We start from the raw sequence: 57,671 nt of genomic DNA, 5'->3' as shown, positions 1-57,671 counted from the left end.
TCAACTTCCACGCCCATGTCTTTTGCAATTGGCATCATGACAGGCGTCATTTCTTTACAATAGCCACATAAAGGACTGAAAAAATAGGCGGTAACTGGTTCGCCAGATTCGATTTTTGCTTTTAGGTCTTCAGGTAAAATAATGTTACTGTAGTTTTTATCACCGATTAAATCAATAGTTGCTTGTTCAAGCTTGTTCGTTCCGTATGGATTATCTTTCAACTTGTCCTTGTTTGACTGATTGTTTAGCACAAGAATCAAGACAAAAATGACGACGATAATCCCGCCGATTGTTAATAGTTTCTTCAAGTTATTTCGTCTCCTTTTGCCATTTCAGCATCAGTATGCTTGTGATAGCGATTAGTATAAATGCAATTAAAGCTAAAAATGGAATCGTAATGAATCCCAAATAATTAATGTATTGCCCTGTACACGGTACAATTCCGCATGAGGGTGCGCTGTCACTTAAAAATCGGAGTTTCTGAATTCCGTAATGATATAACGATAGCGAGCCGCCTATGATTGAGAAAATCGCTGTTGTTAATGCAATTTGTGCATTTCTTTGGAACAGGCCAATCCCTGCGATTAAAACGATTGGATACATGAAAATACGTTGGTACCAACAAAGGGTACAAGGAATAAAGCCGCGTGCTTCAGAAAAATATAAGGATCCTAATGTTGCCACTAATGATACGACAGCAATGAAAATTAAACCATTTTCTTGTCGTTTGTCCATTCAACCACTCCTACGTAACAGAATACACTATTGAGTATAAATTGAAACGAGAAACAAGTAAATGGATGTTGACTGAAAAATGGCTGTCAGTTTCATTGTGTGAAGGAGATGTGTCAAATAAAAACAGTGAGTAGGTGATGGTGACCTATCTCACTGTTAACGTACTTATTATTTTTTAAGTTATCTAAGTTTTAGAAGTGTCAATCCAATGAAATTAAGTCGACACTTCCGTTAATTGTTCAAACTCTTCTCTTTCATGCTTTGTTACTTCTAAATAAAGAATGTGTTGACCATCCATATCTTTAATTGTAAATTCGTAACCCTGTTCAATAATGGATTGGCCAGTCATCGTTTCAAAACGTTCGGTCATAAACCAACCGCCAATTGTGTCGATATCTTCTTCATCAATATCAATCCCAAGAATATCATTCACATTTTCGATGAGTAGCTTAGAATCAAAAATATAATGGTCTTCTCCAATTTTTTGAACTTCAGGTACTTCGTCGGTGTCGAATTCGTCTTGAATATCGCCGACGATTTCTTCCAGTATATCTTCAATTGTTACAAGACCGGAAGTACCGCCGTACTCATCCATCAGTACCGCCATATGAATTCGTTCCCTTTGGATTTTTAATAATAAATCGCCAATCGGAATCGTTTCAATGACTTGGATAATCGGTTGCATATATTCAACAACGGTTTGAGTTCCCGTTGATGGATTTTTAATATACTCGGTTAATAAGTTTTTCATATTGATGAGGCCAATAATATGGTCTTTATCTCCATTTGTAACAGGATAACGTGTATATTGTTCGATTCCTTCCGTGTTAAATACGTCTTGAATCGTCATGTCTTTATCGACAGTCATCATTTCTGTACGCGGCATCATAATTTCTTTAGCGATGCGGTCGTCAAATTCGAAAATTTTATTAACGTATTTATATTCGGCTTGGTTGATTTCACCGCTGTTTAGACTGTCGGTTAAAATCATTCGTAATTCTTCTTCAGAATGGGCAACATCAGATTCTGATATGGTTTTATAGCCAAATATTCCAATAAGAAAACGTGCTGAACCATTCATTCCTTTAATGACTGGATACATCAATTTATAAAACAAAATAAGAGGTTTGGCGAACATAAGCGTAATCTCTTCCGCTTGTTGAATCGCGATGGTTTTGGGCGCTAATTCACCAACGACAACATGTAAAAATGTGACGATTGTAAAAGCAATGATAAATGAAAGTATTGTTGCTACACTGGCCGACACTTCAAAATAGGAGAAAAGCGGCTTTAACATAAGCTTAATGGTTGGTTCTCCTAACATCCCGAGTCCAAGTGCCGTTATCGTAATGCCAAGTTGACAAGCAGACAAGTATTCATCTAAATTGCTAATAATCCTTTTTGCATCTATTGCACGTCGGTTGCCTTCCTCGACGAGCTGATTGATTCGTGTCGTTCTAATTTTAACAATTGCAAATTCACTCGCAACAAAAAATGCGGTGAGGGCGATCAAGACAGCAAATGCTGTCAATCGTATGGCAATTTCCAAATAGTTACTTTGTTCCGCACCCAAATGAGGGGAGAAACAAAGTGTACACCTCCTGTAATGGTAAAATAGTTAATTACTTCTATAATAATTTATTTCTAAGAAAAAAACAATAATCAGGATTGATTTCATAATACTCAGTTCTTGTGTCAAGATTCTGTATATTACGGTTTTGGGATATAGATAGTAGCTTTTGTCCCTTGTCCCAAGATATTAACAACGATGACTATATTGGTTTGTTTATTTATAATTATTACTTCGATGGTGTGACTGTTACTCATTATTTCTTTTAGATTTAATGCTTAACTTCGAAAATATAAACTCTCTTTTAGGAAAAGTGTTGACAGTGTGAAATGAGACGTGTATTGTAAAAATATTACGAAACTCGGAATAGAAACGTAGGTATGGAAGATGAAAAATATTATACTATACACCAAGGAACTTACTAGTCTTTCCATCCCTTCGTACTTTCTATTTGATTTTTGAATGAATGGAATGGCTTGTTGCCGTTCTTGTTAATAAGCACACGCTCGTTTAAATGGGCGTGTGCTTTTTTGTGTCTGCGGATGTTCGAACAATTTAACTGATAAACCAGATTGATGACTATTATCGTACCTATTGATAAAATATTCTGTAAAGCGTATATTTAGAGTACCGAAGTAATTTCAGAGAGAAGTTGGGGTAGTATGTGGAATTGGTTGGTTGATTGGAAGCAGAAAGTGAATTCATTCAATCGTAACGTGAAATTATTTATGTTGGCAAATGTACTCATTCAAACGGGGATGGGCGTTTTTATTGTGATGTATAATTTGTATATTAAAGAGCTTGGGATGCCGGAAACAGTTAATGGAAAGGTAATCTCGATGACGGCGCTTGCGACGGCAATTATGTTAATTCCAGCGGGCTTTTTGAGTGATAAATTTGGCCGTAAATGGCTGATTGTTGGTGGTGCAGTCTTTGGTGGAATGACTTTATTTTATAGAAGTCTTGTGATTACTGAAACGCCAATGGTTTATGTTGCTTTTTTGACAGGACTTTTTATGGCTTTTGTGCAAGTTTCTGGGGTTCCTTTTTTAGCTGAAAACTCGACTGCGAAAGAGCGGGTGCATATGTTTAGTATGCATTTTGCCCTCATGACAATTGCCAATGTTATCGGAAGTTTACTTGGCGGGATCGTAGCGGATGTGCTTCAAGTCATACTTTCAATGTCAGCGGTAGAGGCAATTCGTTGGTCGTTATTAACAGGCGCAGTTGTTTTCACAATCGGCTTGTTTCCGTTGTTTAAGTTACAAACGACGGTTCCAAAAATCGAACCAAATCGAGAAATCTATAAAGCACCATCGAATCGTCCCGATGATAGTTTGAAACGCAATCTCATCCTAATCTTTCATTTTTCATTCGCAAGTTTATTAATTGGCTTTGGTTCTGGGCTTGTGATTCCTTACTTGAATTTATATTTTGCGAATCGATTTGATTCTTCAAATGCATTTATAGGGCTTATTTTGTCGCTTGGTTCTGCAATGACGGCTGTTGCGATGTTGATTGGGCCGTTGTTAGTGAAGCGAATCGGGAAAGTACGTGCACTCATTGTGTTTCAATTTTTATCCATTCCTTTTTTGCTGTTAACTGCTTATACGACTTCACTAACGCTTGCCTCACTTGGATTTTTAATTCGACAGGCGTTAATGAATGCTGGTAATCCAATTCAAAGTGCTGTAGCGATGGAAATTGTTGCAGATAAATATAAAGGACTTGCTAATTCAATCAATCAAACAGTCTTTCAAGTAGGATGGGCCACGATGGGTCCTGTTGCAGCTGGGCTGGTCATGACTTTTGGTTCGTATTGGGGATATTCTTATACGTTTTCGATTACTGCGTGTTTATATGTATGTTCATCAACGTATTATTACTTCATTTTCAGCAAGCGGAAGTTGGCGGATGAGTAAAAGCAGACGAGGGGATTCGTCTGCTTTACTTGTTTTGCGGCTGTGTTTCTTTCCATGCATTTTGTTCGTTGGGGATACGATTTCTGTCGGTTAACGTATTTTCTGTAACTTGTTCTTGTTTTTTTAGTTCTTTTTTCTTTAAAAACTTATCTGTTGGTGATTTTTCATTTTGCATCGGGCAACCTCCTTTTATTGTAGAGGTTACCCATTTTTTATTGATCCAGTCGCTAAGCGTTCATTCAAGCCCAATTCATCACTATACACAAGGAAAAGTGACTGGTGAAATGGAGTAATGCCATCTATTCAGGTTGATGTGAAGGGGGGGAATGAGCTGGTATCTGGATCCATTACACATTTATCTAAATAGAACTATAATAAGTTAGCTGTTTGAAAGGCTAACTAACTCTTGTGCAACTTCTTCGGTAATCGTCAGGAACCTTTTTGTAACCGAAGACATGAACCGATTCCGTAGCGTAATGATACTTAACCTTGTTTGTAACATAGGAGAGGCGAGAGGGCGCAGAACCGGCAAATCAGGTGAGTTGAAATGTTTATAACAGCTAGGTACAAAACTAATACCTGCACCTTTCATAACCATTAAAAGCGTCGGTACTGTCTCTGTTCCCCAGTAAACGATATTAGGGGTGAACCCACTATTTTGGCATGCCTCAATGACATCATCAGCAATGCCCTGCCCTTGGGACGTGGTCGGTAATAGAAATCGTTCATTTCTCAGATCACTTATTTCAATCGAATCTTTTTTACTCAGGGGATGGGTTGGCGGCAGTGCTAAAAGTAAAGGTTCGGTGAGCAAAGTTGAAGTGTGAATGTCTTCCGCCCTGACTGACGTTCGAACAATTCCAATATCAATCGAAAGACTTCGCAGCTCTTGCAAAACATAAGAAGAATTTCCTTCCCTAACATGAGTAACAATGTTAGGGGTCTCTTCGTGAACTCTTTTGATAACATTTGGCAAGATAAACAGGTTTGCAGATGTAATACAGCCCATTTTCACAGTTCCCCGGATTCCCTCATCATGTTCGACAAGTTGTCTTTCGATATGATCGGAAAAGTCCAATAATTCTCTTCCTTGTTTATATAAAAACTCACCACTAAGTGTCAACTCCAAATTTCTTCCTGAACGGTGAAATAATGTGACACCCAATTCTTCTTCAAATTTTCTTAACAAAATACTTAAAGGCGGTTGTGTCATTTGCAGTGCTGCAGCGGCTTTTGTAATACTTCCTTCTTCAACTACCTTCATAAAACAACGCAAACGATATAAATTCATTCAAACTCTCTCTCCTTTCATTCATAAAAGATATGGTGAACATATAAAACATATATTTTACATTATACATTACCGAAGTTATAATTTAAGCACAATACCGAATATTCCGAAATGCAAACGGGATTTACGCTAGTAAATGTAGTGGTATTTGTAAGACTATGTTTCTCGTTAGTAAAGATATAGTCGGTAAATACAAAGCGGACTATATTGCCTAAATAAAAAAATGGGAGGCTTATCAATGACGACGAAAAATACAACACAACATTCAAAAACTGTGGAATTGGCAGAACTGGATAAAAAGCATTTCCTGCATCCAGCGACAAACCCGAAAGCGTTCGTGGAAGATGGACCGGCAATCATCTTTGCAGAAGGTCATGGAGTTACAGTTACGAGTACGGATGGTGAAGAGTATATCGATGGAATGTCAATGCTTTGGAATGTGAACATTGGACATGGCAATCAGGAGCTCGCTGAGGCAGGGAATAAACAATTATCCACCCTTGCCTATACATCACAATTTAAAGGTTTTTCAAACGAACCTGCAATCCGACTTGCAGAAAAGTTGGCGTCATTAGCCCCCGGTGATTTAAATAGCGTTTTTTATACGTCAGGCGGATCCGAATCAAACGATACTGCGATTAAACTTGCCCGTTTTTATTGGGAGTTGAAAAAACAACCAGCAAAAAGGAAGTTCATCGCACTGAATAATGCATACCACGGAGTGACGGTGGCCGCACAAACAGCAACAGGAATTCCGTCATTCCATAGTTTTTCAGGATCCAATATTGATGGGGTGATTCGTGCAACTGCATTTCTAACGGAGAGTGAACGCGGCGATAAAACTGCTCTGAACTACGAAGATTCAATTAGAGCAACGATTGAAAGAGAAGGCGCAGATACAATAGCAGGAATCATTCTCGAGCCTGTTCAAGGGGCGGGCGGTGTAAATATTCCACCGGAAGGTTACTTGAAAGCGGTTCGTGATTTATGTGATGAGTTCAATATTTTGTTCTTGGCAGATGAAGTGATTACTGGTTTTGGACGGACTGGAAAGTTTTTCGGTGTAGAAAATTGGAATGTCGTCCCTGATATGATGTCCATTGCCAAAGGATTGACAAGCGGATATACCCAACTTGGCGGAGTCATGATGAATGATGAAATCAAAGAAACAATTGCAAGCTTCGATGCTGTCGTCCCACACGGTTTCACATATAGCGGACATCCAACGGCATGTGCGGTCGCATTGAAAAATATTGAGATTATGGAGCGAGATCGGATTGTAGAAAATACAAAAGAGATGGAGCTTGAATTGAAAAAAGGTCTGAAATTCTTGGAAGAGAAGCATCCGATTGTTACAAATATCCGGGCAATCGGTCTGTTAGCAGCGTTTGAACTATACGAAGATCCAGAAAAAGGAAAGCTTTTTAACTCCACTGTATTCCCGGCAAACGCAGTTGTCGATGCTTGTTTTGATCGTAAATTGATTTTAAGGGCACTCGGAGGACAAAACCAAATTGTTGCCATCGCGCCGCCATTAATCATTAATAAGGAAGAAATTAATAAAATGATTCGGATTATTGATGAAGCAATCACAGAGTTTAGAAAGACATTGAACTGAGGGAAGTGTAGTTAAATCTTTTGAGATGCGTATGCAGGAAACGGCAACGCATCTCGATGTCATGACCAGTCGTCTTAATGATTTCAAGAATACCGACAAACGAAAAGGAGTTATAGGGTATGACAAATGTAAAATTGGATAATAACGTTCAAGAAATCGTTGTGCGCAACATTGTACTAGAAGATCTTGATGAGGTCGCTGCTCTTTCCGCGAAATGCTTCGGACCGGATATGTCATTGAAACATGAACACTTTGTCAGTCAGTTGGAGTTATTTCCAGAAGGTCAAATTTGTGTTGAATATAAAGGTGAAATTGTTGGAACGGCTTTAAGTTTAATTGTGAATTTCGAAGATTACGGAGAAAAACATACTTATTATGAGATTTGCGATTTAGGGTATATCCGTAATCATAATGCGAAAGGACGTAATCTTTACGGCATAGAAGTCGGGGTGAATAAACAATTTAGAGGAATGCAATTAGGCCGTCGCCTTTATGAGGAACGAAAAAGGATTTGTAAAGACTTGAACTTGGAAAATATTTTGATTGGCGGCCGGATGCCTTTCTATTACAAATATGCCGAGCAAATGAGTGCAGTAAAGTATGCGCAAGAAGTGATTAGAGGGAATATATATGATCCGGTTTTAACATTCCAATCGAAAAATGGGTTTAAACTGAATAAAGTGATTGCGAATTATTTACCTGGGGATGAGGAGTCATTGGAATACGCGACACTTATGGAATGGGAAAACGAAGAATACAGACTATAAAGCGCTACTAAAAATCGTTGATGTCCAGAATTTGTACTCACCAGTTGGGATGTATTTATAAAAAATGTAAGCGTTACCATAATTAGGTGTTTCCTAATTGATTGAATGGGTATTGAAAAAATAAGCGGGGGAGTAGTTGAAATGGTTTTTGCAGATAAAGTTATTTCGAGCGAGGCAATCTTCACGGGATTAGACAATGAACCAAAGCCAGCCGCGCTTGCCATTAAAGGCAATAAAATTTTAGCTATCGGAACAAAAGAGGAACTTCAGTCATCCGTAGGGCCGAATACAGAGCAGTCTGATTTTGGAAATCAATTAATCATGCCCGGGTTTCACGATGCACATCTCCATCTGATGTTAGGGAGTCTTTTTACGCATGCAAGTATAGACCTATCAAAAGTCCGTTCAGCGGAAGAGGCTTCAGCGCTTGTTAAGCAGTTTGCAGATGAAAAGAAAGAGGATGAGTGGATTTTTGGATATGGTTGGGACCAAACGAATTGGGATGTTCAAGAATTTCCAAATCGATTTCATTTAGATGATGCCGTTTCAGATCGACCGACGATTCTCTTCCATGCTGAAGGACATTACACATGGGTAAACACAAAGGCGTTGGACGTTGCCGGCATTACAAAAGAAACAGCCGATCCGGAGTACGGCGCCATAGAGAAGGATGATGGAGGGGAAATAACAGGGATATTGATTGAGACGGCCACGAATTTGGTGTCAGATATCGCGCTTGCGATGCCTGAGGAAAAACAAAAGGAACTGCTCGAAGCCTTTTTAGTACAAGCCACACAATTAGGGGTAACCTCAGTCAATGATTTGTATGCGAGCAGCTTTGACCGTTTGAAAAATTGGGATATGTATAAAGCATTTGATGAAACAGGAAAATTGACGACACGTATCCACCTCTACCCAGCCTTGGACGGGGATATTGAACAAGCGAAAGTGATGCGTGAAACATACACATCGGAAAAGTTGAGGTTTACAGGGCTTAAACAATTTATCGACGGTGTCGTGACAGGTCATACAGCTTATATGCTTGACCCTTATGTCGACCGCCCAGTGACGAAGGGGAGTCCGGCTTTTTCTGAAGAGACGATGAGGGATTGGGTATTGACTGCTGACAAGGAAGGGTTTCAAATCCGTTTTCATTCGATTGGAGACGGGGCAGTTCGACTCGGTTTAGATCTTTTCGAGGAAGCTCGGCAAATAAACGGGAAAAGAGATTCCCGCCATGCGTTAGAGCATATCGAAGTAATCCACCCGATGGATATTCCAAGGTTTAAAGAGATTGGTGTCATACCATCTATCCAGCCATCACATTTGGCACTCATGCCGAAGGAAAGTCATACATTACGTGTCCAAGAAGAGAAAGCACCGTACATCTATCCTTGTAAAACTTTACATGATGCTGTTGAACAAATCGCCTTTGGAACCGATTATCCAATTACGACATTAGATCCGCTAAAAGAAATTTATCATGCTGTCACGAGAATGGATTTCACCAAAAAAGAAGTGTGGAATGAAAAAGAGCAAGTGACTTTGGCGGATGCGTTAAAGGCTTATACAAGGGGAGCAGCTTATAGTTCATTTAGGGAGAATGAGCTAGGGACATTGGAAGAAGGAAAGCTCGCCGATTTAATTGTATTGGATCAAAACCCATTTGATGTTCCAGTCGAGAAGTTACAAGCTATCGAGGTGGTGTTAACAATCATGGATGGAGACGTTGTTTTCAATAGAAGCGATTTATATGTAGATGTATAAATCTATTCTGACAGGTTCTTATAGTATAGTACCTTCCGTGGGGCGTGTTTCCCTCATTATTACTGATTATTCAGTCACCCTAAGCCGGTTATGGACTTATTCATCTTTTTGACACTATACGTGATGGAGTGGATACAAAATGAAAGAAAACGTTCGATTATCGAGGTCACTTTCACTAACCGCAGTCGTTGTTTATGGAATGGCATTTATGGCTTTAACGACAGTATTTAGCACGTATGGAATCGCCTCGCAACTATCACACGGCATGGTTGCCGGGGCGTATGTCCTTGCATTAATTGTCATGTTGTTTACGGCTCATAGCTATGGGCAAATGGCTAAAGCATACCCGGTTTCTGGATCCGCCTACACGTATGCCCAAAAAGCGATAAACTCACATGTTGGCTTTTTAGTAGGGTGGGCGATTTTGATGGATTATCTCTTCATTCCAATGGTCAACTTTTTATTGTTCGGGATATTTTTCTCCGCGGCAATACCGGAGATTCCATCGTTTGTTTGGATACTTCTATTAATTGTCATCGTTACATTTGTGAACATCAAAGGTGTTAAGCTCGGAGCGAACGTCAACATGATTGTGATTGGTCTGTCATTGCTATTCCTTGCAGTATTCTGTGTGTTGTCGATTAAATCAATTTTACAAGGTACAGGAACGGGGATGTTGGTGAATCTCGAACCATTTTTTAGGGCAGATGAATCATTTAAATTTATTGTCGCGGGTGCCGCATTGTTATGCTTCTCTTTCTTGGGCTTCGATTCGGTATCCACTTTTTCAGAAGAAGTGAAAAATCCCGAAAAGAATATACCACGCGCTATTTTTCTAGTTACGATCATCGGGGGACTATGTTTCATCACCGTATCTTACATCGCACACAATATTTGGCCGAATTATAAAGGTTTTACAAATGCCGACGCGGCTGCTAATGAAATTATTTTATTGGTTGGTGGGAATGCCTTGCAAGCTGCATTTTTAGCGATAACAGCTTTGGTCGTTTTCGGTTCAGCTTCCGCTTCACAGGCAAGTGCTGCACGTGTTTTATATGCAATGGGACGGGATGGACAATTGCCTAAAACATTTTTTGGCAAACTGGATGAAAAGACAAAAACCCCAGTGAACAATATTTTACTCATCGGCTTCCTATCCTTATCCGCTTTGTTTTTAAGTTTAACGTTTATCGCATCTTTCATTAATTTTGGTGCACTGCTGGCCTTTACTGCAGTCAACCTTTCAGTAATTGCTTTGTACTTCATAAAAAGAAAAGAACGTTCGTTTAAAGGAGTCATCATGTATTTAATCATTCCTTTAATCGGGGCGTCTATGACAGCTTGGCTGCTTTTCAATCTAGATGCTTATTCCAAAATACTGGGTGGCATTTGGTTCGGAATCGGAATGATCTATTTATTTTCCATGAAGAAAAGTTTTAACAAGAAAGCTTTATCGTTAAATCTCGATGAACCTGTTTAACAACGAAGGAAGTTAGCAATCTGTCAATTGGAAAATAGAGGGGGATGGATGGTGGAGAGAACCACACTGAAAAGATCTCTTGGGGTTTGGGCAATTGTCGCACTTGGACTTGGATATATGACACCGACAGTCGTCTTCGATACATTCGGGATTGTCTCAAAGCTGACGAATGGGGTTGTCCCGACCGCATATCTGGTGGCATTGGTCGTCATGGTATTGACGGCAATCAGTTATGGAAAGATGGTCAAAGCGTTTCCGCAGGCTGGTTCAGCCTACACATACGCCCGGGAAACGATGGGACCTCATTTAGGATTCCTTGTAGGATGGGCTTCGTTATTGGATTATTTACTGCTGCCTATGGTCAATGCTTTGATTATCAGAATTTATATGGAGTCATTATTTCCGAATGTGTCGGTTTGGATTTGGGTTATCTCTTACGTCGTGCTCGTTACGGCCATTAATATGTACAGTATGCAATCCACGTCAAGCGTGAACATGATACTCGTTGTTTTTACACTTGTGCTCATTGGGACATTCTTGATTCTTGCGACATTTCAATTTGCCAATGGGATGGGGGAAGGGACACTGCTCACAATCAATCCCTTGACTAATGGGAATATGGAACTGGCGGCTATCTTGACTGGGGCAACCGTCGTTGCGTTCTCATTCATCGGTTTTGACGCAATCACGATGTATACGGAAGAAGCGAAAGACACATCGACTGTGCCAAGAGCAATTTTATTGACTGTCATGATCGGCGGTTTGATTTTCTTCGTCGCATCTTATTTCACTCAAGCGCTATTCCCAGATGTGTCGAGGTTTAATATGTTGGATGATACATTGCCTGAAATCGGACTTTATGTAGGTGGTCAAGTATTTCAACTAATCTTCCTAGCAGGCGCATTTGGAGCGACGTTTGCTTCGGGATTAGCATCGCATGCAAGTGTATCGCGTTTGTTATACGTTATGGGTCGAAACGGGGTGCTTCCGAAAAAAACTTTCGGTAAGTTACATCCAAAGTTCAGAACACCAGTCTTTACAATCGTGTTGACGGGAGCCGTCTCACTATTTGCGGTAGGACCGGATTTGGAATTAATTGCTTCCGTCATTAACTTCGGTGCATTAATTGCATTCACGTTTGTGAACTTATCGGTCATTGTCCATTTCTATATTCGTCAAAAAAGAAGAACGGCAAGTGGTACATTCAAATACCTCATCATGCCGACACTAGGTGCTTTAAGTACAGGACTTCTTTGGTCACACTTACATGCTGATGCATTTATCGGCGGTCTCGTCTGGATTGTCATCGGGGTCATCTATATGCTATTTATCACGAAATTCTTTAGAAAAGAGCTGGGCAGTATGGATGCTATTGAAGATGATTCAGTTGTCTCGGAAGTCTTCAAGAAGAAAGAACTTGTTGTTGGGAGTACGATTGAAGGTATTAATTTAGCGGATGAAGAGATTGTTAAAAACTAGCTGGGTGAAGGAGTATCAGGGGGAAGAAAGCCGCTCGAAGAATTTTCTTCTTTTTTGTAAACATGCGCACACGAGGAGAGATAAGGTTGAAAGAGAAAATTCGAAAGTATATTAATGACAACAAAGAAGAATTATTCAAGACTATTCAAGAAGTTGTACGCATTAAAAGTGTTGTAGGTAACGAACAGGAAATGCAAGCTTACATGAAGAAGAAATATGAAGAGCTTAACTTAATCGTTCATGAGGTCGAGCCGAACTATGAAAAGGTATCTTCCCACGAAGCGTTTATAGATTCAGGTATTCCATTTGAAAATCGAAGAAATATTATCGGTATCTATAAAGGTAAGAAGATGGGGAAATCCTTAACAATCAATGGACATGTAGATGTCGTTTCGCCCGAACCTTTGGCAAACTGGACGAGAGATCCGTGGGGGGGCGATATCATCGGAAACAAGTTATATGGCCGAGGCTCAGCGGATATGAAAGCGGGACTTATTTCGAATTGGTTTGCATTGAAAGCGTTAATTGATTTAGGTTATCCGATTGCCGGAGACGTTCAATTGCATTCCGTCATTGAAGAAGAAGCGGGTGGTGGCGGGGGAACTTTAGCTTGTTTAGAAGAAGGATTCCTAACGGATGGATATATTTCTACTGAACCTCATAACTTAAACATGACGATTTCCCACGCAGGTATCATGTACTTCCGTGTGCATGTAATAGGAAGGACAGCTCATGCTGGTTTAGCGCATGAAGGTATAAATGCGATCTCAAAAATGATGAAAATCTTCAATGCATTGGATAAGCTGAATGACTTGCGGGCAAATAATGTGAAGTTTGAGTTGTATGAAAAAGGTTCAGGTCAATCTGTCCATTTAAATTTAGGCGTGTTGAATGCCGGCGATTGGGTTTCAACTGTTCCGGGGAAGGCGACGCTAGAAGGCCGGATCGGGTTCATCCCAGGAGAAACCCGTCATGATATTAAACAGCTTGTGCACAATACGATTATGAAAGCTGTTGAAGGTGATGAGTGGATGGATAAAAATCCTCCGATGCTTGAGTGGTTCGGATGGTCGACGGATCCATGGTATCAAAATCCCGAAGATCCTTTCGTAAAACTATTTCAAGAGACCGCGGAGGATGTCATGAATCGCAAAGTAGATATTATCGGAAGAGCGTCTGGAAATGACGCACGGTTTACACAGTATTACGGTAAACAAGGACTTTGTTTTGGTCCAGTTGGCGAAAATATGCATGGGCCCGATGAATGTGTCCACTTGGATAGCGTCGTAGAAGTGACGAATGTACTGGCGAATTATGTTATTAATTGGAGTGAAAGCGCAACGATTCTTAATGAAAAAAAGTGCAAAACTTATATGAAAAATGCTTAAGAGGACTGGAAATGAGAATTGGTATCCCAAAAGAAATCAAAAACAATGAAAATCGTGTGGCGATGACGCAGAGTGGTATGGAGACATTAACATTCGTTGGTCATGAGGTCATCATTGAAATCGGGGATGGTTTGAAGCTCGGTTTTATAAAATAGGTCTATTCGCGCGTAGGGGCGACCATTTCGAAGAACGTAAAAGGCAATAAGTATTTTAGCATTTGAACCACAGGTTGATCTTTGACGAGGTTGGCCTTAGTCAAGTGACTGATGCAACAAGACTTATTCGATCTGTCGGTGATTTTTCGTTTTGTAAGGGGTAACCTCTTTTTTTGTAGAGATTACCCATTTTTTTTGTTGATCCGGTCGCTAATCGGTCATTTTCGCGAGCTTGGATTTATTTTCTTTTTCTTGAAAAAAGAAAGATTAATAGCAGGACAGCAATAATCCCTACAATGATTAAAATTTGAATCAAAAATGAAAAAATAAGAATTCTCCGTTTCGTATTCACTCACAAAAATTCACTTCCAACAAAACTATGTACATGTTCAGTCGTACACATGAAAAGTCATTAATTCATGAATCATCTTCTTTACATTCTCCTCTTCAAACGGCGTCTCACCTATCCAGTTAATTTGTCCGTCTGGTAAATATTCACCTGCGTATCTGTTGTTCTTGAAGAAGAAGGAAAATGTCCAACCTGGTAATTGCGTATTTTCAAACATAGATTTGTACTGAAAATGTTGTAGCATATTTAATTTCCCCTTTCATATGATGTACGTCTATCGCATAACTTAAGAATAAAGACATGCGAGAGGGTGCTCAAGTGTTTATTGATCAATTAAAACAGTCCATTGAGGATGAATACAGAGCGTATCATTACTATAAATCGATGTACAAATTAACAGATGATCCGCTTTGGAAAGCTTTTATTGAACATGCCTATGAAGATGAAAAAAGTCATTACGAAATGTTGCAACAACTCCATTATATGCTGACTGGGTCATTTGTTCAAAATCCGAAGAAACGTTTACCTTGCTATGCATTAAAAGACGGTGCAAAACAAGCACTTCTTGATGAATTAGAAGGTATTGAAACGTATAAGCTCATGCTGCTGACCGTGCCGATTCAACAAGCGTATAATCCAATCTTTATTGCCATGCATGATGAAATGGAACATGCGATCCGGTTTTCAACGATGTATAACGCTTTATAAATCATAAAATGTGCGCCAAGTTTTTCCGTTCGACACAATTCTGTTATAATTGGAATGTAACGACACGGAAAAAGGTGAAGCGATTGAACTTTTTATGGACATTGTTGTTTATGGCATTGATTGGCGCATTAATTGGTGGGTTTACGAACCATTTGGCCATTAAAATGCTATTTCGACCACATGAAGCAAAATATATCGGTTCGTGGCGTGTTCCTTTTACGCCTGGGTTAATTCCGAAACGTCGGGATGAGCTTGCAAGACAATTAGGGAAAACGGTTACGAACTATTTATTAACCCCTGAAACATTTAAGAAGAAATTATTTACACCTGAAATGGAAGAGAAAACGGAGAACTTCCTTCAAGAGAAATTAGAAACGTATATTTTTGAGTCTGACCGAACGATCCATGATTGGTTCGAACTCGCGGGTGCTACGAATATTGCAGATAAAGCAGAACAGAAAGCATTGTCGGTATTAAATGACCAACTGGAAACCGTTCGTACAAGATTAACGACGGGGACGGTTGAAGAAGTACTTCCAGAAGCGTGGCTTTCAGAAGCAGAGAAGAAAATCCCACAAGTGACAACGTATATATTGCAACAAGCGGATGGGTATTTTCAATCTTCTGAAGGAAGAGCAATGCTTCAAAAGTTAATCGATGATTTTCTTGCATCGAAAGGGACACTTGGAAGTATGGTGAATATGTTTTTCGGAGAGTCCGATAAATTGGTCAGCAAAGTGCAGAAGGAAGCGTTGAAATTTATTGCAGCACCGGGTACTTTCACAATGCTGAACACTATTATTGTCAATGAATGGACAAAACTACAGAAACGTCCTGTTGATGAACTGCTCGCGGATTTTGATTGGGATGGCTTATTTAATTCCGTGACAGAGTACGCGAAAAGGGAATTGGATGTGGAAAGACGTTTACAACAACCATTATCCGCCTATTGGCCGAATGGGGCAAACTGGACGGCAGTCAATTTGACACCGACTTTAACAAGGTTTGCGTTTGACCAAGCAGAATTGCAATTAGAAAAGTCTTTACGTAAGTTAAAAATAGATGATATGGTTAGAGAACAGGTCAATTCATTCCCCGTAGAAGTACTAGAAGATTTAGTGCTCGGTATTTCTAGAAGAGAGTTTAAAATGATTACTGTGCTTGGTGCAGTGCTCGGGGGAGCGATTGGAATCGTACAAGGCCTAATTGTTTTTGTAACGAACTTATCTTAGGAGGAACTACAAAATGACAGTAAACATTTACGACGATTTAAACCGATTAGAAGCAACGTTCAGAAAAACAGCAGAATTTGCTGAAGTGAAAGAAGCAGTAGATGTTGTAGCGGCTGATGAAGAGGCACTAGCAATGTTTAAAAACTTCCGTGAAATTCAAATGCAAATGCAAGAAAAACAAATGCAAGGTGAGGAAATTGGCGGCGATGAATTAGAGCACGCACAAAAAGTTGCGCAACTTGCACAAGGCAATGAAAAAATTATGAACATGCTTCAAGCTGAAATGAAATTAAGCGGACTTCTTGAAGAAGTGAACCGTGTACTTATGAAACCTGTTCAAGAGTTTTATGAGAAGCTTTAATCATAAACTAAAACCGGCATTTGCCGGTTTTTTATTGTTCTTTTATAGAGTGGATTTGATACAATGTTTGAGACTACAACGTTAAAGGTTGGTAACTATGCAAAAAATAAAAGTAGATGCATCATTTGCGGAAGATTGGATTCGGATGTTTGCACATTTGGCGAATTTATTCTTCGAGCAATGTGAAATTATTACAAAGGAAGATTCTGAAGCGATGGATGTTCACTTTACAATTGAGCATCAGCCGAATGGTGAAATTGTTGGACAGGCAAAACTCATTACAAAAGAGTCTGAGTTTGTCGCAACGTTTTCGGAACAAGCAGTTGAAGGGGAACAAAGGCTCATCAATCGTCAACTAAAGCGTATTCATTCACATGTTTTCTTGGAAGTATTGGAACAAGCAACTGAGATGACACAGTCTTGGGGGATATTAACGGGCATCCGTCCGATGAAACTTTATCATAAATATCGTCAAGAAGGGCTTAGTTCAGAACAAGCGATTGAAAACTTGATGACGAACTACCGAGTGTCTCGCGAAAAAAGTGAATTGCTTGCGCATATCGCCTCAATTCAAAAGAAAGCAGTCCCAGACTTATATGACTTGAAAAAAGAAGTGAGTATCTATATCGGAATTCCATTTTGTCCGACAAAATGTGCGTATTGTACGTTTCCTGCTTATGCCATTCGTCGAACAAATGGACGAGTCGATTCATTTTTAGATGGCTTGCACGAAGAAATTCGTGAAATGGGGAAATGGTTATCTGAAAAGGATATGACCATCACAACGATTTATTTTGGCGGTGGCACACCAACTTCCATTGAAGCAGAAGAAATGGATGCCTTATACAAAACGATGTATGATTCATTCCCAAATATGGACAAAGTAAGGGAAATCACTGTCGAAGCAGGTCGCCCGGATACAATCACGCCTGAAAAAATTGACGTGTTGAAGAAATGGGGCATAGACCGAATCAGTGTCAATCCGCAATCTTATACAGATGAAACGTTAAAGGCAATTGGTCGCCATCATACGGTTCAAGAGACAATTGATAAGTTTTGGCTATCTAGAAATATGGGCATGAAAAACATTAATATGGATTTAATTATCGGATTGCCCAATGAAGGCATGGAAGAATTTGAACATTCCTTGCAAGAAACGGCGAAAATGCAGCCTGAGTCGCTTACAATTCATACATTATCATTTAAGCGGGCATCTGCAATGTCACAAAATAGAGAGCGATATAAAGTTGCGGACCGCAAAACGGTGGAACGAATGATGAAGCGCGGTGAGAAATGGACTGCTGAAAACGGCTACCATCCTTATTACTTATATCGTCAAAAAAATATCTTAGGCAACTTGGAGAATGTAGGGTACTCAAAACCAGGTGAGGAAAGTATATATAATATCGTCATTATGGAAGAAGTGCAGACGATTATTGGTGTTGGTTGTGGAGCCTCGAGTAAATTTATTCACCCGGAAACAGGGAAGATTACACAGTTTTACAATCCGAAAGATCCAGCAGCTTATATTATGACTTATGACGAATCGATTGAGAAGAAATTAGCACACTTAGATGCGATTTTCCCGACTGTGGAAAAACCAGTGTAGATGAATGAAACTCTTTTATGTGGAGAAAAAATGATACTCCGCATGAAAGAGTTTTTCTATTTTAGGAACAAAAAATAAAGGAGTTTAGTTAAGTAAGTCGAATAGTATTAAGTGAATCACTATTCATTTATTTGAAAGAGGTGGGGGAATTGTCATATCAGACAATAAAGTTAAAAAAAGAAGGGCGTTTAGCACAGTTAATCCTTAATCGTCCAGATGCGATGAATGCGATGGATGAGGTAATGATGAAAGAGTTAGCAGATGCTTTTGAAGCACTACAGCAAGATCAATCTGTGCAAGTATTGCTAATCCATGGGGAAGGACGGGCATTTTCGGCAGGAGGAGATATTAAGAAAATGGTAGATCCGACGCGGCCGATGGAAATTGATAAAGTGATGGTAGACGTATCTCGCTTAGCGCTAGCATTATATCGTTTACCGCAAATTACAATTGCAACTGTCCATGGCGCAGCGGCAGGATTAGGATTTAGTTTAGTGTTAGGATGCGATTATATTATCGCAGAGGAAGAAAGTAAGTTAGCGATGAACTTTATCGGAATTGGCTTAGTGCCTGATGGGGCAGGACACTTTTTCTTAAAGGAACGTGTGGGCGTTCCGGAAGCGAAGAAAATCATTTGGTCCGGGAAAGTGATGCAAGGGAAAGAAGCGCTAGAAGTCGGCTTAGCTGATGAAATTGTCGTTGAAGGGCAGGCATTAAAAGCTGGCAAACTTTATGCAGAAAAGTTATTAGCATCGCCAATTGCGGCAATGATTGCAACGAAGAAAATATTGCACGACGGTAAAATCGCAGATCTCGAAAATATTCTTAAGTTGGAAAGTGAATCACAAATCGCGATGCGGAAAACAACTGATCATATAGAAGGAATAAAAGCTTTTGTTGAAAAAAGAAAGCCTGTGTTTGTAGGAGAGTAATAAAAACACCGAACACCATCTAACTAGGAGGTGTTCGGTGTTTTTGTATCAATCAAAAATACCGAGTATGTACCCGAGTGACTGTCGAGTATATACCTGGTATTTTTTTATTGCTTCATATGTTTTCGCCAATCAAAATCGCCGCTTTCAATCGACTTAAGAAGAAGCTCGGCGGTTGCGCTATTTGTTGCGAGTGGAATTCGGTAAACATCACAAAGTCGCAGCAAAGCACTTACGTCTGGTTCGTGGGGTTGAGCCGTGAGCGGATCGCGGAAGAAAATAATTAAATCGATGTCATCCGTTGCAATCATCGCCCCGATTTGTTGGTCGCCCCCTAAAGGTCCTGACATTAACCGTTCGATTTTTAAGTTCGTCTCGGCCATAATTCTTTTACCCGTTGTGCCCGTCGAATAAAGCTCCTGCTTTTGAAAAAAATGTTCGTATGCAATGGTGAAGTTGACCATCTCATTCTTCTTTTCGTCATGGGCGATTAAAGCAATCTTCATAACAACACCTCTTCTAATCATCAGTTTACATGTATCAACATCACACGACGCAATTTTAAAAAATCTCTCGAAAATTGTGTCGTTACCAAAAACATTAGCTATGAAATAGGATCAGTTTCCCGGTTGGAGATGCCAGACGATGCGTAGATTCGAGTAGATTTTTTTCTTCCAGAATCGCATGTCCTTTTTCTTTTGCCTCTTCATCATTACCAGCTTCAACAGATTCATCCATAATGACAGTTCCATTTGATTCGTATGCTGTTAGTTTGTACACTTTCATGATTTTCTCTCCCCCATTCATTGACTGCTTTTAGTATACTATGAAAGATTTTAAAATGGAACTTGTAAAATCGGCTTGACGCGCATCGAATGTAAAGTAGACACTACCTGTAGTATGCATGACTTAAGCACGAATCAAATTTCGGTTAGCTTTATTTTCTCCCGAACGTAGCTGATGTAATTCATCTCTTCCATAAATTTAGCAGCTTTGAGCGTACAAAACATTAATTCAGCGATAAAATTGAAACTTCTATCATAGAAATTCGTATATGCTTAGTATGGATGAAAGGGAGGAAATTTGTCATGAGTTTGCAACTAGAGAACGTAACGAAACGTTTTGGTAATTTTACAGCCGTTGATAATTTAACATTATCGGTTGAACAAGGAATAATGTATGGATTTTTAGGCGCGAATGGAGCTGGAAAAACGACAACGTTTCGAATGATTTTAGGCTTATTAAATGCAAATGAAGGAAGAATTACGTGGAATGATTCAGCTATTTCCTATGCGACTAGCCCAGAAATTGGTTATTTGCCGGAAGAAAGAGGGCTTTATCCAAAGATGAAAGTTGAAGATCAGTTGATTTTCCTCGGGCAATTAAGAGGCATGAAAAAAGCGGATGCGAAAGCTGCATTGAAACAATGGTTGGAGAGAATGGAAATCCCTCATTATGCGAATAAAAAGGTAGAAGAGCTCTCCAAAGGTAATCAACAAAAAATTCAGGTCATCGCCTCACTTATACATCAGCCACGATTACTCATTTTAGACGAACCGTTTTCTGGATTAGACCCTGTTAACGTTGAAATGCTGAAAAATGCAATTCTCGAATTTAGAAACAATGGGGCGACAATCATTTTTTCAAGTCACCGCATGGATCACGTTGAAGAGTTATGTGAACAACTAAGCATTATTCATCATGGAAAACAAGTTGTGAATGGTTCATTACGAGAAGTAAAGCGGTCATTCGGCAAGCAAAATGTTCGAATCCACTCGGAACATGACTTATCTTCACTTGCCAATATCGCAGGAGTTACTTCAATACAAAAGTCAATCGAAGGTGCTGTCTTTCAAGTCGAAACAGAAGAAGTAGCTCATGCGCTTTTGGAAGCTGCATTACGATTCGGGGCAATTCGTCATTTTGCGATTGAAGAACCATCCTTACAAGATATTTTCATTGAAAAGGTGGGGAACGTACATGCGTGAATTTATGCTGATTTTCAAGCAGGCATTCGTCACGAAGGGAAAAACGAAGTCGTTTATTATTACGACCGCAATTATGATTGCCGGTATATTTTTATTAGCCAACATGACTTCGATTATTGATACAGTTAAAAAGATAGGTGGCGAAAGTTCTGAAGAGATTTTATATGTCTTCGATGAAAGTGGCCAAGTATTTGAAAGTTTAGAAGCACAATTTATGCTTAATGAGTCAGAAGTTACGTTGAATTTAAGTACGAAAGATAAAGAGGTCTTAATCGAGGAAGTGAGAAACGATAAAATTGACTCGTTAGTTGTGATTGATTTAACAGCTGACAATACAATCGAATCCACTTATTACACAATGAGTTCAATGGAATATATGCTTCCCATGATGATTGAAGATGCGCTCCAATCGATCCAAACGGAATTGAAAGCAGCAGAACTTTCCTTGACAGGGGAGCAAGTGCAAACATTATTTACACCGGTTCAATTTGAGACACATTCCCTCTCGCCTTCTGCAAAGTCTGAAGAAGAGTTAAATCAAGCGCGCGGACTTGTTTATGTATTAATGTTCTTAATATACTTTGCGGTCATTTTTTATTCCAATATGATTGCAATGGAAGTGGCCACAGAAAAATCTTCACGTGTGATGGAAATATTAATTTCGAGTGTGTCACCAGTTAAACATTTATTTGCCAAAGTACTGGGCATTGGTACACTTGGTTTATTACAAATGGCGCTGCTCGGAGCTTCGGCTTTTATCGCATTGAAAACTACTTCAGCAGATATGGTTGACGGATTATTCATGTTTTTTGGCTTTTCGAACTTGGATGTCGGGACAATTATTTATGCGATCGTTTTCTTTTTGCTTGGATATTTTTTATATGCAACGCTTGCAGCACTTTTAGGTTCGCTCGTCAGTCGTACAGAAGATGTAAACCAAATGATTATGCCGATGACATTTCTAATCATTATTGCGTTTATGCTTGCAGCGGCGGGAATTGGCAACCCTGAGTTGGCGTACTTGAAGTATACATCGTATATCCCATTCTTCGCACCACTCGTCATGTTTTTACGGGTTGGGATGCTTGACTTGCCGATGTGGGAGCCAATATTGTCAATTGCGATTATGCTTATCACCATTTTTATCTTTGGCTGGTTTGGTGCGCGCGTGTACAAAGGCGGCGTCTTGATGTATGGCCCGTCACGCTCGTTGAAAGATATTAAAAAAGCGATTCAGCTTGGTAAAGAATAATCCATTTGAAAAATTTCGTAGGATGATAATGAATTAAATATGCATCCACCTATAAGAGAAAGCGACGTGCTTTGCTTGAAGGTGGATTTTTTATTTTAAGTACTGTGAACTCCGCTCCCTTGTCCTAGAACTCCGCCTTCGCGACGAATTCCGCTGCCTCTTTTGCGGATTCCTCTCGCCCCCAAACAAAGTCAATAATTATAGAAGGCGTTTCACGAAACGTATCATCTATGATAAAATAAGAACAAATATTCGTTGTGCGAGGGGGAGGGATTCTTTTGTCGAAGCTTCGTTTTTTACATACAGCTGATTTACATCTTGACACGCCATTTAAAGGGATGACCGGTTTACCGATAGAACGGTTTGACCAACTAAGAAATAGTACGTTTGAGGCATTTTCCGATTTAATAGAGTATGCGATCAAAACGAAACCAGATTTTGTGCTCATTGTTGGTGATATTTATGACGGGGAAGACAGGAGTCTACGCGCTCAATTAAAGTTCCAAGAAGGAATGAAAAAGTTAGATGAGGCTGATATTCCTGTATTTATTTCTTATGGAAATCATGATCATTTGAAAGGGAATTGGACAAGGTTTGATTTACCGGGAAACGTTCATGTTTTTGATGAGAAAGTAGGAGCACGAACGTTGAATATTCGGGGCGAAACGGTCAATGTTTACGGTTTTAGTTACGGTGAACGTCATATTCGTGAAGCGATGGTTGAACAGTATCCGGTGGCACCATCGGAAGGAATTCATATCGGTTTATTACATGGGAGTCTTGTGGGCGATGAATCTCATGCAGTCTATGCACCTTTTACGAAAGAAGCATTGCTGTCAAAGCGCTATGATTACTGGGCACTTGGCCATATTCATAAACGACAACAGCTTCATCAAGAACCTCCGATTGTGTATCCAGGTAATTTACAAGGACGACATCGAAATGAACGGGGCATGAAAGGATTTTACGAAGTGGCGCTCTCAAAAGGAGATGCACAACTCGAATTTGTTCCTGCCTCGACTATTGTATTTGAGCAAATATCGATTTCTTGTGCAGGTATTAAACATGCAGGTCAATGGTTTGAGGTTTGCACAACAGAATTAGACGCCTTCCAAGCGAAACAAGGTGCATCCATTTTAGAACTTCAAATGATAGATATTGATGAAGATGCGGCGGAATTATTTAACCAATCTACTGAAGAAGAATGGTTAATGACATTACGCGAATTTTTGCAAGAGCGAGAGCCGTTTGTTTGGATTAGCCGTATAAGTTACGAGCGAACGTTTATAAATCATGATGTCACTGAGGCGCTCATAAACCCAATTATATCAACAATGGAAAGTTGGACGTCGGAACAATGGCAAGACGTATTACAAGACGTTTATCAACATGCACGAAGCCTCAAATACTTGGAACGATTAACGGAAGATGACTTCAATGACATTCGAACTGAAGCAGAAAAAAGACTGATTGCCGAACTGTCAGAAAGGAAGTGAGGTAGCTCTTGAAAATTGATAAGTTAGTCATTTATGGATTTGGAAAACATGAAGACGTGACGATTGAACTCGGCCCGACGATGAACGTACTTTATGGACATAATGAAGCGGGGAAAACGACGATTCAGCAATTCATTTTACATATTTTATTCGGCTTTCCCGCTCGAAATAGTCCACTTTTACGCTATGAGCCGAAGTCGGGTGGAAGATACGGTGGGCAAGTTCATCTTGATGACAAACTATATGGAAAGTGTATTGTAGAACGGGTTCGTGGAAAATCAGCTGGAGATGTCACCGTGTATTTTGAAAACGGAGAGAAAGGTGAACAGGAAGCGTTAAATAAACTGCTTAGGCAATATGATCGTGCTTCGTTTGAATCTATTTTTGCTTTCTCGCTTTTACAACTTCAAGGTTTTGAGAAAATGGATGAACACGAATTGAGTCGTACGCTCCTAGCTTCAGGGACTACGGGTGTTGACGATTTATTGAAAGTTGAAGCAAAGATGGAAAGAGAAATGGATTTACTGTTTAAGAAAAATGGCAGAAATCCAGCAATCAATGCGAAGTTAAGCGAACTGCGGACATTGGAAACTCAGCTCCTAGAAGAACAAAGAAAGCTTGAAAATTATGCGCCAGCCGTTCATCGAATTAAAGAAATTGATGAACAATTGATGGTGTTACGAGAACAAAAAAGGGAGTATAATGACCAAGTTGGGGAATTAACGGTCAAGCGGCAAGTTTTACCGCTTTATTTAAAAAAGCGAAACCTTGAACATCAATATAATTCTGTGAAGGATCTTCGTTTTCCAACGGACGGAATGGAACGCTATGAGTCAATTGTGAATAAACTTGCGGATTCAGAAGCGTCTTACATCAGTATCGAACAGGAAATTAAAAAAATAGAAGAAATATTATCGGAAAAAGTGGAAGAGGAAAAAATTTCCGATTTGGAGCAGTTGGTCGCCATGGAGTCCGAATGGCATCGTTGGCTTTCCGCGTCATCTGCTTTGAAAAGTGAATACGAACAGGTGAAGAAACGTAAAGAACGATTTCTATCGCGGCTTGGTATTCAAACAGATGGGGAAGTAACGAGGCTTTTACAAGCAGACGTTTCCATTCGAAAAGAAGAGGAAATGTATGAGTTGCTAGAGAACATGAAAACGTATCATCAAGAACTTGGAATTGTAGAAGCCGAACTTCAAAAGTTGCGAGAAGAAATTGAAGGCATGAAGGAAAGAGCGCAATTCTTAACACCCCCTTCAGAAGAGGATGTTAGAAAAGCGCAAGCGTGGCCGAAAATTCGTCAACAGGTGGCCGAGGCAAAAGCTTATGTCACATTAAATGAACAGCAACAAAATTCCTCCAAAAATTTTTGGGTAGCAATTCTTGCCTTTACGCTTTTAATAGCAGGGTACGGCATGTTATCGAGGCAGTTCGAATTTTTATTCATAAGTGTTCTTATTTCAGGCATTGCCTTTTTCTTAATGAAAAGACAAACAAAAGATCCTAAATTAGAAGAAATGCAAGCAATACTCTCAACTTATGAAGGACAAGAGTATGAAATCGAAACGATTCTTTCGGAAGTTGAAACATATGAAAAACATAAGCGCCAACTGGAAGAGAATTTGGCCAGTGCTGAACAGGATGCGTATCATTTAGAAATAACTTATCGCGAACTAGAGGAGAAGAGCATTCAAACCGAGGCATTATTACAGTCATTTTTGGCTCAGTATGGCATTGATGGATTGCCGTCAGCTAGCATTATACCAGAACTTTTCCGCATGATTCGTGACACGCAAGAAGCGATTCGCCAAATGGAAAATATTGATATCGAACAGCAACGTTTAGCGGAACAAATTCATCATCGACTCATAGAGAGTGAACGTGTATTGCAACACTCTATCCCGCAAGAAGCATTATATGAATTTATTCGAAGAGCGTATCATGAGCTGACACAAGGGATAGAGCGGCAGCAGATACAAGTGACGAGAAAACAACAATTAGAAAAAGAGTTGCAGGAAGTAAAAGCACTTGTCAGTTTGCTCAATACGCATAAACAGGCATTATTTGAGGAGGCACAAGTTGAAACGGAAGAAGCGTTTTACCAAGCAAACAGGATGCAACATGAAAAAGAGGCACTTCAAGAACAACTTGTGAATATTGAACTACAATTAGCAGTCAATGGCGAGATAGAAATTGACTCTGCTTGCACGGATGCCGACTTAGAAAGAGCACTGATTCAAACGAAAAAGGCAATCGAGGAAATCGAACAGGAGTACAATGAGTTAATCGATGAAAAAGCGGCCCTTGTCAATCAAACAAATGATATGCTGACGGATGCCACGTATAGTAACTTACAACAACAATTTGAAGTAGAACGTGCACAATTTATGGAACTTGCAAGAAAGTGGGCATCCCAAAAAGCCCTTGCTTCAGCAATCCAGCAAATGATGAACGACTTAAAAGAGAAGAAATTCCCATATGTATTAAAAGAAGCCGAACAGCTATTTGAAAAATTAACAGGCGGTCAATATGAGTCGATGGTCATTACAGAACAAGGTTATTTTGAAGTTGTGTCCAAAACGGGTATGCATTTTCCAATTGTTGAGCTCAGCCAAGCGACGAAAGAACAGGCGTATATCTCACTACGATTAGCGCTTGCCGTATCCATTTTTGAGGACGCGCCTTTTCCAATTATAATGGACGATCCATTTGTTCACTTTGATGAAAGCCGACTTTCGCATATAATTAAAGTATTGGACCAATTAAAAGAACATCAATTCATTTATTTTACTTGCCACGAAGAGATGAAAAATCATTGGCAAGAAGCAACAGCTATTAATGTTTCCACGATTGGAAGCAAACAGGGGGCGAATGTGTGATGAAAAAATTACTGGACTATCAAGTAGGAGAATCAATCGATTTATATTTAATGATTAAACAAGCAACAAAAGGAATTACGACAAAAGGCAGTCCCTTTATGACGGTCATTTTACAAGATAAGAGTGGAGATTTAGAGGCGAAATTATGGGATACGACAGATGCCCATGTAGAAACGTATCGCGCGGGAACGATTGTGAGAGTTGGTGGAGATATTCATGAATACCGTGGTAAAAACCAACTCCGTATTAAAGCCATTCGTCCGGCTAAAGAAGAAGAAGGTGTGACGATTGCTGATTTAATTCCATCCTCTGAAAAAAGTAAAGAAGTGCTATTTGAAGAACTGATGGCATTCTTTTTTGAAATGAAAAATCCACAGATTCAACGAATTACAAGGCATTTATTAAAGAAACATGAAACAGCTTTTAAAACGTACCCTGCAGCAACGAGAAATCACCATGACTATGTGTCTGGTTTAATCGACCACGTTGTTTCCATGTTGAACTTAGGAAAAGCGCTAGCTGATTTATATCCTTCCTTGAATAAAGATTTATTGTACGCAGGCATTATTTTGCATGATGTTGGAAAAGTGATTGAATTGTCCGGACCAATTGGTACGCAGTATACAGTAGAGGGGAATTTGCTTGGACACATCACGATTATGGTCAATGAAATTGAGAAAGCGGCAGAAGAATTGAACATTGAAGGCGAAGAAGTGATGCTATTACAGCATATGGTGTTGTCGCATCATGGTAAAGAAGAGTGGGGCAGCCCGAAACGTCCAATGTTAAAAGAGGCGGAAATGCTTCATTACATCGATAATATTGATGCGAAAATGAATATGTTAGACCGTGCACTGAGTCAAGCGAAGCCTGGTGAATTTACGGAAAGAATTTTCCCATTAGAGAACCGCTCGTTTTATAAGCCGACCTTTGAATAAGTAAACTTAATCCAAAAATAAATAGTGACATAACGCTAATAAAAAGCCGGGTAATTTTAGAGTATATTCTACAATTATCCGGTTTATTTTCTATTATTTATCTAATGGAAGTATATTTCTTCATAACTCTTCTCTCCTAAAGTCAATATCCACCGGTTGTACATATCCCAAAGACAGATTGAAAACAAAATCAAATCCCGGCTATTTGCCTAAAACCCTGTTAACTGGGTGCATAGGATACAGTGAGAGAGGGGGTGCTCGCATGAGCGGATATAACCATGGTTCGTACGGGTCAGGATTTGCGCTAATCGTAGTGTTGTTCATTTTATTAATTATCGTCGGTGCGGCTTGTTTATACTAAAATAAATTAGGTGGTTTATTGAGCAAATGACCTAGAGCAAAAAGTGATTTGCGGCAATAAAATCAAAGGAAGCCTAATAAAAAAAGTCCATTCCCGAAATAGGGTGATGGACTTTTTCTTATGTAGCTAAGAATACTTCAACATAAAATGATAAAATCAAAATTGTGACGAGCACGTTGACAGTACCGTATATTTTGGATTGCTTTTCTTCGGGGATTTCCCTTGATTCGCAAAGTGCATAAGTCATTCTGTTTATTTGGTATAAATAAAATAATGAAAACAAAACTGTAATCGTTAGGATCAAGACTTGCCCCTCCTTTAATCATCTACTCGTTATGATAACAGAATTTAACGTAGAATGGAATATTGAACACTTACAAAACGGATTCTACTTTTGAAGCTTCAGTTTTTGTTGAATTTACACCTTTTTCATCGAAAGTTTTTTCGAGGTTATCGAATCCACGTTCAAAAATTTCCATGAAATCATCTCCGTAAATGTTGCGCACGACGGACATAACTTCAAGAAGTTCTGGGAATTTCCCGTAAAGATCTTTTATTGGGAGTGAGCCTTCTAAAACGCCATGCTCCGTACGGTAATAATTTTCATTCATTTCCAAAATGAGTTTTTCTCCCTCATCCGTGACGGATACATATGTGTTACGGCGGTCTTCTTCTTTTTTATAAAATCGAAGATAGCCGCGCTCCTCTAGTTTTTTAGAAAAGTTAAAGGCAGTAGATACGTGCATGACACCGAATTTCGCAACGTCGGATATAGTGGCACCTTGTAAATGGTACGAAATCCATAAAATATGATGTTCGTTAATATTTAAATCATAAGGTTTTATCCACTTCTGTCAATCTTTTTCAACCGCTTTCCAAAGCGCTTTCGATAGTTGTGCGACGCGCTGGCTGTAAATCATTGCTTCTTTCAAGGAGTATTTTTCTTCTGACATACTAGGCACCCGCTTTCCCAAAAGTATTTCTTACATTAAAGTATTTCTCTCATTATAGCAAGAAAGCAAAGGAGAAAGAAGTGAGAATTGCAAAAATCTTTTATTTGATAAAATGTATTTAACTTAATAATGTTTTCAATTTAGGGTTTATAATAGGAATGACGCTATCTTAATTGTAGTCCTTTTTCTTTTTAAATAAACATACCATGATAGTTCTAATCATTTGCATTCCGATAGAAGCAGACAAGAAAAGGGATACGAATTCTATCAGATTCGTATCCCTAAGGTAGTGTGTTACTTTACACTTGTTATTTCTGATGCGTGATAATGGATTGCTCTAAACTATCTAGCGCGTTTTGAATGGCTGTTAGTTCTCTTTCAAGTCTTTTCTCGGTCGGTAGTTTTGACCCTTGCCATTGATCGAAAGATTGTTTAAGGCCATCAATGGCTTCAGGTACTTGCTCTTTTGCGTCCTGTGCTAAATCTGCAACAGAACCTTTCAAGTCATTTACTTTTACTTTAATATCATTAAATGTTCCTTTCCAATCCGAACCAGCATTTTTAACAGTGGATCTGATTTCGTCTCCGGATTTCGGAGTGGAATATAGAACTGTAACTGCAGCGGCGATTGCACCAGTTGCAAGGCCGAGGAAAAAAGTTGATGCTTTCATAGAGTATTTGCACCTCTTTCTTTACATTTGGTATAACTTTTACTAGTTTAATTAAACCACGCATTTTGATGAGGAGCAAATAAAACAGTTGCTTATATTTAGCAAAATGTTTATTGATCTAATTTAGCACGGATTCCTTCAGCAAGTTCTTGGATTTTGTCTGGCGTAAATTCTTTCTGTTTGGATTCCCAAGTAGACAAATCGAATCCATCCGTTTCGTCATAACGTGGGATAAAGTGTAAGTGATAGTGGAAGACAGTTTGTCCCGCTGGCGCACCGTTATTTTGGAGTAAGTTCAAGCCTGCTGGTCTGAACTCTTCTTTTAGAACGTTTGCAATTTTAGGTGCTACCGCATATAGATTAGCTGCTTCTTCGGCTGAAAAATCATAAATGTTTTCGATATGTTTTTTAGGGATGAGCAAGACATGTCCTTTGGTCACTGGCATAATATCCATAAATGCATAAACATGCTCATCTTCATAAATTTTCGCGCTCGGCACAGCCCCTTCAATGATTTGACAAAAAATACAACTCGTCATTTAAGACACTTCCTTTCATCATTTAGCTAATTGTAGCATATTTTCTAAAAATGGTGATGTAATCCAATTCATAATTACTTGAGTCAATTTCATAATTTCCTAAACCGCTAAGTTGATACAATATATAGTTGAGGACGGTTTAACTCAACAGAGGCAATTTTATAATTGCCCAAACTATATATTGTATCGGCGCAGCGAAAAGATTGGATTATGAAATTGACTAACTTACTTTATTTAACAAAACGGAATGATACTTTCTTGCTTTACTGTTTGTCATTAATGTAGAGTTGCCCGTTGATTGGAGCCGTTAGGAATTTAGTGTAGTAAGGTTAATTATGGAATTGGTTCGATGGTCTAAAGAAAGTAATCTTTTATTATTTTTGGTAGGATATAAAGAAGAATGGAGGATTTGGACATGCCAATTGTGAAATTAGACAATGTAACAGGTGGCTATACACGAAAGCCAGTATTACATGATTTATCATTTGAAATTAACGAAGGAGAACTTGTAGGACTGATCGGTTTGAATGGAGCCGGAAAAAGTACAACGATTAAACATATTATTGGGTTGATGAATCCGCATAGCGGTGAGATTCAAGTGAATGGCGTAACATTTAATGAAGACCCGGAAAAGTATCGACAATCATTTTCATACATTCCTGAAACGCCAATACTATATGAAGAGTTAACACTTCAAGAACATCTTGAACTGACTGCAATGGCGTATGGACTTGATAAAGAATCATTTGAAGCACGGTCTGAAGCCTTATTAAAAGAATTTATGATGGAAAAAAGGTTACGTTGGTTTCCAGCTCATTTTTCTAAAGGAATGCGCCAAAAGGTAATGATTATGTGTGCGTTTCTAGTGAATCCATCGCTCTATATTATCGATGAACCGTTTGTAGGGTTAGATCCGATTGGAATTAAATCGCTCTTGGAACAGATGTCCACGCGTAAAAAAGAAGGGGCTTCTGTGCTCATGTCTACGCATATTTTATCCACTGCAGAAAAATATTGTGACAGAATTATTTTATTGCATGAAGGAAGGGTGCGTGCACAAGGAACGATGGACGAGTTACGGGCGGCGTTTGGGAAGCCTAAAGCGTCACTAGATGATTTATATATTGCAATGACTGAGGACGATGTCAATGAACAACTTTAGTGAAATGTGGAGTGCAAGATTTTTTGACTATATGCGTGAACTCCAAAGGTACATGCAATATATTTTTACAGGGCATTTAGCCATTGTGCTTGTTTTTACGATTGGTGCGGGAGGGTATGCATATAGTGAATGGTTAAAAGAAGTCTCAGTCGATTTTCCAGCCGCCATTTTAACGGCCCTCGTCATTAGCGGAGCGCTCGTTTATTCACCGCCAGTCACGTTGTTAAAACCTGCTGATATCGTATTTTTCTTACCGTTAGAAACGCAGCTTCCTCACTATTTGGGGAAAGCACTGAAATGGTCAACATTTTCTCAAATCCCATTGCCGTTAGTATTGTACATCGTCGCGTTGCCATTGCTTTCTGCAACGGAGACTGCAACAGGGGCTGTTCTTCTGTGGTTGGCTGTATTCATCATCGTGTTGAAATGGCTTTTTGTTGAAACAGAGTTTTCAGTGCACTATGCCCGAGCAGGAGCGGGTGTATGGACCGACAGGCTTGTTCGGTTTGTCATTGCTACCGTTTTTATTTATTTATGGTTAAGCCCTAATTTGTATTTGATTTTAATTCCGGCAGTCGTGATGGGGATTTATTTGGCATATTGGCATAAGCAAAAAATGCAAAAACCATTTCCGTATGAACACTTCATCACATTAGAGCAAAATCGCATGATGCGCTTTTATCGATTTGCCAATTATTTTACGGATGTACCTCACTTAAAAGGAGCGATTAGTCGGAGAAGATGGCTCGGTTTTACGATGCAACCGCCGACATTTGGCCGAACGAAGTCGCAACAATTTCTCGTTCGCCGAACATTTCTCCGTACGGATGACTCATTTTGGCTTTGGGTTCGATTAACGGGGATTTCAATGTTCGGGGCGTATTTTATTTCGATTCCAATTGCCATCATGGTTTTCGTCGGAGCACTAGCATTTGCTTCCTCGATACAACTCATTTATGCATTGCGTTCGGGTGATGACTTTCGTATGGACATGTTATTTCCAGAACCGCCAACAGCTAGAGGGAGCGCGATTCAAAAAACGGTTCGCGGTGTTCAATGGATTCAAGCGCTGTTTGTAGCGATTGTTAGCCTATTCGCCTTAGGATGGTCTGTGACGGTTGTTGTGCTATTTTTAATCGTTATCATTGTGTCAGAGTTAACGATTCGCTCGGCAAAAGAAAAGGAATAAGTATTTTCTTGGCCTATCTAACTAGGTTATCAGGAAAACCAACTCAATTAAATGGAACATTCTAAAAAAACTTGCAACTTGAAAGCGTTTTTATATATAATAATAAAAAGGCATCAGGGGTGAGTTGAATGGAGAGAAAATATTCAAATGCCGAATTCATGAAAGTCGTAGGTAGAAGAAGGTCATCAGTCTACGCTGAAAAACTGTTGAACGAAATTTACATGGACATGTTTTTGAATCGTCTTCACCGTGAACAAACTAGAAGAAGAATAGAAAAAGTTATTGATGAAGCACTTGATACTCGAGATGAGCAGAAATTCCATTTGTATGCTGGGAAGTTATTCGACTTTAGAGAAGTAAAATAAAAGAAAAAACGCTGCTAAAAGGGGAATAGCAGCGTTTTTTCGTGTAGTAATCCACCTCAAAACGTACGTTCTCTTTTTGCTCGTGTTTATAAGGGGAATATGATAAACTAAAACTAACTAGAATTTGGAGGGACCGCCGAGTGGAAACATTTAATTTGCAAGCTCCATATGCCCCAGCCGGAGATCAACCAGAGGCGATTCAACAACTGATTGAAGGGGTTAATCGAGGAGAAAGACATCAAACGTTACTTGGAGCGACCGGTACAGGAAAAACATTTACGGTCTCCAATGTTGTGAAAGAAATTAATAAACCGACGTTAGTGATGGCCCACAACAAAACATTGGCAGGCCAACTGTATAGTGAATTTAAAGAGTTTTTCCCGGATAACGCTGTAGAATACTTCGTTAGTTATTATGATTATTTTCAACCAGAAGCTTATGTTGCGCATACAGATACGTATATTGAAAAAGACGCGAGTGTGAACGATGAAATTGATAAGTTGCGACACTCAGCAACTTCAGCTTTATTCGAAAGAAATGATGTGCTTATCGTCGCTTCCGTATCATGCATATATGGGCTAGGTTCACCAAAAGAGTATCGAGATATGGTCGTATCGATTCGGAAAGGAATGGAAATCGGCCGAGATGAATTGCTACGGAAATTTGTGGGTATTCAATACTCGCGCAATGATTTGAATTTTACTCGCGGTACATTTCGCGTTCGCGGCGATGTCGTTGAATTGTTTCCTGCATCAAGAGATGAACGTTGTATGCGGATTGAGTTTTTTGGCGATGAGATTGACCGCATTCGTGAAGTTGATGCATTAACAGGAGAGGTTATCGGTGACAGAGAACATGTCGCTGTATTCCCGGCTTCCCACTTCGTCACAGGTGAAGAGAAAATGTTACAAGCGATTGAAAATATTGAAGTGGAATTGGAAGAACAATTAGCTAAATTGAAGCGTGAAAATAAGTTACTCGAAGCACAACGATTAGAGCAACGTACACGCTACGATTTAGAAATGATGAAAGAAATGGGCTTTTGCTCGGGGATTGAAAACTATTCAAGACATTTAACGCTTCGCCCTCCAGGTGCCTCACCGTATACGTTACTTGACTATTTCCCGGATGACTTCCTGTTAGTTGTCGATGAAAGTCACGTCACCTTACCGCAAGTGCGTGGGATGTTTAATGGAGACCAGGCGAGAAAACAAGTTTTAGTCGATCACGGTTTTCGTCTGCCGTCAGCACTAGATAACCGCCCGCTTCGTTTTGAGGAATTTGAGGAACGAATTCGTGAAGCGATTTATGTGTCTGCCACGCCAGGACCTTATGAAATAGAACACACACCGAAAATGATTGAACAAATTATTCGTCCAACAGGTTTATTGGATCCGACAATAGATGTTCGACCAATAGAAGGACAAATTGATGATATGCTGCATGAAATTAATTTGCGAATTGAAAGAAATGAACGCGTACTCATTACGACATTAACGAAGAAAATGTCTGAGGATTTAACTGATTATTTAAAAGAAATCGGGATTAAAGTACAATATCTTCATTCGGAAATAAAAACGTTAGAAAGAATAGAAATAATTAGAGAGTTAAGACTTGGTACGTATGATGTTCTCGTTGGCATTAATTTGCTCAGAGAGGGTATTGATATTCCAGAAGTGTCACTTGTTGCGATTCTTGATGCTGACAAAGAAGGTTTTTTACGTTCTGAACGTTCATTAATTCAAACAATTGGAAGAGCAGCTAGAAATTCAGAAGGGCATGTCATTATGTATGCAGACCGCATGACAGATTCGATGACTAAAGCTATTAGTGAAACGGAAAGACGTCGTGAAATTCAAGAGGCTTATAATAAAGAGCATGACATTACACCGAAAACAATCAAGAAAGAAATTCATGAAGTAATCCGTGCTACAGAAGTTGCGGAAGAACGAGAAACGTATCTTGATAAAATTACACATGGTAAGAAACTAACGAAAGAAGAGAAAGAGTCTATGTTAACGGTTCTTGAGAAAGAAATGAAAGAAGCCGCGAAAGATTTGCAATTCGAACTAGCTGCTCAGTTAAGGGATGCCATTTTAGAGTTAAAGGCAGAAAGGTAGAATTAATTATGAAAAACAAGGAGATTGTTATACAAGGAGCAAGGGCGCATAATTTAAAAAATATAGACGTCAATATTCCTCGTGATGAACTCGTCGTTGTGACGGGTTTATCGGGGTCGGGAAAATCATCCCTAGCATTTGATACCATTTACGCAGAAGGACAACGGCGATACGTTGAGTCTCTTTCCGCTTATGCACGTCAGTTTTTAGGCCAGATGGATAAGCCGGATGTCGATGTTATTGAAGGGTTATCACCAGCGATTTCAATCGACCAGAAAACAACGAGTCGAAATCCTCGTTCAACGGTTGGTACGGTAACGGAGATTTATGATTATTTACGTCTGCTCTATGCACGAATCGGGAAGCCTGTTTGTCCGAAGCACGGCATTGAAATTACTTCCCAAACGGTTCAACAGATGGTTGACCGTTTAATGGAATTACCGGAACGAACACGAATTCAAGTACTTGCGCCTATTGTGAAAGGGAGAAAAGGAACGCATGCAAAACTTTTTGAAGATATTCGAAAAGAAGGGTATGTTCGTGTTCGTGTCAACGGCGAAACGTACGACTTAGACGATAATATTGAGTTGAATAAAAATAAAACCCATACGATTGAAGTTGTAATTGATAGGATTGTAATAAAAGAAGACATTGCCGGACGTTTAAGTGATTCTTTAGAGTCAGCACTCCGCTTGGCAGAAGGCACCGTGCTCATCGATGTGATTGATGGTGAGGAGTTGCTATTTAGTGAGCATCATGCCTGTCCAATGTGTGGTTTTTCGATAGGTGAATTAGAACCACGCATGTTTTCATTTAACAGTCCATTCGGTGCATGTGGGGAATGTGATGGCCTCGGTACAAAATTAGAAGTGGATTCATTACTCGTCATCCCAGACGACTCTCTATCATTGGAAGAACATGCGATTGCACCGTGGGAACCGACGAGTTCACAATATTATCCGGAACTACTGAAAACAGTCGCAAACCATTACGGTATAGCGATGGATGTCCCAATCAGTGAAATTCCAAACGATCAGTTAAATAAAATTTTACACGGTTCAGGTAATGAAAAAATTCGTTTTCAGTATACAAATGAATTTGGCGGTACGCGAGATAGTGATATTTATTTTGAAGGTGTATTATCGAATATCGCACGTCGCTACCGGGACACGTCTTCGGATTATGTCCGGGACCAAATGGAAAAGTATATGGCACAGCGCCCATGTCCAACGTGTAAAGGGTACCGTCTAAAAGCAGAGTCTTTAGCGGTAAAGGTGAATGATGTCCATATCGGGCAAGTGACAGAACGTTCGATTGTGGAAGCAGATAACTTTTTTAAAACTTTGAACCTATCTGATAAAGATCGTCAAATTGCTGAATTAATTTTAAGAGAAATAGAAGAACGCCTAGGCTTTCTGATTAATGTAGGATTAGATTATTTAACTTTATCGAGAGCTGCCGGAACACTTTCTGGTGGAGAAGCCCAACGAATTCGATTGGCGACCCAGATTGGCTCTAGGTTAACAGGTGTCCTCTATATTTTAGATGAGCCTTCCATTGGGCTTCATCAACGCGATAATGATCGACTCATCTCTACTTTAAAAAGTATGCGAGATATCGGAAATACGCTTATCGTTGTTGAACATGATGAAGATACGATGCTAGCAGCTGATTACTTGATTGATATGGGGCCTGGAGCAGGTGCTGCAGGTGGAACGGTTGTGTCAGCAGGTACACCTGATGATGTGATGAATGATTCGGATTCTTTAACCGGTGATTATTTAAGTGGTAAGAAGTTTATATCGTTGCCACTCGAAAGACGTCCAGCAGATGGTCGGAAAATTACAATTAAAGGTGCATCAGAAAATAACTTGAAAAAAGTCAATGTGGATATTCCACTAGGTCAGTTTATTGCGGTGACTGGCGTTTCGGGCTCAGGAAAAAGCACGCTTGTGAATGAAGTGCTTTACAAAACGTTAGCCCAAAAGCTAAATCGAGCAAAGCTGTTGCCAGGGAAACATAAATCGATTACTGGATTAGAAGAACTTGAAAAAGTGATTGAAATTGACCAATCCCCAATCGGACGGACACCGAGGTCAAATCCTGCGACTTATACGAGTATGTTTGATGATGTAAGAGATGTCTTTGCAGCGACGAATGAAGCGAAAGTACGCGGCTATAAAAAGGGACGCTTTAGTTTTAACGTAAAAGGTGGAAGATGTGAAGCTTGTCGTGGGGATGGCATTATTAAAATTGAAATGCACTTTTTGCCAGACGTGTATGTCCCATGCGAAATCTGTCACGGCAAACGATATAATCGAGAAACGTTAGAAGTACGTTATAAAGGAAAGAATATTGCAGATGTCTTAGGGATGACTGTAGAAGATGCACTCGTCTTTTTTGAAAACATCCCGAAAATCCGCCGGAAATTGCAAACAATTGTTGATGTAGGTCTCGGTTATATTAAACTTGGCCAGCCGGCGACGACTTTATCAGGCGGTGAAGCGCAACGTGTCAAACTCGCGTCTGAATTGCATAAACGTTCAAACGGTAAATCTATTTACATTTTAGATGAACCAACGACGGGACTCCATGCACATGACATTGCGAAACTACTCATTGTCCTCCAACGACTCGTTGATACAGGAAATACAGTCTTAGTGATCGAGCATAATTTAGATGTCATTAAAACTGTAGACCATATTATTGATCTTGGACCAGAAGGAGGCGACAAAGGTGGTCAAATCATTGCAACAGGTACACCAGAAGAAGTCGCCAAAGTCGAGAAGTCTTATACTGGAAAATATTTAAAACCGATACTTGAGCGTGACCGTCAGCGGATGAAGAAAATAATTAAAGATGCTGAAACGGTTGCTGATTGAAACTTTTTGGTTCACAAGTCGTATATATACTACTAACTTGAGGAAACTCAAACTAGGAGGATGAACGATGCAAGAGAAAAGAAAACGGATTTTGACGATGTTGGAGAACGGTGCAATTTCAATGGACGAAGCGCTAACGTTACTGGAAAATCTCAGTACAGAAAACCAAGATAATAATCAAAACCAAGCAGAGAAACCAAACCAAGATAATAATCAAAACCAAGCAGAGAAACCAAAACAAGATGAAAATAAAAACCAAGCATCAGTGATAGATAAGGCTAAAGAACAGGAAACAACTGACCAAACCCAAGAGCTAAAGCAATCCCAAGAGCCGAAACGATCGACCTTTGAACAGAAAGATAACGAATCAGAAAAACAGAAAGAAGACCAACCATCCGCAGATGAATTTCTGGATGATTTGCGAAAAGACTTTTCAACTGTAGGCGACCGATTCATGCAGTTTATGCAAACGGCTGTTCAAAAAGTGAAAGACTTTGATTTAGAGGCTCCTTTTGGCAAATCCGTTATTTTTAGCCATTCAAAGACAAAGGATGCTGAAGGCATTGAGGAAATTTTAATGCATATCGACAATGGAAAAGTGACCGTCCATAAAAGCGAGGAAGAAGAGATTCGCGCAGAATTTACTGTGAAAGCGTATAATAGTGAAACTGAAGAAGCTGCTAAAAAAGATTTCTTAGAAAAGGTTTTATTTGTCACGGATGATAATAAATTAAGAGTTTCCAGCGATATGAAAATGATGCAAGTAAACCTTGATTTGTATATTCCACATAAACGATACAAAAAAATGTCAGTTCGTCTCATGAAAGGTTCCTTTAAAATAAAAGATATAGAATTTAATTCCATTCGGGTAAAAACGGCCCACGGTAAAATAGAAGCCAGTCAGTTAACATTCGAGCAGGCTGAATTCGAAACGGCCAATGGTGCAATCCATTTAACTGAGTTGACGGGAGAAACGATAGATGCCGAGGCCTTAAATGGCCGGGTTTATATTGATGGTGAATTAAAAGAAGTGGAAGCTCAATCGTTAAATGGTCATGTCGTGGTGACGACGACAAGCAACGAGGCGGAAATAGTTGAAGCGAAAACGATGAGTGGTTCTGTAGAATTATATATTCCATCCACGATTGCCATTTCTGGAGAAGTTGCATCAAATATCGGAAAACTAGATTTACAATTAGAAGACATCGAGCGCACATCTGAACAAGATCATTTGCTTCAACGTACGATTCGATTTACTAAAGATATTACAGATAGTAAGAAAAAACTCCATGTATTTGGCGAAGCAAAAACAGGGTCCGTCCTCGTTCGATACAATCCTTAATATGAGTACGATTAATTAGCCCTCGCTTGGAAAAATCAAGCGGGGGATTTTTGTTTTGAGGAGTGATTAGATGAACTATTATGGAGGTTAGGGCAGAGATTGTTTAGGATGGCTCGTACCTATTCGCGGTTTCGTCGTACATCTAGAAATTGAAAACCTGCCTAAGAGAATTCAGAAGTTCATAAAAACTTTCCTGTTTATTCATAGATTGTTTTGAACTTTTCCGAGCGGTCTTCTTTCGGAATTGTGGTACGATGAAGTATATTAAAGGTGGACAACTTATAAAGGTGGGAGTTTCAATGGCAAGTGTAACAGTAGCAGATATACAACATGCGTTAGAACTTAAACTTCGTGCAGGCGATAGAGGGCTTCAACGAAATATATATAAAAGTGATATTTCTAGACCTGGGCTTGAAATGGCAGGGTATTTTAATTTTTATCCTGCAGAGCGTGTGCAATTGCTCGGTAAAACAGAATTGTCTTTCTTTGCATCATTGGGAATAGAAGAGAAAATTGATCGAATGGAAAGACTTTGTTCTGAGCACACACCGGCGGTCATTGTTGCGCATGGAATGGACGTTCCAAAGGAATTAATTCAGCAAGCGGAAAAAGTTGGAATCCCAGTATTGGAGACAGAAGTACCGACGACACGTTTTTCGGGGATGTTGACGAATTTTTTAGAAGGTAAATTAGCACCGATGACATCGATGCATGGCGTGCTTGTTGATGTTTACGGAATAGGTGTGTTAATTAGAGGGAAAAGTGGCGTTGGTAAAAGTGAAACGGCACTTGAACTTGTGAAACGTGGGCATCGCCTAGTTGCGGATGACCTAGTTGAGATTAGAGAAGTATCCAAAAATGTATTAATTGGAAATGCGCCTAAGCTTATTGAGCATATGCTAGAAATCCGTGGTGTAGGGATTATCGATATTATGAATTTATTTGGCGCAAGCGCTGTGAAAAGTGATAAACGAATTTTAATTGTAATCGATTTAGAACTATGGGATGAGGATAAAGTATACGACCGTCTCGGCTTAGACGAGCAGAAAATAAAAATTATGGATACCGAATTGACGAGATTGACTGTTCCAGTTCGACCTGGACGTAGCTTGTCGGTCATTATTGAAGTCGCAGCAATGGATTATCGTATGAAACGACTTGGGATTAATGCAGCAAAAGAGTTTTCTAATAGACTGGATCAAGCAATTAGCGAAGGTCACGGTGAAATCCCAGCAGAGGAGATGCAGTAAATATGCTTAATTTACTTGCAATTAATCCAGTTGCTTTTTCGCTAGGTGGCCTAGAGATTCGTTGGTATGGCATTTTGATTGCCACAGGAATTGTATTAGCATTTATGGTTGTTCAACGCGAGATGGTCAAGCGTGGCATGCATCCAGACTTTTTAACCGATTTACTTGTCTGGGCTGTGCCTATTTCGATTTTGAGTGCAAGAATATACTATGTGATTTTCTCTTGGGATAACTATAAAAATAATCCAATTGATGCAATTAAAATATGGGAAGGCGGCATTGCGATACATGGCGCGTTGATAGGCGCATTTGCTACGGCTTATGTGTTTACTAAATTGCGCGGAGTATCCTTTTGGAAGACAGTTGATATCGCTGCACCCGGCATATTAATTGGGCAAATTATCGGTAGATGGGGCAATTTTATGAACCAGGAAGCGCATGGCGGTCCTGTTTCAGAACAGTTCCTGGAAACGACTATTATTCCGGATTGGATCATGAACCAGATGACTATTGATGGGGTAACGTATCACCCGACGTTTTTATATGAATCACTTTGGAATTTAGTCGGCCTTGTGATCATTTTATTATTACGACGCTTTGCTTTAAAACGTGGCGAAATGTTTTTATTTTACCTCACTTGGTACTCCATCGGACGTTATTTCATAGAAGGCATGCGTACGGATAGTTTGTACGGGGGCGCATTACGTGCAGCGCAAGTAGTTTCAATTGTGACGATTGTGGTGGCGATTGTCTTATTTGTCGTCAGAAGATATGTACAAAAAGTAAATACAACTTATCAAGAAAAATAGTTGCTAGGAGAGGTAAAATGGCTAAAAAAATTACGACGTTATTATTTGATTTTGACGGAACTTTGTTGGATACGAATGAGTTAATTATGCGTACGTTTGAACATGTATTGAATAAACATTATCCGGGACAGTACGGTAGAGAAGAAATATTACCTTTTTTAGGACCGACTTTACATGAAACATTCGGGTCTATTAACCCCGAGAAAACTGAACAGCTTGTCAGTGAATACCGTGAATGGAATATTGCTAATCACGATGAACTGTCGAAGGAATTTGACGGAGTTTCGGAAACACTCCGCTTGTTAAAAGCTGAAGGGTATAAAATGGCGATTGTATCGACGAAGAAAAATAATATGGTGCATAGAGGATTGGATCTTTTAGATGCGGACGGCGTTTTTGATACGGTTATCGGACTCGATGATGTGTCAAATCCAAAACCAGATCCTGAGCCGATATTGTTGGCGCTCAAACGATTAGGTGCGGATAAGGAAGAGGCATTGATGATTGGTGACAATTACCATGACATTGTAGGCGGGCAAAATGCTGGTGTACAAACGGCTGGTGTAGCTTGGTCGGCAAAAGGTGAAGAGTTCTTACAAAAGTATAACCCTGATCATATGTTGCAACATATTAGTGATTTAATTCCACTCTTAAAGGGAAATCAAGGATGAGAAGGACGGAGCGATATCGTGCAAAAGGCGGTGCGAATTCGCTTTGGCATATTTATCGAACAGTACCGTTTTGGAAAGTGGCTAAAAACTTCGTGGTTATTCAATTATCACGCTATACCCCATTTATTCCTGTCAAGAATTTTTTGTTTCGAACATTTTTAAAGATGAAAATCGGAGAAAAAACTTCCTTTGCTCTAATGGTAATGCCCGACGTCATGTTCCCTGAAAGAATCACGGTAGGTGATAATTCAATTATCGGCTATAATACAACCATCCTTGCTCATGAATATTTAATTGATGAATATAGGATTGGTGACGTGGTAATTGGGGAAAACGTATTAATAGGTGCCAATACAACGATCTTGCCGGGCGTTCATATTGGCGACAATGCGATTGTATCAGCAGCAACACTTGTGAACCGAGATATACCGCCGGGCGTTTTTGCTGGCGGTAACCCCGTGCGAATTATTTATTCGAAGGAAGAAATGGAGAAACGTCACGAACAATTTTCACTTGAATAAATTAAGTTTGAGATGATTCGTATTCACTTGCTGTATGCTATACTAAGCATAATGAATAGAAGGATGGCAAAAAATCATCCTTCTTATGTTTCGGGGGAATTTGATTGAATAAGAAGCGAGTTTCAGAAAATAGGAAAGTTATATCGTTCATCCCAGACGGTGAATTTTATTATAAAAAAGCGATACAAGCAATGCAACGCGATTGTTTTGAAGAGGCGCATAAATATTTGAAGCGGGCAACAGAGCTGAGTCCTGGAGATCCGTTAATTCTAATGCAATATGGTGTGCTCGTTATGGAAGAAGGACGTTTTCACGATGCACAAGAAATTTTACAACAAGCCTATACGTTAGATACGAATGCGTCAGAGATTGTCTTTTATTTGGCGGAAGTCCATGCACATCTCGGGCTTTTATCAGAAGCTAAGGCATACGCTGAAAAATATTTAATTATGGATGTTAGTGGACCCTTTAACGATGAAGCGAAAGAGATTATTGATTTTGCCGAACAGAATGAGCCATCATTGGACGAAGAGGATAGTGAAGTCCTATTACTTCAGGAAAAGGCACGCCGACAAATGGAAACAGGAGAATTTAAAGAAGCCATTGATTTATTAGAGGCGATTATTACGGACTATCCAGACTTTTGGGCAGCCTATAATAATTTAGCACTTGCTTATTTTTATGTCGGGAAAAAGAAGGAAGCAAATGATGTGCTGCATGATGTGTTAGAGCAGAACAAAGGTAATCTCCATGCATTATGTAATCTTGCAGTGTTTTATTATTACGAAAAAAATGAGGAGCAATTGGCAGGGCTTCTAGAATTACTGTTGAAATTAAAGCCATACTTAGTGGAGCACCGATATAAATTAGGTGCGACATTTGCGCTTGTTGGGAAGCATAAAGAGGCATTTTCTTTGTTACGTCAACTTCAAAAGCAAGGGTTTGAAGGAGATGCAGGTTTTTACTTCTGGCTATCTCACTCCGCATATTTAATGGGGCATGAAAACATTGCTAGGAAGGCATACGCAACACTGCTCGAAATGGATCCCACAAAAGAAGGGTATGAGCCTTGGCGAGACATTGAAAAAGAGTTGTCTCCTGATTCAGTGGAACACGATCGACAGTTTTTGCTTAATAAAATTCAAAACCAATATCGTAGTGAGAGAATGCTTGGATTTTATTTGCTTGGAAAATCGGCACATAAACAAGAGATACTTTCACATCCTTCTTATATAAAGATTGAAGAATTAAGTGAAGTTGAAAAGTTGTTTTTAGCGAGCGGGATTCGTAATGAGTTATTACCTGAAGGGGCTTTCGAAAAAGCTTTTACTCGTGCCCTTGAAACGACAGAGCTATTGTATGAACAATACGGGCCATTGGATTATGAATCGACTCATCTATTTCAAATGTGGTTTACACTTTGTGAAAAGGCAATCAGTGTTTCGTATGAATTTCCGAATCCAGCTGCACTCGCATCTGCCGCTGATTATATGTTTCAATCCGCGAGATATTCCGGTGTGACAAAAATTGGGATGGCGAAAAAGTATGGGGTTTCAACACCGACTTTGACGAAATATGTCAATGAACTCATTGAGTTTTTACCGCATTTAAATGGTTAATCGCATAAAAGTTCTCATCGGGGAGCACTTGGGTGGTTGTAAGCATCAAAGTTGAATGGTTATCTTGAATCTTATAAGATTTGAGTAGATTGAACCTTGTGAGGAGGAAATTCACATGACTACGGAAAAAGTTTATGACGTAATAATTGTAGGGGCTGGCCCTGCTGGTTTAACAGCGGCAGTTTATACTTCGCGTGCAAACCTTTCGACATTAATGATTGAAAGAGGCGCGCCAGGTGGGCAAATGGCAACGACTGAAGATATTGAAAACTATCCAGGATTTGATCATATACTCGGTCCAGATTTATCTGTTAAAATGTTTGAGCACGCACGTAAATTTGGTGCAGAATACGCTTTTGGTGATGTCTCGGATGTCCAAGACGGCGAAGACTATAAAACAATTTTCGTAGGAGAACAGCAGTATAAAGCACGTACAATCATTATTACTACGGGTGCAGAATATAGAAAAATCGGCATTCCAGGTGAAGAAGAACTTACAGGAAGCGGCGTAAGTTACTGTGCAGTATGTGACGGTGCATTTTTCCGAGACAAGGAAATTATTGTTGTTGGCGGAGGGGACTCAGCAGTTGAAGAAGGCGCTTATTTAACGCGCTTCGCGAAAAAGGTTACGATTATTCACCGTCGTGACGAGCTGCGTGCACAAAAAATCCTTCAGGAACGTGCTTTTGCGAATGAAAAAATGGACTTCATTTGGAATACGACTGTTAAAGAAGTCAATGGAAAAGATGGGAAAATTGACTCGGTTACACTTGTCTCCACTGAAGATGGTTCAGAGCGAGAGTTTAAAACAGAAGGTATGTTTGTCTATGTCGGACTAGATCCGCTGACAGCTCCGTTTAAACATTTGGGTATTCTCGATGAAAATGGGTATATCCAGACGAATGACATTATGGAAACAAAAGTGCCAGGCATTTATGCGGCAGGAGATGTTCGTGAAAAATTACTACGACAAATCGTTACTGCAACAGGCGATGGCAGTATTGCAGCGCAGGCCGTTCAACAATACATTGAAAAACTAAATGATCAATCTACAATTGAAGCTTAAGGCAAATTAATATACCTTTAATGTGGTTGTAACACGAATGCAATATCAAAAGGATATACTGATAAGGAAATATCAATTGACCCCCCTTTTGATATAGAATGATTTGAGCCATCTTCTGTTTTGTCACAGAAGATGGCTTTTTTTAATGAAAAATTTTATAAATCACATAATAACTAAGGTACGTTTAAAATAAACGAATTAAAATTATGCCTTTCAAATGACGAATGTCGGTGAAGATATGTATAATAGAAGGTAGCGTATATAGAAATGGTGATAGAACGATGCAACGAATCGCAAATTTATTAGTGTTAAAAGATAATCATGTTTTATTGTTAAAAAAACCACGCCGAGGATGGTATGTGGCACCAGGTGGAAAAGTAGACCCAGGTGAATCGATATATGAAGCTGCTGTGAGGGAATTTACAGAGGAAACAGGAACGACGCCAGTCAATCCTCATTTAAAAGGAACTTACACAATGGTCATTAAGGATGAGAAAGAGCAGATGGTAAAAGATGAGTGGATGCTTTTTACGTTTATTGCATATGATTTATCAGGCACACCGTTTAAAACTACGATAGAAGGTGAATTGGAATGGCATCCTGTGGAAAGTTTAAAAACCCTTCCAATGGCTGAAGGCGATCGAACAAACTTATTGTTTGCTGTTTCAAACGAAGGCATGCAGTACGGAACGTTTACGTACACAGAGCAATTTCAATTATTAAAAGAGACCATTCAAAACTCCGAGGAAGGATGATGGGATTGGCAGAAGTGAAAAATTATAACGATGATGTAGAATTGGTCATTATTACTGGGATGTCGGGTGCAGGAAAAACAGTTGCGATGCAAAGTTTTGAAGATTTAGGATTTTATTGTATTGACAATTTACCTCCCGAGTTACTTGTAACATTTCTAGACTTAATGATGAAATCTGAAAATAAAATGAGGCGGATTGCAGCTGTTATGGATACACGCGGCGGAGATTTATTTGACTCGCTCATTGGTGCACTCGATGAATTAAGCCGAACGAACGGTGTATCTTGGCGTATTTTATTTTTAGATGCCGATGACGAAACGCTTGTCAGACGTTATAAAGAAAGTAGACGTTCTCATCCACTTGCAGAAGGTGGACTTCCACTTACGGGTATACAAAAAGAACGTGAACTTTTATCAGAATTACGCGGACATGCGCGTTCAATTTACAATACATCTAATTTACTCCCACGAAAATTACGCGAAAAAATCATTGAGGAATTTTCTACCAAGCAAGATACTATATTCACTGTGAACTTTATATCATTCGGATTTAAACATGGCATGCCGATTGATGCAGACGTTGTTTTTGACATACGCTTCCTACCTAACCCATTTTATATTGAAGATTTGAGACCGAAAACTGGATTACAAAGCGAGGTTTCTGAATACGTATTAAAATGGGGCGAAACAAAACAGCTTATCGAAAAGTTGACAGATTTATTCAAGTTTCTCATTCCTCAATATAAAAACGAAGGTAAGTCACAAGTTGTCATTGCATTTGGTTGTACAGGAGGCCAGCACCGTTCTGTGACATTTGCTGAACACTTCGGGAAATATTTCCAAGAAGAATATAAAACGCTTATTACGCACCGTGATATTCAGTTGAGAAAGGGCTAATCCGATGATTCGTTCTAAAGAAAAGAAAATTGTCATTTTCGGTGGCGGAACAGGGTTATCGACATTAGTCCGTGGGTTAAAGAAATTTCCGATAGACATTACTGCTGTTGTAACAGTGGCCGATGATGGCGGGAGTTCGGGCAGACTACTGAATGAATATGATATCCCGCCTCCTGGTGATGTTCGAAACGTAATGGCGGCATTGTCAGATGTAGAACCGCTCATCGAAAAAATGTTTCAATACAGATTTGCAAGTTCGGAGAGTTTAAAAGGGCATTCCCTTGGGAATTTAATGCTTGCAGCTTTGACGAATATTACAGGAGATTTTGCAAGAGCTGTCGAACAAATGAGTCACATATTAAATATACAAGGGAAAGTTCTTCCAGCTGCAAATCAAAGAATTACGTTGCATGGTGAACTAGAAGATGGCACAATTGTAACTGGTGAGTCTAAAATACCTGTTTACGGAAGAAGAATTCGTCGTGTGTATCTAACACCTGAGGAAGTTCAACCTCTTCCTGAAACTGTAGAAACAATTATGAATGCAGACTTAGTTGTTTTTGGTCCTGGAAGTTTATACACTAGTATATTACCGACGATTCTTGTTAGAGATATCCGGGATGCTGTTATTTCATGTTCAGCTAAAAAAGTGTATATTTGTAATTTAACAACGCAAGCTGGAGAGACTTTAGAATATACTGCTTCAGAGCATGTCCAAGCATTATATGACCATGCCGGCGAAGCGTTTATCGATACAGTATTATTAAATACAGCCGATTTTACATCATTGCTTGATCTTGGCACGTATGAAGGTCCTCCGCGGCCAGTAGAACATGATTTAGAAGAATTAAGAAAGCTAGTGCCGCATGTCGTTCAAAAAGATATTGCAGTCATGGTAGATGGCCATATTCGCCATAAATCAGAAACAGTGGCTACATGGCTGATGGACTATATGAAAACACGTTGAATCCTTAAAGGAAAGTAGGAAGGAGGGGAAACGATGTCGTTCGCTTCAAGAACTAAAAAAGAATTAACACAAATTGAAGCAGATGAATGTTGTGTACGTGCAGAAGTTGCGGCATTTATCCGTATGAATGGTGCGCTTTCATTCTCCAATAAAAAATTAAGTTTAGATGCTCAGACTGAAAACGCTGCCATAGCAAGGCGACTTTACTCGAATTTGAGACGTTTGTATCCTTATAAAATTGAATTGCTCGTACGGAAAAAGATGCAATTAAAGAAAAATAACGTTTATATTTGTCGAATTCGTGATGGTGCAAAACCGCTATTAAAAGATTTGCTCATCTTAACGGGAACGTTTGAATTTAAAAATGAAATTTCACCAGCTTTAATTGAAAAAGATTGTTGTAAACGGGCTTATTTACGAGGCGCATTTCTTGCAGGTGGCTCAGTAAATAATCCAGAAACCTCTTCCTATCATCTTGAAATTTTTTCGATTTATAAAGAGCATAGTGAAGCGCTTGTTGAGTTAATGAATACTTATCGTTTAAATGCCAAATCAATTGAACGAAAAAATGGTTATATCGCGTACTTAAAAGAAGCAGAAAAAATATCTGACTTTCTAGGTGTTGTAGGCGCGCATGTTGGGTTAATGAAATTTGAAGACGTACGGATTATACGCGACATGAGAAATAGTGTAAATCGTCTTGTGAATTGTGAGACAGCTAATTTAAATAAAACGATTGGTGCAGCCCAGCGACAAGTGAATAACATCGAATTTATTCAACGAACGATAGGACTTGATCAATTACCGGAACGATTACAAGAGATTGCGCGTTTAAGGTTGGAGCATCAGGACATTACTCTAAAAGAACTTGGTGAACTTGTTACAGGTACGAAAGTAAGTAAATCAGGCGTCAATCATCGATTAAGAAAAATAGAAGAAATAGCGGATAATCTCCGAACTGGAGGATTAGGAACTACATAATACCGTGAATTAAAGGAGAGAGTGCCAAATGGCAGAAAGAAGAGTAACAGTAAATATGAAGCCTGGATTACAGGCAAGACAAGCAGCGTTATTTGTCCAAGAAGCGAATCGCTTTGGGGCTGATATATTTTTAAAGAGAGACGACCGACAAGTGAATGCCAAGAGTATTATGGGTGTCATGAGTCTTGCCATTGCGAAAGGATCGCAAATTACATTAATCGCGGAGGGTAATGATGAAGAACAAGCATTGGCCGCGCTTGCAGAGCTTGTTGAAAAAGAAAATTAAAGATAAAGATGTTACAAATAAACAGCGGATATTTATGTGAACTGCACCCTAATTATTGGATGACTCTAATCGTTAGGATGCAGTTTTATTTGTATCAACGTTCTTTGGCTAGTAAGCAATAAAAAAAGAGTCCGGTGCAATACCGAACTCGAAATTGAATGACTGATAGGTTATTGATTAGTTAAGTCGTTGCGCGTTAGGATATTATCGATAAGACCGTATTCTTTCGCACGCTCAGCTGTCATGAAGTTATCACGCTCTGTATCTGCTGCAATGACATCAATTGGCTGACCTGTTCTTTCAGCAAGAATTGTATTGAGTTTTTCGCGTAGGAATAAGATACGTTTCGCTGCAATTTCAATTTCAGTCGCTTGACCTTGTGCACCGCCAAGTGGTTGGTGAATCATGACTTCAGAGTTCGGAAGTGCATAACGCTTACCCTTTGTTCCAGCTGCAAGTAGGAACGCACCCATTGAAGCAGCCATACCTATACAAATTGTTTGAATGTCAGGTTTAATAAACTGCATTGTGTCAAAGATTGCCATACCTGCTGTAATGCTTCCGCCTGGACTGTTAATGTAAATCGAAATGTCTTTGTCAGGATCCTCTGCTTCTAGAAATAGTAGCTGTGAAACGATAGAGTTTGCAACGTTATCATCAATTCCGCTACCAAGCATAATAATCCGGTCTTTCAACAAGCGTGAGTAAATGTCGTAAGCACGCTCGCCCCGATTCGTTTGTTCAATAACTGTTGGTATTAAATTCATTTCATTTCCTCCTTCAAGGTGGATATTGTAGTCCGTTGAAATGAGTTTCCCATTCAACCGTACTCTTATCATACATAGCATGGTCAATAAAGGTCAAATATAACGCTTTTTCAAAAAGACCTTGCAAAATATTAGTTTTAACAGTATAATCTATAATGCTTGCTGTCATTAAAGTGACTTCAATATGCCCTCGTGGTGTAACGGATAACACATAAGATTCCGGTTCTTACGATAGGGGTTCGATTCCTCTCGAGGGCGCTAATTCAAAACGTTTATAGAAAAAACTAAGAAAATCTTACAAACTTTAAAGTTTGTAAGGTTTTTTGTTGTACTAATGATTACCTTTTAGCAATGTGAGATCCGCTTATAAAAAGACCTTTACCGATTTTACGGACAAGGTCTCTTTATGATCGAATAAAAAAACACTTGAAAAATTTGGCGCTCTCTACGCTTACCGTTTTGTGTATCTTATTGATTAAATCGGTTTTCACGTGGATCTAATGTGACGTTATGCTTTCTCTTATGCTTCTGTTGGTCTCTGTTTACTTCTCGTATATTGAATTCTGTTCCGAGTTCCACATCTTCTGGGACTTGAATCGGTTTTTTATTTGAATTTTCTTTAGGCATTTGTCGCCACCTCCATCTCTTAGTATGTGCATGTGTTTTTAATAATATGCATAACATAAAGAATGGATACACTGAAAATGATTAAAGTATCGCTGAAAAGCCAAATGCTTGGGCATAAGTTTAATAGTGCAAGTAAAGTGGGTAAAGTAAAAATAACAATTTATTGAGGAGTGGTATTTTGAAAAGATTACTCGGACCATTAGGAATCATAATAGGCATCGTTGTGCTCCTCGCAGTGATACTTGTACCGAGTTACAATAAGTTTGTGACATTAGAGGAAAATGTTGACCAGTCTTATGCACAGGTTGAGAATCAATTGCAAAGAAGAATGGATTTAATTCCCAACCTCGTCAACACAGTAAAAGGGTTTGCAGCACATGAACAAGAGGTACTTGGAGATATTGCGGATGCACGTTCTAGGCTTGCAGGTGCTGCGGGTCCTGAGGAACAAGCGGCGGCGAATGATGAATTGTCTGGTGCGTTAAGCCGATTACTTGTCGTCGTTGAAAATTATCCAGATTTAAAAGCAAATGAAAATTTTAAGCAACTGATGGACGAACTTGCCGGTACAGAAAATCGGATTGGTGTCGCTCGACAAGATTATAATAATGAAGTTGCAAATTTTAATCGACAAGTAAAAAGATTTCCGGGCAAGATGGTTGCTTCAATATTTGGTTTTGATGAAAAAGAATATTTTAAAGCGGATGAAGCTGCAAAAGAACCACCAAAAGTAGATTTTGGAGATGACAAAGAGTGATTCGAAATGTCCTTCGTGGGCTAATTGGCATACTTTTCCTTATGACGATTTCCCTTTCTGCAGTGGCATTGGCAGCTGATGTTCCTGCGCCAAAAGGACATATATACATTCAAGACTTTGCAGGTGTTCTGTCAGCTGAGCAAAAGGAACAGTTGACGACTTATGCAATGCAGCTAGATGACGGGACGACGGCGCAACTTGGTGTGTTAATTGTACCGAGTATTGGGGATGAACCTGTCGAAGAGTTTGCAGTAAAGGCACTACGAGAATACGGACTTGGAACAAAAGAAAGTAACAATGGCGCTTTGCTTGTTGTTACAACAGAACCTAATTCTAGTGGCAATCGGCATTTCTTTTTAACGACAGGTTATGGACTTGAAGGCGCTTTACCGGATGGAAAAGTCGGGCGCATCGTTGATGAGGTGGCGATGCCTTATTTAAGAGAAGGGCGTCCCGACCTAGCAATCATGAACGCCTATCAAGTTTTTTATAATGAAATTGCAAAAGAATATGATTGGGATGGAACGATTGAAACAGCGCCCATTCACCAATCGAATGCTAGAGGTTTCGGTATCTCTCCAATCATTATATTTATCATCGTTTACTTACTCATACGATTTATGAACAACCGTGGAGGACCTGGCGGAAGAGGCGGACCTGGCGGTAGAAGAAGTTCAAGAGGTAGTGGGCCTATTTTCTTCCCTGGATCATTTGGCGGTGGAAGTGGCGGGTTCGGCGGAGGTGGTGGATTCCGAGGTGGGGGCGGTGGCTCCGGAGGTGGAGGCGGTGCTGGAAGAAGTTGGTGACATGGAGACGACAAACTAATTTGCAGGTCGTCTCTTTATTCACTATACTCATGGTAAGAATCGAAAAGTGTGGTGTGTAGGATGCATGTAACTTTTTATTGGCAAGATAACTGTCCATTATGTGACGAAGCAGAAATGATGATGAAACTCGCACAAGAAGACTATCCATTCACGTGGACATCTGTTGATATTCAAACCGACGATGATATTCATGAAAAGTATATGCTGATGGTACCGGTTTTAGAAAAAGATGGAGAAGTCCTTTTATATGGAAATATAGGCTATATTGATCTCGTGGATTTATTTGAAAAATAATGGGTAAAAGTAGGTGTATCATTTACAAGAACGGGTACATAATATAAGAATGAGACATCTACTTTTACTTTTTAAATTTCAAAAAAGTTTTGCGTTTAGTTTGATAAATTGAAAGATGCACTGTATACTACTAAACAGATAGGGAAGAATTTTGGAATAATAGTTTCTTACATGTACGTCGGCAATAAGCATTAATATGCATTTATTTTAAAGACAATAAATATGTAGGAATATTTTTTTACACTACGTGGGACGTTCCTTGTTTTAGTGGGACGTCATGTGACCATGTTTGTGGAGGTGATGGTTTTTGGATATTTCGATGGAGGCATACGGTAAGCTCGTGCCTGAAATGATTACAGTATTACAAGAGCGGTTTCGAATACTGAAATATATTAATATGGCTGGCCCAATAGGTAGACGCCCATTAGGTGAGATGGCTGGTTTATCGGAACGTGAAACGCGTACGATGATAGATCTTTTAAGAACCCAGCAACTCATAAATGTTGCAAAAAATGGGGTAACGGTAACAGATGAAGGATTGGCAGTGCTCACAGCACTCGAACCAATAATGGAAAAGTGGACGGGTCGTTCGTCTCTGGAAAGAAGACTTCAAGAATATCTTGGGATTTCCGCGGTTAAAATTGTTGCAGGGGATTGCGATAGAAATCCTGTAACGAAAAATTTACTTGGTTTGAAAACAGCGGAAGCTTTCGTTTCAGCTATTGATAATGGGCAAATTATAGCCGTAACAGGCGGTAGTACGATCGCGTCGATTCCAAATTACATCGAAAAAGCAACTGATTTACAGGAATTACTATTCATCGCTGCTCGTGGCGGTGTCGGAGAAGATATTGGGTTACAGGCAAATGTCATTGCGGCATCCTTTGCGGAAGCATGTGGTGGGAAATATAGAACATTTTATTATCCGGAATCTTTAAGTGAAGAAACGCATAAAGCATTCCAGAACGAACCATCTGTACGAAAGATGATTCAGTTATATGAGCAGGTCGACTGCGTGATACATGGCATTGGAGAGGCGCAAACGATGGCGAACTTACGGGAGTCATCTGCGGAAGAAAAAGAAATGCTTCAAACAGCAGAGGCAAAAGGTGAAGCATTTGGTTATTATTTCAATCGGACAGGGAAAGCTGTACATCGAATTCGTACAATCGGTATCCAGATTGACCAATTAGAGCGAGTGCCACTGATTTATGCAGTTGCAGGCGGAAGCAGTAAAGCAGAGGCCATATTGGCATATATGTCAACTGCGCCAAAGCAAACAGTTTTAATTACTGACGAAGCAGCAGCACAAGAAATGTTGAAACAAATCGCAAATTAAAATTTCATATAATTTTGGAGGGGTTTATGATGACATTAAAAATGGCAATTAACGGTTTTGGACGTATTGGTAGAGTTGTGTTTCGTGAAGCTTTAAAATCCGAGGAAATTGAAATTGTAGCAATTAATGACTTAACAGATTCCAACATGCTTGCACATCTTTTAAAGTATGATTCCGTTCACGGTACATTTGATGCAGAGGTACACGCGGATGGCGATGATATCGTTGTAAACGGTAAGAAAATCCGTGTTTATGAAGAGAGAGACCCAGCAGCACTTCCTTGGGGAGAGCTTGGCGTAGATGTTGTTGTTGAATCAACAGGAAGATTTACGGATCAAGAATCTCTAGCAAAACACCTAGAAGCAGGCGCGAAAAAAGTAATTTGTTCAGCACCGGCAAAAGGCGATGTGACTACATTAGTTATGGGTGTGAACCATGAAGCGTATAACCCTGAAACAGACAATATTGTTTCCAACGCTTCATGTACGACAAACTGTCTCGCGCCAGTTGTAAAAGTATTGCATGAAAAGTTCGGAGTAAATCGTGGTTTAATGACAACTGTTCACGCTTATACAAACGATCAGCATCTGCTTGATTTACCACACTCAGACTACAGACGTGCACGTGCAGCAGCAGAATCAATGATTCCAACAAGTACAGGTGCTGCTTCAGCGGTAACGAAAGTAATTCCTGAGTTAGAAGGAAAACTTGATGGGATGGCAGTTCGTGTTCCAACGCCAAACGTATCCATGGTGGACTTCGTAGCAGAGCTAAACGAAAATGTTACTGCTGAAGATGTAAACCAAGCATTTAAAGACGCATCTGAGAATGAATTAAAAGATATCCTAGTTTACTCAGATAAACCACTTGTATCGATTGATTACAACGGCAATCCATCTTCCTCAACAGTAGATGGACTATCCACAATGGTGCTAGTCGACAATATGGTCAAAGTAATTGCATGGTATGACAATGAAACTGCATATTCTGCACGTTGTATCGATTTAGCGCTTCATATGTACAAAAAAGGATTGTAAAATATAGCCATAACGCAAAACACCCCTTATAATATAGTTGGGTAGAAGGAACGGGGAACCCCGTTCCTTATTTTTTTAATAAACTTGGAGGTGGCAAGTTTTAATGAAGGTAAAGAAAACGATGAAAGATATGCAACTTGAAGGAAAACGCGTATTTTGTCGCGTAGATTTTAATGTGCCAATGGAGGAAGGGAACATAACGGATGATACACGAATCCGTGCTGCGATTCCGACGATTCAATACTTAATTGATCAAGGTGCAAAAGTAATCTTAGCGAGCCATCTCGGACGACCCAAAGGCGAAGTCCATGAAGACATGCGTCTTACTGCAGCTAGCGAAAGACTTTCAGAGCTGTTAGAAAAGCCAGTGATGAAACTGGATGCATCGATTGGTGAAGAAGTTGTGAATGCGGTTACTAACATGCAAAACAGCGATGTCATATTGTTAGAAAACGTTCGTTTCCATGCGGGCGAGGAGAAGAATGACGCTGCATTAGCGAAACAGTTTGCGGAACTTGCAGATGTCTTTGTAAACGATGCATTTGGAGCGGCACACCGAGCACATGCTTCAACAGCAGGTATTGCAGAGTATATTCCAGCTGTTTCAGGATTGCTCTTAGAAAAAGAATTAGATGTACTTGGTAAGGCACTATCAACACCAGAACGTCCATTTACTGCCATTATTGGTGGCGCGAAAGTTGCGGATAAAATTGGTGTGATTGATCATTTATTAGATAAAGTGGATCACTTAATTATTGGTGGAGGACTTGCCTATACGTTTTTAAAAGCGCAAGGCTATGAAATTGGTAACTCTCTACTTGAAGAAGATAAAATGGACCTTGCTTTGTCCTTTATTAAAAAAGCAGAAGAAAATGGTGTGAAATTCCATTTGCCGACAGATGTTGTCATCGCGGATGATTTCTCGGTAGATGCAAATACGAAAGTTGTACCAGTTGATTCAATTCCAAGCGATTGGGAAGCATTAGACATTGGACCAGAAACTGCAAAGAACTATGCAGATGTCATTAAGGATTCAAAGTTAGTGATTTGGAATGGACCGATGGGTGTATTTGAACTAGAACCATTTGAGGGTGGTACGAAACAAGTGGCGGAAGCGATGGCTGAAACTGTAGGTTACACGGTGATTGGCGGCGGAGACTCAGCAGCTGCTGTTGAGAAATTTAATCTAGGTGAAAAAATGGATCATATTTCTACAGGTGGCGGTGCTTCACTAGAGTTCATGGAAGGTAAAGCGTTACCAGGTGTTACTGCGTTAGACGATAATGAATGAGGAGTGAGATTTTTGCGTAAAAGAATTATTGCGGGAAATTGGAAAATGCATAAAACAGCTCAAGAGGCAAAACAGTTTACGGAAGAAGTGTTACCCAATATTCCGCTATCTGAAAAGGTAGAAGCGATTGTTTGTCCTCCGGCTTTGTATTTAGAAAACCTTGTAGAAATGGCGAAAGAATCGAAATTAAGCATTGGTGCACAAACGATGCACGAAGCAAAAGAAGGGGCATTTACTGGTGAAGTTAGCCCGGCAATGCTGGCGAGTATCGGTGTGAAGCATGTTGTTCTTGGACACTCAGAACGTCGTGAGTATTACAATGAAACTGACGCGTCTGTTAACGCAAAAACAAAAGCTGCATTTGAAAATGGACTGACACCAATTGTTTGTGTAGGTGAAACATTGGAAGAACGTGAAAGCGATGCAACGGTTAAAGTCGTTTCAGACCAAGTAACGAAAGCGTTTGCAGATGTAAGTGCAGAAGATACTAAACAGGCAGTCATTGCTTATGAGCCAATTTGGGCAATTGGAACGGGTAAAACAGCAACGGCTGAAGATGCGAATGAAGTTTGCGGTGCGATTCGTAATACAATTGAAAACTTATACGGCGCTGACGTTGCAAATGCTGTTCGAATTCAATACGGCGGAAGTGTAAATCCAAACAATATTGAAGAACTACTGTCCATGGAACATATTGATGGCGCATTGGTCGGCGGTGCGAGTTTAGAGCCTGCATCTTTCTTAAAGTTAGTTGAGGCTGGTGCAAATGCGTAAAGGACCAGTCGCACTCATTATTTTAGACGGTTTTGGCTTACGTGAAGAAATTTCAGGAAATGCGGTACAACAAGCGCATAAACCAAACTTTGATCGGCTGAAGGAAACGTATTCCTATACAACTCTCACAGCTTGTGGTGAAGCAGTTGGATTACCTGAAGGCCAAATGGGGAATTCTGAAGTAGGACATTTAAATATTGGTGCTGGTCGCATCGTCTATCAAAATTTAACGCGTATTAATAAGTCAATCCGAGAAGGGGATTTTTTTGAAAATGAAACGCTGCTTCAGGCAGTCGATCATGTGAAAAAGAATGATTCAGCACTCCATGTAATGGGGCTGCTTTCGGATGGCGGGGTACATAGTCATTATGAGCACCTCTTTGCGTTGCTTCAGCTTGCCAATCGGAAAGGGTTAGAAAAAGTTTACGTTCATGCATTTTTAGATGGACGAGACGTAAGCCCGCAATCTGCATTGGATTATATTGAACAAACTGAAGAAGTAATCGAAGAAGTCGGGATTGGAAAAATTGCTTCTGTAACAGGACGTTATTATGCGATGGATCGCGATAAGCGTTGGGAACGAGTTGAAAAAACGTACCGGACGCTTGTAGATGGCGCAGCAGAAACAGCTCAA

56 protein-coding genes, 1 tRNA gene and 2 pseudogenes (2 of these 59 running past the window's edge) are annotated in these 57,671 nt (G+C 39.6%); 45 read left to right on the top strand and 14 right to left on the bottom strand.

What is annotated here, in order from left to right; all coding sequences use genetic code 11:
* The 3 genes from AB1H92_RS13010 to AB1H92_RS13000 all read right to left on the bottom strand — a co-directional run.
* Positions 1–308: the 5' portion of a co-chaperone YbbN gene (locus tag AB1H92_RS13010; RefSeq protein ID WP_115362947.1), read on the bottom strand. Its footprint begins 169 nt before the window's first position; the window shows 308 of its 477 coding nt (coding positions 1–308); its start codon is at positions 306–308; its stop codon lies beyond the left edge, outside the window.
* Position 309: 1 nt separating this feature from the next.
* Positions 310–735 (bottom strand): disulfide oxidoreductase, encoded by a 426-nt coding sequence (locus AB1H92_RS13005; RefSeq protein ID WP_115362945.1) that lies wholly within the window; start codon positions 733–735, stop codon positions 310–312.
* Positions 736–949: 214 nt separating this feature from the next.
* Positions 950–2,266, bottom strand: a complete 1,317-nt coding sequence (locus AB1H92_RS13000; RefSeq protein WP_115364159.1) for a hemolysin family protein — start codon at positions 2,264–2,266, stop codon at positions 950–952.
* Between the two features lie 701 nt (positions 2,267–2,967).
* On the opposite strand from AB1H92_RS13000, the gene AB1H92_RS12995 reads away from it, so the two are divergent.
* Entirely contained in the window at positions 2,968–4,227 is a 1,260-nt protein-coding gene (locus AB1H92_RS12995) for an MFS transporter (RefSeq protein ID WP_115362942.1), read from the top strand.
* A gap of 25 nt (positions 4,228–4,252) precedes the next feature.
* Here the strand turns inward: AB1H92_RS12995 and AB1H92_RS12990 are convergent, their stop codons facing one another.
* Together AB1H92_RS12990 and AB1H92_RS12985 are read right to left on the bottom strand one after the other, a co-directional pair.
* Positions 4,253–4,402, bottom strand: a complete 150-nt coding sequence (locus AB1H92_RS12990) for a hypothetical protein (RefSeq protein ID WP_166739458.1) — start codon at positions 4,400–4,402, stop codon at positions 4,253–4,255.
* Positions 4,403–4,606: 204 nt separating this feature from the next.
* A complete protein-coding gene (locus tag AB1H92_RS12985) occupies positions 4,607–5,518 on the bottom strand; it encodes a LysR family transcriptional regulator (RefSeq protein ID WP_115362940.1) in 912 nt (303 codons plus the stop codon).
* A gap of 238 nt (positions 5,519–5,756) precedes the next feature.
* On the opposite strand from AB1H92_RS12985, the gene AB1H92_RS12980 reads away from it, so the two are divergent.
* From AB1H92_RS12980 to AB1H92_RS12950, 7 genes and pseudogenes are all read left to right on the top strand, one after another.
* Positions 5,757–7,136, top strand: a complete 1,380-nt coding sequence (locus AB1H92_RS12980; RefSeq protein WP_115362938.1) for an aspartate aminotransferase family protein — start codon at positions 5,757–5,759, stop codon at positions 7,134–7,136.
* A gap of 119 nt (positions 7,137–7,255) precedes the next feature.
* Positions 7,256–7,903, top strand: coding sequence for a GNAT family N-acetyltransferase (locus AB1H92_RS12975; RefSeq protein WP_115362936.1), 648 nt, complete (start codon positions 7,256–7,258; stop codon positions 7,901–7,903).
* 141 nt (positions 7,904–8,044) lie between these two features.
* Complete coding sequence (locus tag AB1H92_RS12970) at positions 8,045–9,670, top strand: amidohydrolase (RefSeq protein ID WP_115362934.1); 1,626 nt, start codon at positions 8,045–8,047, stop codon at positions 9,668–9,670.
* A gap of 139 nt (positions 9,671–9,809) precedes the next feature.
* The gene (locus tag AB1H92_RS12965) at positions 9,810–11,150 is read left to right on the top strand and encodes an APC family permease (protein WP_115362932.1); all 1,341 of its coding nucleotides are present in this window, start codon (positions 9,810–9,812) and stop codon (positions 11,148–11,150) included.
* Positions 11,151–11,198: 48 nt separating this feature from the next.
* Positions 11,199–12,629, top strand: a complete 1,431-nt coding sequence (locus AB1H92_RS12960) for an APC family permease (RefSeq protein WP_172481053.1) — start codon at positions 11,199–11,201, stop codon at positions 12,627–12,629.
* A gap of 86 nt (positions 12,630–12,715) precedes the next feature.
* Complete coding sequence (locus AB1H92_RS12955; protein WP_166739459.1) at positions 12,716–14,017, top strand: ArgE/DapE family deacylase; 1,302 nt, start codon at positions 12,716–12,718, stop codon at positions 14,015–14,017.
* A gap of 11 nt (positions 14,018–14,028) precedes the next feature.
* A pseudogene (locus tag AB1H92_RS12950) lies at positions 14,029–14,163 on the top strand (alanine dehydrogenase); the annotation flags it as partial.
* Between the two features lie 398 nt (positions 14,164–14,561).
* Here AB1H92_RS12950 and AB1H92_RS12945 read toward each other — a convergent pair.
* Complete coding sequence (locus AB1H92_RS12945; protein ID WP_115362923.1) at positions 14,562–14,765, bottom strand: YheE family protein; 204 nt, start codon at positions 14,763–14,765, stop codon at positions 14,562–14,564.
* A gap of 74 nt (positions 14,766–14,839) precedes the next feature.
* Between AB1H92_RS12945 and AB1H92_RS12940 the strand changes: the two genes are divergently transcribed.
* The 5 genes from AB1H92_RS12940 to AB1H92_RS12920 all read left to right on the top strand — a co-directional run bounded on the left by AB1H92_RS12940 (position 14,840) and on the right by AB1H92_RS12920 (position 19,363).
* Positions 14,840–15,229, top strand: a complete 390-nt coding sequence (locus AB1H92_RS12940; protein WP_115362921.1) for a ferritin-like domain-containing protein — start codon at positions 14,840–14,842, stop codon at positions 15,227–15,229.
* Between the two features lie 74 nt (positions 15,230–15,303).
* Positions 15,304–16,461: a DUF445 family protein gene (locus AB1H92_RS12935; RefSeq protein ID WP_311157246.1), complete on the top strand. Its 1,158-nt coding sequence runs from the start codon at positions 15,304–15,306 to the stop codon at positions 16,459–16,461.
* A 13-nt stretch (positions 16,462–16,474) separates the two neighbouring features.
* Positions 16,475–16,822, top strand: coding sequence for a YlbF family regulator (locus AB1H92_RS12930; RefSeq protein WP_115362919.1), 348 nt, complete (start codon positions 16,475–16,477; stop codon positions 16,820–16,822).
* Positions 16,823–16,919: 97 nt separating this feature from the next.
* Positions 16,920–18,431, top strand: coding sequence for a coproporphyrinogen III oxidase (locus AB1H92_RS12925; RefSeq protein ID WP_115362917.1), 1,512 nt, complete (start codon positions 16,920–16,922; stop codon positions 18,429–18,431).
* Positions 18,432–18,580: 149 nt separating this feature from the next.
* Entirely contained in the window at positions 18,581–19,363 is a 783-nt protein-coding gene (locus AB1H92_RS12920) for an enoyl-CoA hydratase (RefSeq protein WP_115362916.1), read from the top strand.
* 107 nt (positions 19,364–19,470) lie between these two features.
* On the opposite strand, the gene AB1H92_RS12915 is transcribed toward AB1H92_RS12920, so the two are convergent.
* Both AB1H92_RS12915 and AB1H92_RS12910 read right to left on the bottom strand, forming a co-directional pair.
* A complete protein-coding gene (locus AB1H92_RS12915; protein WP_115362914.1) occupies positions 19,471–19,869 on the bottom strand; it encodes a methylglyoxal synthase in 399 nt (132 codons plus the stop codon).
* 94 nt (positions 19,870–19,963) lie between these two features.
* Entirely contained in the window at positions 19,964–20,149 is a 186-nt protein-coding gene (locus AB1H92_RS12910) for a YhzD family protein (protein ID WP_115362902.1), read from the bottom strand.
* A 302-nt stretch (positions 20,150–20,451) separates the two neighbouring features.
* Between AB1H92_RS12910 and AB1H92_RS12905 the strand changes: the two genes are divergently transcribed.
* The 6 genes from AB1H92_RS12905 (at position 20,452) to AB1H92_RS12880 (ending at position 28,280) form a co-directional block, all read left to right on the top strand.
* Positions 20,452–21,351 (top strand): ABC transporter ATP-binding protein, encoded by a 900-nt coding sequence (locus AB1H92_RS12905; RefSeq protein ID WP_115362900.1) that lies wholly within the window; start codon positions 20,452–20,454, stop codon positions 21,349–21,351.
* Complete coding sequence (locus AB1H92_RS12900; RefSeq protein ID WP_115362898.1) at positions 21,344–22,603, top strand: ABC transporter permease; 1,260 nt, start codon at positions 21,344–21,346, stop codon at positions 22,601–22,603. The genes AB1H92_RS12905 and AB1H92_RS12900 overlap by 8 nt, the downstream gene beginning before the upstream one ends.
* Positions 22,604–22,881: 278 nt before the next feature.
* Positions 22,882–24,099 carry a DNA repair exonuclease gene (locus tag AB1H92_RS12895; RefSeq protein ID WP_115362896.1) on the top strand — a complete coding sequence of 406 codons (1,218 nt, stop codon included), beginning with the start codon at positions 22,882–22,884 and terminating at the stop codon, positions 24,097–24,099.
* 8 nt (positions 24,100–24,107) lie between these two features.
* A complete protein-coding gene (locus AB1H92_RS12890) occupies positions 24,108–26,981 on the top strand; it encodes an AAA family ATPase (RefSeq protein WP_115362894.1) in 2,874 nt (957 codons plus the stop codon).
* A complete protein-coding gene (gene yhaM / locus AB1H92_RS12885; protein ID WP_115362892.1) occupies positions 26,981–27,919 on the top strand; it encodes a 3'-5' exoribonuclease YhaM in 939 nt (312 codons plus the stop codon). Before AB1H92_RS12890 ends, yhaM begins: the two co-directional genes overlap by 1 nt.
* Positions 27,920–28,181: 262 nt before the next feature.
* Positions 28,182–28,280, top strand: coding sequence for a YjcZ family sporulation protein (locus AB1H92_RS12880; RefSeq protein ID WP_115362890.1), 99 nt, complete (start codon positions 28,182–28,184; stop codon positions 28,278–28,280).
* Positions 28,281–28,398: 118 nt separating this feature from the next.
* Here the strand turns inward: AB1H92_RS12880 and AB1H92_RS12875 are convergent, their stop codons facing one another.
* From AB1H92_RS12875 to AB1H92_RS12860, 4 genes and pseudogenes are all read right to left on the bottom strand, one after another.
* Positions 28,399–28,584 (bottom strand): hypothetical protein, encoded by a 186-nt coding sequence (locus AB1H92_RS12875; protein WP_115362888.1) that lies wholly within the window; start codon positions 28,582–28,584, stop codon positions 28,399–28,401.
* Between the two features lie 70 nt (positions 28,585–28,654).
* A pseudogene (locus AB1H92_RS12870) lies at positions 28,655–29,233 on the bottom strand (HTH-type transcriptional regulator Hpr).
* A 308-nt stretch (positions 29,234–29,541) separates the two neighbouring features.
* A complete protein-coding gene (locus tag AB1H92_RS12865; protein WP_115362886.1) occupies positions 29,542–29,904 on the bottom strand; it encodes a YtxH domain-containing protein in 363 nt (120 codons plus the stop codon).
* A gap of 110 nt (positions 29,905–30,014) precedes the next feature.
* The gene (locus tag AB1H92_RS12860) at positions 30,015–30,443 is read right to left on the bottom strand and encodes an HIT family protein (protein WP_115362884.1); all 429 of its coding nucleotides are present in this window, start codon (positions 30,441–30,443) and stop codon (positions 30,015–30,017) included.
* Between the two features lie 415 nt (positions 30,444–30,858).
* Between AB1H92_RS12860 and AB1H92_RS12855 the strand changes: the two genes are divergently transcribed.
* The 17 genes from AB1H92_RS12855 (at position 30,859) to AB1H92_RS12775 (ending at position 49,324) form a co-directional block, all read left to right on the top strand.
* Positions 30,859–31,605 carry an ABC transporter ATP-binding protein gene (locus AB1H92_RS12855; protein ID WP_115362882.1) on the top strand — a complete coding sequence of 249 codons (747 nt, stop codon included), beginning with the start codon at positions 30,859–30,861 and terminating at the stop codon, positions 31,603–31,605.
* Positions 31,592–32,794: an ABC transporter permease gene (locus AB1H92_RS12850; protein ID WP_166739460.1), complete on the top strand. Its 1,203-nt coding sequence runs from the start codon at positions 31,592–31,594 to the stop codon at positions 32,792–32,794. The genes AB1H92_RS12855 and AB1H92_RS12850 overlap by 14 nt, the downstream gene beginning before the upstream one ends.
* A gap of 128 nt (positions 32,795–32,922) precedes the next feature.
* Positions 32,923–33,159 (top strand): IDEAL domain-containing protein, encoded by a 237-nt coding sequence (locus AB1H92_RS12845; protein WP_115362878.1) that lies wholly within the window; start codon positions 32,923–32,925, stop codon positions 33,157–33,159.
* A gap of 140 nt (positions 33,160–33,299) precedes the next feature.
* Positions 33,300–35,279: an excinuclease ABC subunit UvrB gene (gene uvrB / locus AB1H92_RS12840; protein WP_115362876.1), complete on the top strand. Its 1,980-nt coding sequence runs from the start codon at positions 33,300–33,302 to the stop codon at positions 35,277–35,279.
* Positions 35,280–35,287: 8 nt separating this feature from the next.
* Entirely contained in the window at positions 35,288–38,161 is a 2,874-nt protein-coding gene (gene uvrA / locus AB1H92_RS12835; RefSeq protein ID WP_115362874.1) for an excinuclease ABC subunit UvrA, read from the top strand.
* A 67-nt stretch (positions 38,162–38,228) separates the two neighbouring features.
* A complete protein-coding gene (locus tag AB1H92_RS12830) occupies positions 38,229–39,503 on the top strand; it encodes a DUF4097 family beta strand repeat-containing protein (RefSeq protein ID WP_115362872.1) in 1,275 nt (424 codons plus the stop codon).
* A 299-nt stretch (positions 39,504–39,802) separates the two neighbouring features.
* The gene (gene hprK / locus AB1H92_RS12825) at positions 39,803–40,753 is read left to right on the top strand and encodes an HPr(Ser) kinase/phosphatase (RefSeq protein WP_115362870.1); all 951 of its coding nucleotides are present in this window, start codon (positions 39,803–39,805) and stop codon (positions 40,751–40,753) included.
* A 2-nt stretch (positions 40,754–40,755) separates the two neighbouring features.
* Positions 40,756–41,562, top strand: a complete 807-nt coding sequence (lgt, locus tag AB1H92_RS12820; protein WP_115362868.1) for a prolipoprotein diacylglyceryl transferase — start codon at positions 40,756–40,758, stop codon at positions 41,560–41,562.
* Between the two features lie 17 nt (positions 41,563–41,579).
* Positions 41,580–42,233 (top strand): pyrophosphatase PpaX, encoded by a 654-nt coding sequence (ppaX, locus tag AB1H92_RS12815; protein WP_115362866.1) that lies wholly within the window; start codon positions 41,580–41,582, stop codon positions 42,231–42,233.
* Entirely contained in the window at positions 42,230–42,754 is a 525-nt protein-coding gene (locus AB1H92_RS12810) for a DapH/DapD/GlmU-related protein (RefSeq protein WP_115362864.1), read from the top strand. The genes ppaX and AB1H92_RS12810 overlap by 4 nt, the downstream gene beginning before the upstream one ends.
* A 104-nt stretch (positions 42,755–42,858) precedes the next feature.
* Positions 42,859–44,373, top strand: a complete 1,515-nt coding sequence (locus AB1H92_RS12805) for a lipopolysaccharide assembly protein LapB (RefSeq protein WP_115362862.1) — start codon at positions 42,859–42,861, stop codon at positions 44,371–44,373.
* Positions 44,374–44,488: 115 nt separating this feature from the next.
* The gene (gene trxB / locus AB1H92_RS12800; RefSeq protein WP_115362860.1) at positions 44,489–45,439 is read left to right on the top strand and encodes a thioredoxin-disulfide reductase; all 951 of its coding nucleotides are present in this window, start codon (positions 44,489–44,491) and stop codon (positions 45,437–45,439) included.
* 281 nt (positions 45,440–45,720) lie between these two features.
* Positions 45,721–46,194, top strand: coding sequence for an 8-oxo-dGTP diphosphatase (locus AB1H92_RS12795; RefSeq protein WP_115362858.1), 474 nt, complete (start codon positions 45,721–45,723; stop codon positions 46,192–46,194).
* Between the two features lie 14 nt (positions 46,195–46,208).
* On the top strand, positions 46,209–47,090 hold the full coding sequence (rapZ, locus tag AB1H92_RS12790; protein ID WP_256594325.1) for an RNase adapter RapZ: 882 nt from the start codon (positions 46,209–46,211) through the stop codon (positions 47,088–47,090).
* Positions 47,091–47,094: 4 nt separating this feature from the next.
* Complete coding sequence (gene yvcK, locus AB1H92_RS12785; RefSeq protein WP_115362854.1) at positions 47,095–48,057, top strand: YvcK family protein; 963 nt, start codon at positions 47,095–47,097, stop codon at positions 48,055–48,057.
* A gap of 33 nt (positions 48,058–48,090) precedes the next feature.
* Positions 48,091–49,038, top strand: a complete 948-nt coding sequence (whiA, locus tag AB1H92_RS12780; protein WP_115362852.1) for a DNA-binding protein WhiA — start codon at positions 48,091–48,093, stop codon at positions 49,036–49,038.
* A gap of 28 nt (positions 49,039–49,066) precedes the next feature.
* The gene (locus AB1H92_RS12775; RefSeq protein WP_115362850.1) at positions 49,067–49,324 is read left to right on the top strand and encodes an HPr family phosphocarrier protein; all 258 of its coding nucleotides are present in this window, start codon (positions 49,067–49,069) and stop codon (positions 49,322–49,324) included.
* Between the two features lie 170 nt (positions 49,325–49,494).
* Here the strand turns inward: AB1H92_RS12775 and clpP are convergent, their stop codons facing one another.
* Positions 49,495–50,091 carry an ATP-dependent Clp endopeptidase proteolytic subunit ClpP gene (gene clpP, locus AB1H92_RS12770; protein ID WP_115362848.1) on the bottom strand — a complete coding sequence of 199 codons (597 nt, stop codon included), beginning with the start codon at positions 50,089–50,091 and terminating at the stop codon, positions 49,495–49,497.
* A 186-nt stretch (positions 50,092–50,277) separates the two neighbouring features.
* Between clpP and AB1H92_RS12765 the strand changes: the two genes are divergently transcribed.
* Positions 50,278–50,349: transfer RNA gene (locus AB1H92_RS12765), tRNA-Arg, on the top strand.
* Positions 50,350–50,559: 210 nt separating this feature from the next.
* Here AB1H92_RS12765 and AB1H92_RS12760 read toward each other — a convergent pair.
* Positions 50,560–50,718, bottom strand: a complete 159-nt coding sequence (locus AB1H92_RS12760; RefSeq protein WP_166739462.1) for a hypothetical protein — start codon at positions 50,716–50,718, stop codon at positions 50,560–50,562.
* Positions 50,719–50,896: 178 nt separating this feature from the next.
* Here AB1H92_RS12760 and AB1H92_RS12755 point away from each other — a divergent pair, with 178 nt between their 5' ends.
* The 8 genes from AB1H92_RS12755 to gpmI all read left to right on the top strand — a co-directional run.
* Positions 50,897–51,475: a LemA family protein gene (locus AB1H92_RS12755; protein ID WP_115362846.1), complete on the top strand. Its 579-nt coding sequence runs from the start codon at positions 50,897–50,899 to the stop codon at positions 51,473–51,475.
* Positions 51,472–52,281, top strand: coding sequence for a YgcG family protein (locus AB1H92_RS12750; RefSeq protein WP_115362845.1), 810 nt, complete (start codon positions 51,472–51,474; stop codon positions 52,279–52,281). The genes AB1H92_RS12755 and AB1H92_RS12750 overlap by 4 nt, the downstream gene beginning before the upstream one ends.
* An 81-nt stretch (positions 52,282–52,362) precedes the next feature.
* On the top strand, positions 52,363–52,596 hold the full coding sequence (locus tag AB1H92_RS12745; protein WP_115362843.1) for a glutaredoxin family protein: 234 nt from the start codon (positions 52,363–52,365) through the stop codon (positions 52,594–52,596).
* A 307-nt stretch (positions 52,597–52,903) separates the two neighbouring features.
* The gene (locus AB1H92_RS12740; RefSeq protein ID WP_115362841.1) at positions 52,904–53,935 is read left to right on the top strand and encodes a sugar-binding transcriptional regulator; all 1,032 of its coding nucleotides are present in this window, start codon (positions 52,904–52,906) and stop codon (positions 53,933–53,935) included.
* 29 nt (positions 53,936–53,964) lie between these two features.
* Complete coding sequence (gap, locus tag AB1H92_RS12735; RefSeq protein WP_115362840.1) at positions 53,965–54,972, top strand: type I glyceraldehyde-3-phosphate dehydrogenase; 1,008 nt, start codon at positions 53,965–53,967, stop codon at positions 54,970–54,972.
* Positions 54,973–55,075: 103 nt separating this feature from the next.
* The gene (locus AB1H92_RS12730; protein WP_115362839.1) at positions 55,076–56,263 is read left to right on the top strand and encodes a phosphoglycerate kinase; all 1,188 of its coding nucleotides are present in this window, start codon (positions 55,076–55,078) and stop codon (positions 56,261–56,263) included.
* 12 nt (positions 56,264–56,275) lie between these two features.
* Positions 56,276–57,037, top strand: a complete 762-nt coding sequence (gene tpiA, locus AB1H92_RS12725) for a triose-phosphate isomerase (protein WP_115362837.1) — start codon at positions 56,276–56,278, stop codon at positions 57,035–57,037.
* A protein-coding gene (gpmI, locus tag AB1H92_RS12720) for a 2,3-bisphosphoglycerate-independent phosphoglycerate mutase (protein WP_115362835.1) crosses the window boundary here: on the top strand, positions 57,030–57,671 show its start. Its footprint extends 879 nt past the window's final position; the window shows 642 of its 1,521 coding nt (coding positions 1–642); the start codon lies at positions 57,030–57,032; the stop codon falls past the right edge of the window. The genes tpiA and gpmI overlap by 8 nt, the downstream gene beginning before the upstream one ends.

Origin of the sequence: Sporosarcina pasteurii (genome assembly GCF_041295575.1) — a bacterium.
In the GTDB taxonomy this organism is placed as follows: Bacteria; Bacillota; Bacilli; order Bacillales_A; family Planococcaceae; genus Sporosarcina; species Sporosarcina pasteurii.
Note: the sequence above shows the minus strand (reverse complement) of the source record. Positions and strands in the feature narration are given on the sequence as shown.

What these genes read in the sequence shown, in the direction of transcription:
- AB1H92_RS13005 (WP_115362945.1), bottom strand. Translation starts at nt 735, where the DNA reads ATGGACAAACGACAAGAAAATGGTTTAATTTTCATTGCTGTCGTATCA.
- AB1H92_RS12995 (WP_115362942.1), top strand. Translation starts at nt 2,968, where the DNA reads ATGTGGAATTGGTTGGTTGATTGGAAGCAGAAAGTGAATTCATTCAAT.
- AB1H92_RS12990 (WP_166739458.1), bottom strand. Translation starts at nt 4,402, where the DNA reads ATGCAAAATGAAAAATCACCAACAGATAAGTTTTTAAAGAAAAAAGAA.
- AB1H92_RS12985 (WP_115362940.1), bottom strand. Translation starts at nt 5,518, where the DNA reads ATGAATTTATATCGTTTGCGTTGTTTTATGAAGGTAGTTGAAGAAGGA.
- AB1H92_RS12980 (WP_115362938.1), top strand. Translation starts at nt 5,757, where the DNA reads ATGACGACGAAAAATACAACACAACATTCAAAAACTGTGGAATTGGCA.
- AB1H92_RS12975 (WP_115362936.1), top strand. Translation starts at nt 7,256, where the DNA reads ATGACAAATGTAAAATTGGATAATAACGTTCAAGAAATCGTTGTGCGC.
- AB1H92_RS12970 (WP_115362934.1), top strand. Translation starts at nt 8,045, where the DNA reads ATGGTTTTTGCAGATAAAGTTATTTCGAGCGAGGCAATCTTCACGGGA.
- AB1H92_RS12965 (WP_115362932.1), top strand. Translation starts at nt 9,810, where the DNA reads ATGAAAGAAAACGTTCGATTATCGAGGTCACTTTCACTAACCGCAGTC.
- AB1H92_RS12960 (WP_172481053.1), top strand. Translation starts at nt 11,199, where the DNA reads ATGGTGGAGAGAACCACACTGAAAAGATCTCTTGGGGTTTGGGCAATT.
- AB1H92_RS12945 (WP_115362923.1), bottom strand. Translation starts at nt 14,765, where the DNA reads ATGCTACAACATTTTCAGTACAAATCTATGTTTGAAAATACGCAATTA.
- AB1H92_RS12930 (WP_115362919.1), top strand. Translation starts at nt 16,475, where the DNA reads ATGACAGTAAACATTTACGACGATTTAAACCGATTAGAAGCAACGTTC.
- AB1H92_RS12925 (WP_115362917.1), top strand. Translation starts at nt 16,920, where the DNA reads ATGCAAAAAATAAAAGTAGATGCATCATTTGCGGAAGATTGGATTCGG.
- AB1H92_RS12915 (WP_115362914.1), bottom strand. Translation starts at nt 19,869, where the DNA reads ATGAAGATTGCTTTAATCGCCCATGACGAAAAGAAGAATGAGATGGTC.
- AB1H92_RS12910 (WP_115362902.1), bottom strand. Translation starts at nt 20,149, where the DNA reads ATGAAAGTGTACAAACTAACAGCATACGAATCAAATGGAACTGTCATT.
- AB1H92_RS12905 (WP_115362900.1), top strand. Translation starts at nt 20,452, where the DNA reads ATGAGTTTGCAACTAGAGAACGTAACGAAACGTTTTGGTAATTTTACA.
- AB1H92_RS12900 (WP_115362898.1), top strand. Translation starts at nt 21,344, where the DNA reads ATGCGTGAATTTATGCTGATTTTCAAGCAGGCATTCGTCACGAAGGGA.
- yhaM (WP_115362892.1), top strand. Translation starts at nt 26,981, where the DNA reads ATGAAAAAATTACTGGACTATCAAGTAGGAGAATCAATCGATTTATAT.
- AB1H92_RS12880 (WP_115362890.1), top strand. Translation starts at nt 28,182, where the DNA reads ATGAGCGGATATAACCATGGTTCGTACGGGTCAGGATTTGCGCTAATC.
- AB1H92_RS12865 (WP_115362886.1), bottom strand. Translation starts at nt 29,904, where the DNA reads ATGAAAGCATCAACTTTTTTCCTCGGCCTTGCAACTGGTGCAATCGCC.
- AB1H92_RS12860 (WP_115362884.1), bottom strand. Translation starts at nt 30,443, where the DNA reads ATGACGAGTTGTATTTTTTGTCAAATCATTGAAGGGGCTGTGCCGAGC.
- AB1H92_RS12855 (WP_115362882.1), top strand. Translation starts at nt 30,859, where the DNA reads ATGCCAATTGTGAAATTAGACAATGTAACAGGTGGCTATACACGAAAG.
- AB1H92_RS12850 (WP_166739460.1), top strand. Translation starts at nt 31,592, where the DNA reads ATGAACAACTTTAGTGAAATGTGGAGTGCAAGATTTTTTGACTATATG.
- AB1H92_RS12845 (WP_115362878.1), top strand. Translation starts at nt 32,923, where the DNA reads ATGGAGAGAAAATATTCAAATGCCGAATTCATGAAAGTCGTAGGTAGA.
- uvrA (WP_115362874.1), top strand. Translation starts at nt 35,288, where the DNA reads ATGAAAAACAAGGAGATTGTTATACAAGGAGCAAGGGCGCATAATTTA.
- AB1H92_RS12830 (WP_115362872.1), top strand. Translation starts at nt 38,229, where the DNA reads ATGCAAGAGAAAAGAAAACGGATTTTGACGATGTTGGAGAACGGTGCA.
- hprK (WP_115362870.1), top strand. Translation starts at nt 39,803, where the DNA reads ATGGCAAGTGTAACAGTAGCAGATATACAACATGCGTTAGAACTTAAA.
- lgt (WP_115362868.1), top strand. Translation starts at nt 40,756, where the DNA reads ATGCTTAATTTACTTGCAATTAATCCAGTTGCTTTTTCGCTAGGTGGC.
- ppaX (WP_115362866.1), top strand. Translation starts at nt 41,580, where the DNA reads ATGGCTAAAAAAATTACGACGTTATTATTTGATTTTGACGGAACTTTG.
- AB1H92_RS12810 (WP_115362864.1), top strand. Translation starts at nt 42,230, where the DNA reads ATGAGAAGGACGGAGCGATATCGTGCAAAAGGCGGTGCGAATTCGCTT.
- trxB (WP_115362860.1), top strand. Translation starts at nt 44,489, where the DNA reads ATGACTACGGAAAAAGTTTATGACGTAATAATTGTAGGGGCTGGCCCT.
- AB1H92_RS12795 (WP_115362858.1), top strand. Translation starts at nt 45,721, where the DNA reads ATGCAACGAATCGCAAATTTATTAGTGTTAAAAGATAATCATGTTTTA.
- yvcK (WP_115362854.1), top strand. Translation starts at nt 47,095, where the DNA reads ATGATTCGTTCTAAAGAAAAGAAAATTGTCATTTTCGGTGGCGGAACA.
- whiA (WP_115362852.1), top strand. Translation starts at nt 48,091, where the DNA reads ATGTCGTTCGCTTCAAGAACTAAAAAAGAATTAACACAAATTGAAGCA.
- AB1H92_RS12775 (WP_115362850.1), top strand. Translation starts at nt 49,067, where the DNA reads ATGGCAGAAAGAAGAGTAACAGTAAATATGAAGCCTGGATTACAGGCA.
- clpP (WP_115362848.1), bottom strand. Translation starts at nt 50,091, where the DNA reads ATGAATTTAATACCAACAGTTATTGAACAAACGAATCGGGGCGAGCGT.
- AB1H92_RS12760 (WP_166739462.1), bottom strand. Translation starts at nt 50,718, where the DNA reads ATGCCTAAAGAAAATTCAAATAAAAAACCGATTCAAGTCCCAGAAGAT.
- AB1H92_RS12745 (WP_115362843.1), top strand. Translation starts at nt 52,363, where the DNA reads ATGCATGTAACTTTTTATTGGCAAGATAACTGTCCATTATGTGACGAA.
- gap (WP_115362840.1), top strand. Translation starts at nt 53,965, where the DNA reads ATGACATTAAAAATGGCAATTAACGGTTTTGGACGTATTGGTAGAGTT.
- AB1H92_RS12730 (WP_115362839.1), top strand. Translation starts at nt 55,076, where the DNA reads ATGAAGGTAAAGAAAACGATGAAAGATATGCAACTTGAAGGAAAACGC.